Below are 57,671 nucleotides of genomic sequence, written 5' to 3' on the forward strand. Positions count from 1 at the left end.
TAAACATATCCGATTCCATTACACAAAACGAGGCCGGAGCACCACCAAGCCAGGAACCCTTTTACGAAAACAGATTCCCATTAAAACACTACCACCTCCTAAGGCATTTTACCGAAAGAAAACAACCCGTCCAGTTCACGAGAAGCAGAGCCTATCACAAAGATGACAACGCCCATATCGAACAGAAAAACTGGACTCACATCAGGCAGTGGCTCGGATACGATCGCTTAGATAACCCAAACGTCGTACCACTCCTCAACAACCTCTCTACCAAGGAATGGAGACACTTCCCCAACTTCTTCTGCCCATCCGTAAAACTCATCGCAAAACAAAGAGTCGGCTCCAAAATCATCAAACGTCATGATCCTCCCCAAACCCCTTACCAGAGAATCATGGAATCTTTACCCAGATTGTTTCCCATCAGGCGCTTGACGCCGATCAGAAGGGCTTTGAAGATGCCTTGAGCGGCAGCGGCTACAAGGAAGGTGTAAATGTCACCTACGACCGTCAAAACGCCCAGGGTGACATGAACAAAGCCAACGCCATTGCCCAGAAGTTCATCAACGATAAAGTTGACCTGATTCATGCCATTGCCACGCCGACGACCCAGTCGGTGGTGAAGATTACGAAGAATATTCCCGTTGTCTTTTCATCAATCACCGATCCGGTCAGTGCAGGAATTGTTCCGAAGGACAGTGCTCCGGGCAGAAAGACCGGCACCAATGTGACGGGCGTGAGCGATCGCTGGCCCGTATCCCGCCAGATGGAGATGTACGCCAAGATCGTTCCCAAAGCAAAGCAATGGGGTACCATTTACAATCCCAGCGAGGCCAATTCTGTCGTTCATATCAAGGAAATGAAGGAAGCCGCGATTAAACTTGGCCTGGAACTTGTTGAGGTGACGATTGCCGACCGTTCAGAAGTTCCAAAAGCTGTAAGCTCTCTTGTCGGCAAAGTGCAGGCCATTGCGATGACATCCGACAATACGGCCATTTCCAATTTCGAGGCCATCGTAAAAGTATGCAATGAGAAAAAGATTGCGCTTTTCACGGGGGACCTGGAAAGCGTCGCGAAGGGATCAATCGCCTCGTACGGATTGGACTATTTCCTGGTCGGCTACTCGGCAGGAAAGAAGGCTGTGGTGGTTCTCAAGGGTCTGAAAGCCGGAGAAGTTCCCTGGGGACCGATGGAAAAATTCAGTTTGGTCATCAATCAAAGCGCTGCGAAAATCCAGGGGGTGACCATTCCGCCCGATATCCTGAAGAAGGCCGACAAGGTGCTCAAGTAAGGAAACAAAGAGGAAAGCAGGCAAATGCGATTCTTCAATAGCGTCAAGGCGTTGTATGCGGCGGTCGGGATACTGTTTCTCACCTTTGTCCTTGGCTACTACCTGGATGTGCAGAACGTAGCCATGAATGACCGGCATCTGAAAATAAGCACGGCATTGGAACGGATGATGCGGTTGGATCAAGAGCTGACGAGCATGCTCTCGCTGGCGGTGGTGGAGCACAATGAGCTGCGCGTAACGCGTTATGAAACGGTTCTCCAGAATGCGGAGACAACTATCAAAGAAGTAGTTGATTTCACCAAAGATCAGAAGATGCAGCAGGAAGTCGCTGCGATGACTGAGGGCCTGAAAAAAATTCGCGATATTGAGACAGCTGCCCTCCAGCAGCTCAGAGCAGACAAGTGGAAAGAGGCAGGGGAGATACTCTTTGGCCAATATTATCTGAGTGCGAAAAAAACCTATGAAATTGACAGTGAAACAATTCCGGGCATTGTATTAGGAGAAATCGGCAAGATCGAAAAGCGGTTCAACAGAATCAAATCGGCGGCGCTGGCGGCCCGCATCGGCGCCCTTTTTCTTTTGCTGTGGACGGGCATCATGTTTTCGCGCCGAACCAAAGCCGACCTGGCCGAACAAGTACGATTACAGACGGAGATTTCCGCGGCAAACAAATTATTGGAAGAGCGCGTACGAGAGCGGACCGAGGAACTCCGGCTCCTGCTGCAGTCGGCCGGCGAAGGCATGTTCGGTGTGGATGCCGCCGGGGAGGTAACGTTCGTCAATCCCGTCGCCCTGAACCTGCTGGGTTTTACGGAAGAGGAGATGATCGGCAAAGAAGTGCATGGCCTTTTCCACCACTCTCACAAGGACGGCTCTCACTACCCAAAGGAGGATTGCCCCATACTCGCCACCTGGACCTATGGCACCCAAAATCGTGCGACCAACGACGCGTTCTGGCGCAAGGACGGCCGGAGCTTCCCCGTGGAGTATACGAGCACGCCGATCATGAAGGACGAGAAGGTCAGCGGGGCGGTCGTGACCTTTCGCGACATCACGGAGCGCAAGCAGGCGGAAAAGGAGCTCAAGGAACATATGGATGAATTGGAGAGCTTTACCCGCCTGACCATTGACCGGGAGGAAAAAATGATCGAGCTCAAAGAGGAAATCAATAATCTTTTGGAGCAAACAGGCCGGGAGAAAAAATATACGATTGTTGAGTAACCCCGATAAATGGATCGATAATGCATTCGGATTTATTAACGAAATATCTTCACGTTGTTGGTGTCGGTGCTTCGGCCGGCGGGCTGGAAGCGATGGGAGCGCTATTTTCCAAACTATTGCCATCGGGACGTGTTGCTTATGTCATCGCCCAGCATATGGCCAAGGATGGCCATAGTGAACTGGTAGCGCGCACGCTCAACCGGCAGTCACCGCTTCCCGTTGTGGAAGCCAGCGGCAGCGACCTGCTTGAACCTGATAAGGTCTATCTCATCCCATCGGGATCTGACGGTGAGGTGAAGAACGGGCGCATTTACCTGCTGCCTCCTGCACCGGAACATCTGTCCACTCCGTCGGTGAATTTCTTGTTTGCCTCGATTGCTGGGGAGTACGGCAAACGGTCCATCGGTATCGTTCTTTCCGGTGCGGGGTCAGACGGCGCTGCCGGGTGCCGGGCAATCAAAGCGTGCGGGGGAAAAACGATCGTGCAGACACCGCAATCGGCCCAATATTCCGGCATGCCATTAGCCGTGATCAGAGCCGGTGCAGCGGATGCGGAGATGGATATTGCGGGCATCGCCCGGCATCTGACCATCCTGTTCCCACCTGCTCAACCCGTGCCGGCGGCCGCAGTGCAACCTGCTGCATCAGCCACCGCTGCTCCACCGAATCCGTATCTGGCCACATTGCTTAAACGCGTGTTTGACGCGACGGGAGTGGACTTCACCAGTTACAAGGAAGAAACCCTGCAGCGCCGATTAGACCGGCGACTTGCTACGTTGAAGATCGAGTCCGTCGAACAATACCTGCGGTACACCGAGCAGAATCCCCGCGAGTTGACCATTCTTCAGCGCCTTTTCCTGGTGTCCTTGTCGTCCTTCTTCCGCGATAGCGCAGCCTTTGCCTTAGTCGAAAAATATCTGGCCGAACTGGTCAGGCAAAAGAAACCCGGCGACGCCATACGCCTCTGGGTGCCGGGCTGTGCCTCGGGAGAAGAGTGCTACACCTTCGCCATCATGCTTGCCGAAATACTGGGTGAAAACTTCAGGAATTTCAACATCACCATCCTCGGCAGCGACCTCAGCCCCGACGCGCTGGCATTGGCCCGGGACGGTATCTATCGTCAAACCGCGTTCAAGGAAACCGACCCAAAGATCCTAAAAGGCTATTTTGAGCACAAGGGCCAGCAGTATCACGTATCCCCGCCCATACGCGCCGTCTGCGAGTTCATGCAACAGGACGTGGCGAGCGCCAAAGCGCCGGAAAATCTGAATGTCATCAGTTGCCGCAAACTGCTCATCTACATGAAGAGCAATTTGCAGGATCAACTGTTCAAAAAGTTCCATCAGGCATTATTGCCCAACGGGCTGCTTTTCATCGGGCAATCGGAAAATATCGGCCTGCTCGGTAATTCCCTGTTCACGCCGGTAGACCATTACCACAGGCTCTACCGGCGCAGGGGGGCGTGAGTTATCCCCCGGGTTCTTGGTGGTAATAACACAAAATATAAGATAGTTAGGGAGTTAACTCAGCATAAGGAGAGGGTGAAATCGTGGGAAGATTAATGGTCGTTCTGGAAAAACTAAAACTGTCAACCAAGCTGTTGATAGGCTTTAGCGTGGGGCTGCTCATTGCCATATTGATCGGTGCCAATGCCATCAGCTCCCTGAATGAGATGAGCGAGCAAGCCCAGGTTCTTTATGAGCTGGATTTGCTCGGGATTTCACACCTCAAGGAAGCCAATATCAATCTCATCTACATGGGGAGAAGTATGCGGCAGATGATGCTGGCGTCCGATGCCGAGGGTCGGGAAAAAGCCCTTGCCATGATAAACAAGGCAACCGTCACCTTGCAGAAGGAATTGGCCGAAGCCCGCAAAACCATTTTCCGTGAAGAAAACAAAAAACTGTTGCTCAAGTTCGAAGCCCAGTTCGATCAATACAGGCGCAATGTGAATCGGGCGGTAACATTGCTGGAAAAAGACGGCTTCCGGGCAGGCGAGGCGGTGGCATACATTTCCAGCCCGGAATTCATAAAAGTTGGTAACGATGCCGACGAGACCATAGACGCGATTTCCAAAATCAAGGAAGAAGGCGCGGGGAAGACGGCACAGGCACTAGCAGCTTTGAGCAAGAAAAGCCGCTATATTTCGTTGATATTGATACTGGCAGGAATGGTATGTGGAGGCATTGGCGGATTGATTATGGGCGCATCCATCAAGCGACCGAACGACAGACTGCGCAATTCCGTCGAAGGACTGGCGGCCGGAAAACTCAACAACGCCATCCCCCATGCGGACTATAACAATGAAATCGGCGTCATGGCCCGCGCTATCCAGGTGTTGCAAAATGTCTGCCGCAACATGGATAACCAGCGGTGGATCAAGACGAATGTGGCAGAGATTGCCTCCCGATTGCAGCATGCCGAAGACTACAGCGGTCTGGCGCGAGAATTCATGTCCGCAGCTTGCCCATTGCTGGGGGCTGGTCTGGGCGCTTTATACCTTCATGAGGGAAATGAATTGCGACTGCTCGGCACCTATGGCTGGCGCGAGCGCAAGAACCTGAATCTGAAATTGGCGCTGGGCGAAGGGTTGCTCGGTCAAAGTGCGCTGGAGAAACAACCCATCACGATTACCAATCCACCGGAGGATTACATCAAGATCGGCTCGGCCCTGGGAGAAGCAACGCCCCGAACCGTTTCGGTATTGCCGATCATGCAGTTGGACGAGCTTCTCGGCATGCTGGAACTGGCGTCTTTCCAGCCTGTCAGCGAGCGCGAAACCGAGTTGCTCGATGCGCTGATACCTGTTCTGGCGACGAGCATGCAGATTCTGGAGCGGAACATCAACGCGCGGCGGCTGATGCAGGAGGCCCAGGAACGGGCCACGCAGATGGAAACGCAGGCGGCACAATTGGAAGAGCAATCCGTGGAGATGGAAGCCCAGCAGGCCGAGCTTCTCAAGATGGAGGATTGGTACCGCAGTATCGTGGAAGCCGCCAACGCCATGTTGGTGGTTGATGAGCAAGGCGTCATCATCCTCTGCAACCCCCAGGCCGAAACCATTTTTGGCTATGCAGAGGGTGAACTTGCCGGTCAGCGGGTGGACGCACTGCTGCCTTCCTGGGCTCAGGCAGATGCTCAGGCCAGGCTCATGGCAGCAGACGATCCATTGAAAAAGCATGCCATCATGAATTTGAATGCCCTTAGCAAGGATGGGAGCGAGGTTATCATCGAAGTGGCATTAAACAGGCTGCCGGACTCCGGGGACAAGGGCGCCTGTACATGCGTATCGGTCAGGGATTTGACGGGGCGTGGGGAAACACCGGTGACTTGAACACTATCTACAAGCCAATCCCGCTAACCGATAAGGTCGCAGGTAAACGGGATAAGCAAGCGGGAGCAAGTATGAATAAACTGAATGCCTACTTTCAAAGATTGACCGTGGTTCAGCGCGTGGCTGGCTTTGCCGCCATCTCCATTATCGCCGTCATGTTTGTCGGGCTGACAACATTTCCTGAACTCAACAAGCTGGCGGCAATCAACCAGCGTTTCTACGAACATTCCCTTACTACGACCAATACCGTCAGGGATATGAAATTCACGCTTCTCTACATGCGGCGCGTGACGCGGGATGCCATCTTTGAAACCGATCCCGGTAAACGGGCTGAACAAATCGCCAGCCTGGAAACGTATCACCGCACGTTTTTCGATCAAACTGCCATCCTCCGCAAATCGTTTCTCGGGGAGCAGCAACTGGTTTCCGATGCGGAAACACAGTATCGAAACCTGGTTGCCTATACCAACGAGTCGCTGGCGATACTCAAAGCCGGCAAGCAAGACGAAGCCTGGAAAAGATGCATTGACCGCACCCCCGGCAATCCGGGCCCGCTGGTTGCGGAAAAGCTCGATCAGATGCTCACGGAAGCTTCTGGAAGGGCGGCGAAGATGAACCAGGAGGCGAAAGATATCTACCAGAGCCAGGCGCGTGAGGCCATCTATGAGCTGGTGTTTGGTTTTTTGCTGCTTCTTGGCGCGGCATTCCTGTTCACGCGCTCCATTACCCGTCCACTCGGCGCGCTGCGCGGCAGCATCGTTGCGTTATCGGAAGGAAAACTGGCAGAGGTCATTCCCTTTCAAGACCAGAAAAATGAGATGGGTGAGATCAGTAGGGGGGTGGTGGTTTTACAGGATGTTTATCGCAAGATGGAAGCACAGGGCTGGGTCAAAACCCATGTCGGTGAAATCTCTACCAAGCTGCAGCAAGCCGGAACTTTTGTCGATCTAGCACAATCTTTTTTATCCTGCATTGCCCCGTTGGTCAGCGCCGGACATGCAGTAGTCTATATTCTCGACAAGGAGGACAACCGCCTACGCCTGATGGCCAGTTACGGCTATCGCGAACGCAAGCAGCTCAACCAGTCCTTCGGCATTGGCGAAGGCCTGGTTGGCCAGTGCGCTTTCGAAAAAGCGCCGATCACCCTGACCAACCCGCCGGAAGACTACGTGCGTATCGGGTCGGGGCTGGGTGAACTGACACCGAGATGCATTGCGGTGCTGCCGATTTTGCACACCGACAAAGTACTCGGCGTATTCGAGATCGCTTCATTCCAGTTCTTTGATGACAAGTCAATGGCGCTGTTGGAGCAGATCATGCCCATATTGGCCGCAAACCTGGAAATACTCGGACAGAGCCTCCAGACTCAGCGCCTGCTGGAAGAATCCCGGGAACAGGCAAAACGCATGGAAATGCAGGCTGCCCAGTTGGAAGAGCAGTCCGTGGAAATGGCCGCTCAGCAAAATGAACTCATGCAGACGGAAGCCCTGACCCGCCAAGCCGAGGAGCGGAGCCGGCTGATTCTCAACTCCGTAAGCGACGGGCTCTTTGGCCTTGGCATGGATGGCAAAATATCCTTCGTCAATCCGGCGACGTGTGCACTTCTTGGATATACGGAGGAAGAACTCATCGGCAAGCTGATGCATGCCCAGGTTCACTACGCCTATCACGACGGCTCGGAGTTTCCGCGGCTGCAGTGCCCTATGTACCTTTCTTCCCAGGACGGCATAGCCCGTACGGTGGACACGGAGGTTCTCTGGCGCAAGGACGGCAAGCCGATTCCCGTGGAATATACCACAACACCAGTCTGGAAAGACGGCCAGGTGGCCGGGACGGTCGTTTCGTGCCGCGACATTACAGAACGCAAGGAAGTTGAAACGGCGATGCGGGCAGCCAAGGAACTTGCCGAGGCCGCCTCCCAGACCAAAGCGGACTTTCTGGCGAATATGAGCCATGAGATCCGGACACCCATGAACGCCATCGTCGGGTTCTCAGGTTTGGCTATGAAGACGGATCTTGATAAAAAGCAGCGTGACTACATCCGCAAGATCCAGCAATCAGGTACACATCTTTTGGGAATCATCAACGACATCCTCGATTTCTCCAAAATAGAGGCAGGCAAGCTCTCGGTGGAGCAAACGGATTTTGAGCTGGAGAAGATGCTGGAGAATGTCTCCAACCTTATTTCCGAGAAAGCGACCAACAAAGGGCTGGAGCTGGTATTCGACATTCAGAAGGGAACTCCCAATTATCTCGTTGGCGACCCGCTGCGGCTCGGACAGATCATGGTCAATTACTCCAATAATGCCGTCAAGTTCACCGAGCAGGGTGAAATTGTCGTCGGCGTCCGAGTCGAAGAGGAAACCAACGAAAATGTGCTGATGCGCTTTTCCGTCCGAGATACGGGCATCGGCCTCACGGAGGAGCAGATCGGCAATCTGTTCCAGTCTTTCCAGCAGGCCGACATGTCCACATCGCGGAAGTACGGCGGCACGGGACTGGGGCTGGCCATCTCCAAAAAACTGGCCAACCTCATGGGCGGCGATGTGGTGGTCGAAAGCGAGTACGGCAAGGGAAGCACCTTCTGGTTTACCGCCCGTTTGGGCAAAGGCGTTGGCAAGGCAAGAACATTCCTGCCCGACCCCGATCTGAGGGGACGGCGGCTGCTGGTGGTGGACGACAACGAGATGAACCGCATCGTCCTTTCCGAGATGCTGACAGGCATGACCTTTACCGTGAGGGATGTCGCCTCCGGCAAGGCGGCGCTGGAGGAGATCCGCTCAGCCGCTGACGCGGGCCAGCCTTACGATGTCATCCTGCTCGACTGGCAGATGCCCGGCATGGACGGGATCGAAACGGCAAAAGCGATTCGAGCGTTACCCGTTTCTCCGCTTCCGCACATGGTCATGGTAACGGCCTACGGCCGCGAGGAGATATTGAAGGAGGCGGCCCTGGCGGGGCTCGAGGATGTGCTGATAAAACCGGTCGGCGCTTCGACGATGTTCGACACCATGGTCCAGGTTCTCGGCGGAAAGCGTGATGAAACCCAGGATGAGGATCAGCAGGCGACGCCGCTGGCACAAGACCTCAACACGATCAAGGGCTCTTCGATCCTTCTGGTGGAGGACAACGAGTTCAACCAGCAGATCGCCAGTGAACTGCTCGCCGATGCGGGATTCAAGGTGGATATCGCCGCAGATGGTCAGAAGTCCATCGAGATGCTCAATAAACATCTCTATGACATTGTGCTCATGGATATGCAGATGCCCGTTATGGATGGTGTGACGGCCACTATTGAAATTCGTAAAAATGACCGCTTCAAGGATCTGCCGATTTTAGCCATGACGGCAAACGTTATGGAGGCGGATGTGGAAAGATGCCGGAAAGCGGGCATGCAGGACCATATCGGTAAGCCGATCGATCCCGATGAGCTATTCGGCAAATTATTGAAGTGGGTGAAGCCGCGCCAGAGCGAAGAGGTGCAGGAAACGGCCGCACCGCCACCAACGGAAGCAACAAAGGAAGAGCTAAAACCGACCCGGCAGGACGACCTGCCCGAGATTCCGGGGCTCGACACCAAGCTCGGATTGAAACGGGTGATGGGCAAGAAGACCTTTTATGTTGACATGCTGAAAAAATATATCGAAAACCAGGGGCAGGCCCCTGTGCAGATCCTCCAAAGCCTGGATGCTGATGATTACGCGACGGCGGAGCGTCAGGCCCACACTGCCAAAGGGGTCAGCGGGAACATCGGCGCTACGGGGCTCCAGGGAATGGCAGCCGCCCTCGAGAAAGCTATCCGCGAGAAATCGCCTCGCGAGGAAATCGGGGCACTGCTGGCAACGTTCGGAGCGGCCCACGGCAAACTCATTGCCGGCCTGACGGAGGCTTTTCCGTCGGCAGTGGCTATGGAAGAGACGGCTACAGCGATCGATGAGGCAAAGGCAAAAGAGGTTTGCGAAAAAATGCGGGAGTTCCTAACCAACGATGACGCCGAGGCGGTGGACTATATCGAGGCGGAAAAGAACGCTCTGCGCTACATTATGGGGACAGATCACTTCGGCCCCTTCGCGCAGGCCATTGGGCAGTATGATTTTTCCCAAGCCCTGGAGTTATTAAAATCGCGGGTAGAACGCGCATGACGGCTAACCGTCAAAAAGAACAAAAAAATCTCCCCCACCCCCTCTTTGCCAAAGAGGGGGATAACAAATCCCCCCTTAGCAAGGGGAGATACAGGGGGATTTGATGCGTATTTTCAGATGAAAAAAAGTAGCAGCGAAGGGTGATCATGATGAATGGTAAACGGGTGCTCCTCACTAGTATCCTGGCGCTTCTTTTATCCACGTCCATCGCCCTGCCATCCCTGGCATCAGAGAAAGCCGGGGGCGGGCGGGTCGCCTTGACAGCGGAAGAGCAGGCCTTTCTGGCCGGCAAACAGTTGCGCCTCGGAGTGGACTCAGCCCGTCCGCCCTTTGAATTCCTTGATGAGAAAGGCGTATACTCGGGGATCAGCGCCGACTTTATGCAAGCAAGCCTCCAGCGTCTCGGCGTCCCCTTTGTCCTGGTTCCCGGCCTCAATGTCGGCGCCGCCATGAAGAAAATGAAAGAGGGCGAAATAGACGTTGTCCCTAAGATTTCGCCCGATCCGGAACGGGCGAAAGAGATCCTCTTTACCCGGTCCCATGCCACCTTTGCCTCGGTTATCGTTACGCGCCAGAATGTCCGCGCCATAAAGGGCATCGATGATCTCGCAGGGCTCAAGGTCGGCGTATTGAAGGGCCTTATTGTCGAGGCCAGCGTGAAACGCGACTTTCCCAATCTGCCGCTCATATCGCTGCCCGACGTCCGCACGGCTCTGGTCGAGCTTTCCTCCGGCCAAATTGATGTGTACATTGATAACATGGCCATCGTATCCTACAATATCGGCAAGCTCGGCTTGAACAACCTTAAAATCGCTGCCCAGACACCTTACAATTATGACATGGCCTTTGGCGTGAGAAAAGACTGGCCGCTTTTGGCATCGGCTCTCGATAAAGCTCTGGCAAGTCTGTCAAAAGAGGAAAAGATTGCAATAACGGATCGCTGGCTTCCCGTTGTATACCAGCAGTCGGGCATTAACTGGAAAGTATACCTCCCCATCGTTTTCGTGCTGCTCATCATAATCGTTACGGTGGTCATCTGGAACCGGAGTTTACGGCGCGTCATCGGGGAACGCGAGCTGATCCAGGCGGAACTCAAGGAAAATACCCGATTGCTTGAGTTCCGCAGTACGGTTAAGGCGAAGCTCGCCCAGATATCCATCGAGCTGCAACAGGCAGCATCTTTCGAGGAATTGGCGCGCACCTTTTTGTCTCAGATTGCACCCCTGACGGGTGCGGCCTATGGTGTCTTCTATCTTATGGATGAACAAAAACAACTGCTGCAAGCCGTGGGCGGGTACGGGTGGATGGAGGCGGAGGCAAAAAGCCGCCAGTTCCAGATTGGTCAGGGGCTCGTAGGGCAGTGCGCCCGGGAAAAGAAACCACTGAGTTTCAACAGCACCCCAGGCAGTCACATCCGGATTACCTGGGGAGGCGGGCAGTTCGATCCCCGGGCGATCCTGATGCAACCCATTTTAGAGCAGGATAAGATTCTCGCGGTGGTCGAGCTTGGCGCCCTGCAACCCTTCACCCCGGAGCACCAGGCGCTCCTTGACGAGATCATACCGACGGTGGCCTTGAATCTCTCAATCACCCGGCGGAATCTGACGACCCAGGAACTGCTGGCCAAGGGTCAGGAGCAGATTGCGGAGTTGGGCAAAGCGCGGAAAGCAACGTTAAATATCCTGGAAGATCTGGAATCATCGAGAAAAGAAACGGTCGCCACCATGCAGAAGATCAACGCCATGAGCCAGGCGGTCTATGACGCCCTCGTGATGATTGATGACCAGGGCAAGGTACAGTTCTGGAATCAGGGGGCGGTGAAGCTGTTCGGATATTCTGCCGAAGAGGCCATGGGCATAGATTTTCATACAGCGGTGGTTCCCGCAGGAGAACAGGAGAAAGCTCAGGCCGGACTCAGGCATTTTGCCGCGACAGGTCAGGGCGTTCTTTTTGGAGGCACAGTCGAGACCCATGCCGTCAACCGTGCAGGTCAGACTTTTCCCGTGGAGGTCAACCTGTCGCCCTTCCAGGTGGGAGAAAAGTGGTTTGCCGTAGGTACGGTGCGCAACATCACCGCACGCAAGCAGGCCGAAGCGGCACTGCGCACCAGCCAGAGTCAGATGCGCACCCTGGTGGACAGCTTTCAGTCCCTGATCTTTATGAAGGACGCCGAGGGGCGATATCTCCTGATTAACGCATTTAACGAACAGAATACAGGAGTCCCCGAACGGGACGTGCTTGGCAAGACCGATTTCGACATACTGCCCCGCGAACTGGCGGAAAAAATCGTTGCCCAGGATCGCGAGGTCATGGACGCGAGAAAAGGGGTGACCTTCGAGATGCCGGGGCGCCCGGGAACCGACCGAGTCTTTCTCGCCAACAAGGTGCCGTTGATCAACGAGATCGGTGAGGTTTACGGGATCTGTGGCATTTCCACCGACATCACGGATCGCAAACTGGCGGAAAAAGAGCTGCAGGAGAAGATGGAAGAGCTGGAGCGCTTCAGCCGCCTGACGGTCAACCGCGAAGAAAAGATGATCCAACTCAAGGAGGAGATCAATACCCTCCTAGAGCAGATGGGCAAGGAGAAAAGGTATAAGATCGTTGAGTAATAGCTAACCACTTCATTGAAAAGGAGGATACTATGTTCAAAGAGGAAAGAGACACATCGTTGTTCGATTGGAGCATGATCGGAAATATTGCGCAGGGCCGTCCCAATCTTGGCAATACCATGGATGTGGCGGTCTATCGCCTCATGCAGTTTACGCTGCGGGACGTCATTATTCAGGAGTTCGATACGGCAACGGCGGAGCGGATTTATTACAAGGCCGGCGAGCTTGCGGGCCGGGAAGTCTTCAATAATCTGATCACCCAAAAAACCGATTTCGGCCTCTTTGTGAAGGAATTGCAGGATCTTCTGGCTGCTTTGAAGATCGGCATCCTGAGAGTGGAAAAATCGGATATGGCGAAAATGGAATTCACGCTCACCGTCGCGGAAGATCTGGATTGTTCGGGACTGCCAATCTCCGACGAGACCATCTGTACCTACGACGAGGGATTTATCAGCGGCCTTTTGTTTGGTTTTTCCGGGAAAATATTCGTCGTAAAAGAGGTCGATTGCTGGTGCTCGGGTGACCGGGTATGCCGCTTTGAAGTCAAGCCAGGCGCTTAGGATAAAAAAATGATCCAGGTCAACGAGAGCGATATAGACAAGATTACGGAAGTATTTTTCTTGCTCCTCAAGGGAAAGAAGCCGGCGCCGATTACACTACCCGATGATCATCCCGACAATGAAATCCGGCAGGCTGTGGATTATATCAATAAATTCATTGCCGAATACACCGCCATGACCGACTTTGTCTATCATCTGGGGCGCGGAGATCTCAATCTTGATCCGCCGCGGGGAACCATGATTATTGGCCAATCGCTCAAGGCGCTGCATGCCAGCCTGCGCAATCTCACCTGGATTACCAAGCAGGTTGCCGCGGGAGACTTCAGCCATCAAGTCAGCTTTATGGGTGAATTTTCAACGGCCTTCAACAGCATGACCGAGCAGTTGCAAACCTCATTTCAGGAACGCAACAAATCATTGGAAGACCTCCATAATCAAATCGGGGAGTTGGGCAAGGCCCGCAAGGCCATGCTGAACATCCTGGAGGATCTTGATGAAGCCCGGCAGGAAGCCGACGGGGCCGCCAAGGCCAAGGCGGATTTTCTGGCGAACATGAGCCATGAAATCCGCACACCCATGAATGCCATCATCGGCTTTTCCGGTTTGGCCATGAAAACGGGCCTGGACCAGAAGCAACGCGACTATGTCCAGAAGATTCAGCAATCGGGCAAGCATCTGCTCGGCATCATCAACGATATCCTGGATTTCTCGAAGATCGAGGCGGGCAAGCTGGCGGTCGAACATACGGATTTTGAGCTGGAGAAGGTGCTGGATAACGTCTCCAATCTCATTTCCGAGAAGACCTCCTCGAAGGGACTTGAGCTTGTGTTTCGCACGGCGCAAGGAACCCCCGGTTATCTCGTGGGCGATCCGCTGCGGCTCGGGCAGATCCTGGTCAATTATGCCAACAATGCCGTCAAGTTTACCGATCAGGGCGAAATAGTAATTTCCGTCAATGTGATTGAAGAAACCGACCAGGACGGACTTTTCCGTTTTGCCGTGCGGGATACGGGCATTGGACTCACGGAGGAGCAGATCGGCAAACTGTTCCAGTCCTTCTCACAGGCCGACACTTCGACCTCGCGGAAGTACGGCGGCACGGGTCTGGGGCTGGCCATCTCCAAAAAACTTGCCACCCTCATGGGCGGGGACGTCGGCGTGGAAAGCGAATACGGCAAGGGCAGCACCTTCTGGTTCACGGCCCGCCTGGGCAAGGGCGTTGCCAAAGAGGGGCAGGAAAATGAGGCGCAGCAGGCAGCCCAGCTAATGGAAAATCTCAACAAGATCAAGGGTTCTTTGATCCTCCTGGCCGAAGACAACGAGTTCAACCAGCAGATCGCTACGGAACTTTTGACCGATGCGGGTTTTAAGGTCGAGGTGGCCGAAAATGGCCAGAGAGTCATCGAGATGCTGGAAAAACGTCTCTATGACATCGTGCTCATGGATATGCAGATGCCTGTAATGGACGGCGTTACGGCCACTAAGGGAATCCGTAAGGATGAACGCTTCAAGGATCTGCCTATTTTGGCTATGACGGCGAATGTCATGGAAGCGGATGTGGAGAAATGCCGGGAGGCGGGCATGCAGGACCATATCGGCAAGCCGATCGATCCCGATGAACTGTTCGGCAAATTATTGAAGTGGGTGAAGCCGCGCCAGAGCGAAGAGGTTCAGGAAACCGCGGCAACGCCGCCTGCGGAAGCAACAAAGGACGAGCCAAAACCGGCTCAGCAGGATGACGTCCCCGACATTCCGGGTCTGGATACGTCGCTTGGCCTAAAACGGGTCATGGGCAAGAAGAAATTTTACCTGGACATGCTGAAAAAGTATATCGAAAACCAGGGTCAGGCCCCGGCACAGATCCGCCAGAGCCTGGATTCCGATGATTACGCAACGGCAGAGCGGCAGGCCCATACAGCCAAGGGGGTAAGCGGCAACATCGGCGCCACGGAGCTGCAGGGCATGGCGGCTGCTCTGGAGAAGGCCATCCGGGAGAAATCACCGCGCGAGGAGATCGGGGCGCTGCTGGCAACTTTCGGAGCCGCCCATGGCAAGCTCATTGCGAGCCTGACTGGGGCTTTCCCTGCGGCTGTGGCTCCGGAAGAGTTGGTCGAGGTGGATGAGGCAAAGGCGGTGGCGGTTTACGAAAAAATGCGGGAGCTCCTTGCCAACGATGACAGCGAGGCGGTAGACTATCTGGAGACGGAAAAAACTGTTCTGCGTTACATACTGGGAGCAGAGCAATTTCAGCCCTTCGAGCACGCCGTCAAGCAGTACGGCTTTGCGCAAGCCCTGGAACTGTTAACGCAGTCGCCAACGGGGCAGAAACTTCCGGTCTGAGCAGCCGATCTGGCCGATTGAGCGAAGAACAGTTGCTTGTTATAAAAGGTTAGCGTCTTCCAACTTTGCTTTCATATAGTCTGTCGCTCGTTTCAGGCGCAGATGAGTCGCGATGCGGGCCAGCAGAACGGGGGTACGGATCGGTTTGGTGATGTAGTCCGCGGCGCCGAGTTCAAATCCTTTTGCCTCGTCTATAACGGCAGTCATTGCCGTGAGAAAAATGACCGGTATATCGGATGTTTGGGAATCGCTCTTGAGCTGGCGGCATACCTCGTAACCGTCCATCCCAGGCATCATAACGTCCAGCAGAATAAGATCCGGAGGATTGGCGGAAAAGGCAATATGCAGCGCATCCTTTCCGTTGGTGGCAACCTTGACCTGGTAGAGCTCTTTGAGAACCCCGCTTATTAAGGCAAGGTTGTCGGGAGTGTCATCTACAGCCAGAATCACCTGTTTTTCCGGTTGATCATTTGCTTCTACCATATTACCTCCTCAATAATTCATGTAAACTCTGGGCTGGTTGCGTTTTAACTCATTCGGTACTTACCGCGAAAACTTCAACGGGCTCGGCAATGTTCTTAAACGTCATGAAACCTTTAGAAGTAAAGGTTGCCGTCAGGAATTCGTCATCCACTTGCAGGGCCAAGGCATGGCGCTTCATCTGTTCCTGGGATGCCTGGATGGTCAAGATTTCCCCGCCCGCAGCGGCACTGCACAAGCGAGAGGCAAGATTGACCAGATGACCGAGCGCGGTATACTCCATCCGGTTTGCTGTGCCGATATTGCCCACCACGACTTCCCCGGTGGCCACCCCGATGCCGATGGCTCCCACCGGTTGGTTGGCCGCTTGCCTGCTTTCCATCCAGGCCTGATGAATTTTCTGCATCGAGGCTGCCGCGCTGAGGGCTTGCCAGGCATGGGTTTCATTGCGCAAGGGCGCGCCGAAGATAGCCATCAGGCCGTCGCCGAGAAACTTGTCCACCATGCCATCCATTTCTTCCACGTATTTTACCATGTTACTGAGGAAGGAATTCACTGTTTCCTGGACTTCTTCGGGCGAAAGCCGGTTCCCCAGCGCCGTGAAACCGCGCACGTCCACGAAGAGGATACTTACCTCCCGCTTGTCCATTTTCAGAAATTCATCTATCGGTGTTTCCTTGAGCTGATCAATGACCTTCGACGAAACATAGCGGGAAAAAGCATTCTCCAGAAATTTATTTTTCTCCTGCAAATATGCCCTGGCGCTCTGCAGCATAAGGTGGTTCTTTACCCGCGCCAGCACGATGGGGGGGCTGATCGGCTTGGTGATATAGTCTACCGCGCCCAGTTCCAATCCCATTTGCTCATCCTCGACCTCGGCCTTCGCCGTCAGGAAAATAACGGGGATGTCACTGGTGGTGCTGTTTTCCTTGAGACGACGGCATACCTCATATCCATCAATCCCCGGCATCATGACATCGAGCAGAATCAGATCAGGAGGTTCAGTGGACATGGCAATCTGTAAGGCCTTTTCGCCATTCAGGGCAACTTTCGTTTTGTAGAGCTCCTTGAGCAACGAACCCATCAATGCCAGATTATCCGGTGCGTCATCGACGATCAGAATGGTTTGCTTTTTTTGCTCAACAGTGGCTGCCATAAATCATCCAATCATTGTAGAGACCAACAGTTGCATCTTACAGCGCCTATGGATAGGGTACCATAAAATACCATGCTTTCACGAGGACACAGCATAGTGGAAAATATCCAGACTGTCAAGAAAAGTTGGCTGGCCGAATTGCCTCAAATAAAATGTTACCCAAGGAGGGGTTAAAAAGGGATCGAAAAGCAGGGGGTGCGTTATCCAGACCTTCCTGCCGACATTTTTCCCGCGAGATGTTGCTGGTATTCATAGTAACGCACCAGCTGCTCTCCCCAGTTCGGAATGTGCGAACACATCTCTACGCCGCCAGCTTTTTGGCATCACGAACTGAGGAAAGTATCTCTTGAAATGGCTGTTGAAATGGTATACACCTCCCAAAGGTCCATTTTAAGAGATATTATCACCGGAACTCAGCCGAAAGCGCTGATTCCTGTAGAACCTTTCCGTCTGGATCCTTCCTGCGCCGTACAGCCATCCAGATTTAGGTTTGAACTCCTTATTTGTGATATCAATAATATGACACTAAACTTAAGTGATCGTCATCAATGGATTCTCCAGTCCGAGATTCGTAACATGTCAATTGAATGTGCCCGGATGGGCGGCATTAACCTTTCGCAGGGGGTCTGTGATACTGAGGTGCCGCTTGAGGTCCGTCGCGGCGCTCAGGAAGCGATTGACGCCGGTTTCAATATTTATACGCGCTACGATGGCCTCGATGAGCTGCGGGCCGCCATTGCCGCGAAGCAGGAAAGATTCACCGGTCTTGCCATGAATCCGGAAAGCGAGATTGTCGTCAGCGCCGGGGCAACCGGGGCGTTGTACTGTACCTGTCTCTCGCTCCTGAACCCCGGTGACGAGGTCATCCTGTTTGAACCTTATTATGGCTATCATATCAACACTCTTATAGCGACGCAGGCCGTGCCTGTATATGTCCGCATGTCGGCCCCCGACTGGTCCTTTTCCCGCGACGATCTTGACTGCGTAAAAACACCCCGCACCCGGGCCATGATTGTCAATACGCCGGCCAATCCATCGGGTAAAGTATTTACACGCCACGAAATGGAAACAATTGCCGCTTTTGCCATCGCTAATGATTTATTTGTTTTTACTGATGAAATATATGAGCATTTTTTATACGACGGCAATCAGCATATCGCTTTGGCGACGCTGCCGGGGATGAAGGAACGGACGATTACGATTTCCGGCCTGTCGAAGACCTTCAGCATCACGGGGTGGCGCATTGGCTATTGTTTGTGCGAGGCCCGCTGGGCACAGACGATCGGCTACTTCAATGATCTTGTTTATGTCTGTGCACCCGCGCCATTGCAGATGGGAGTGGCCAAGGGTCTCATAAATCTTGGTCCGGAATATTATGAAGGACTGTTGACGGCCTACCTTAACAAGCGCAACAAGATTTGCAGCGCTCTGGCCCAGGCGGACATGCGGCCCTATATCCCCCAGGGCGCCTACTATGTCCTGGCCGACATGGCAGCTGTTCCCGGCAGCTCGGGCAAGGAAAAGGCCATGAATCTGCTCAGCAAAACCGGTGTCGCCTGTGTCCCCGGCGGAGCTTTTTATCACGATGACGGCGGAGAAAACCTGGCCAGATTCTGTTTCGCCAAGGAGGACCACATCCTCGATGAGGCCTGCGAAAGGCTGACAGGGCATTGAAATAGGAGGCGGTGATGGCAACGTTGCTCAGAACAACCATCGGTGATTTTTTTGATGATGTGGCCGCACGCTTCCCGACCCGGGAGGCGTTGATTGATCATCCCCGAGGGCGTAGATATTCCTATCAGGAATTGTTGACCATCGTGAACCAGTTGGCGAAGGGATTCCTGAAACTCGGTATCCGCAAAGGAGAACACCTGGCCCTCTGGACGCCCAACCTCTCCGAAGCGATCATCACCGAGTTTGCCGCAGCGAAGATCGGCGCGGTCCTGATGACCCTCGATACGAATGCCCAGCCCCAGCAGCTTGGCTATCAGCTCCGGCAGTCCGATTCCCGGACCCTCATCATGTCCGAAGGAATAAACGGTGCGGAACATATTGAGATGATCCGTCAGCTCTGCCCGGAGGTTGGATCTTCGGCGCCGGGGCATCTGGATTGTCAAGCCCTGCCGGAATTGAGACGCCTCATGGTGATTTCGGATCGGACCCAGCCGGGCATGCTGACCTGGCAAGGGGTCATGGAGGCCGGCCGGGACGTACCCGATTTGCCGCTGTCGGAACGACAAAGCTCCTGCCACGCGGATGATGTCGCCACGCTGCTCTACACCTCCGGAACGACCGGGGCGCCCAAAGGGGTGATGTCGTCCCACTTCGGGATCATTAACACCACGCTGGCCAGCGCGGAGAATCAGAAATTGACGGAAAGGGATCGGCTCTGTCTCTCCGTCCCCCTGTCCCACATGTTCGGCTGCATCTGCGTCGTTCTGGCGGCAATGATCAAAGGGGCCGCCATAGTCATCCCGTCGCAGACCTTTGCTCCGAAGCAGGTCCTGGAGGCGATCGCCGCGGAACGCTGCACCACGATTTATGGATCGCCCGGCGCCTTCATCGCTATGATGGAGGAGCCGGATTACGGGAAGTTCAATCTCCAATCGCTGAGAACCGGCATCATGGGGGGCGCCCAATGTCCGCTCGAAGTGATGAAGCGGGTCGCCGGGGAGATGGGGGCAAGGGAGATCGTCATCGGTTACGGCCAGACGGAGGCCTCTTCCTGGATCACGATGACCAGACCGGAAGATCCGTTGGAATTGCGCGTCTCCACGGTCGGAAGAGCCCTTCCTAACGTGGAGGTGAAACTGATAGATCCGCAGAGCGGCCGGGAAGTTGCCACCGGCGCCGTCGGCGAGATTTGCGCCCGGGGATACAATATGAAGGGCTACTACAAGATGCCCGCCGCCACCGCCAATGCCATTGATTCCGAAGGGTGGCTTCACACGGGAGACTTGGGAACCATGGACGCGGAGGGCTACGTGCGAACAACCGGCCGGATGAAGGATGTGATCGTTCGCGGCGGCGATACAATCTATCCCACCGAGATTGAAGAGATCCTCTTTTGCCACCCCCATATCTCGAACGTTCAGATATTTGGAGTTCCCAGTCAGTCCCTGGGTGAGGAGGTGGCGGCATGGATCAAACTCGAAGAGGGAGCCACAGCCACGGAGGAAGAAATGCTTCAATACTGCCGTGCGAAACTGCCCGCTTCCTGCCTGCCGGGCTACATCAAATTTGTTAAAGAATTCCCCATGACCCTGCTGGGCAAGGTCCAGAAGTTCCGCATGAGGGAGATGGCGATCAAGGAATACGGGCTGAGACAGGACTGATAAATTTCCTGTCTTTTTTGAGCCGTTTAGTTTATACGACTCCGTCAATTTATTCCAAGGAAAATATCTTTTATGTCACGAGCTGACAGATATCTGAAGGCATGCCGGCAGGAGAGCGTAGACTGTACGCCGGTGTGGATAATGAGACAGGCCGGCCGATACTTGGAAGAGTATCGTGCGGTGCGAGCCAGGCACAGTTTTATCGAGGTCTGCAAGACGCCGGAATTGGTCGTGGAAATAACAATGCAGCCAGTCGGGCGCTTTGAACTTGATGCCGCCATAATCTTTGCCGATATCCTGCTGCCCCTGGAAAAAATGGGGATCGATTTCGAATTCACCAAAGACGACGGCCCGCAGATAAACAATCCTGTCCGGTCTCATGCCGAGGTTGCCAAGATGCGGGCCATCAATCCCATAGAAGAAATGTCATACCTGATGGACGCCATCCGGATGGTGAAGCGCGAACTCAACGGCCTCGAGCCGCTGATTGGTTTTTCCGGCGCACCTTTTACGCTGGCGAGCTATATCACCGAGGGGAGCAGCTCCCGTAACTACGTCTTTACCAAGACGATGATGTACTCGGAACCTGATACATGGCATCTGCTCATGGAAAAGCTCACGGACATGGTGATCGTCTATCTGAACGACCAGATCAAGGCCGGCGTCCAGGCCGTCCAGATTTTTGACAGTTGGGTGGGGTGTCTTTCTCCGGCTGATTACCGGGAATTCGTCCTGCCCTATCAGAAGCGGCTTTTTGCCTCCCTGGACAAGTCCGTGCCGCACATCCATTTCGCCTTCGGCGCTTCGCACCTGCTCACGATGGTCCAGGAAGCCGGCGGTGACGTGATTGGGCTGGATTGGCGCATGGATATTGATGCGGCCTGGCAGGCGCTGCACCATGAACCCGGTGTGCAGGGAAACCTGGACCCGGTGGCACTTTATGGCTCCCGGGATTACATTAAACGGCGGGTGCAGGATATCACCGCCAGGGCCGACAATCGCAACGGCCACATCTTCAACCTCGGGCACGGCATCCTGCCTACCGCACCCACGGACAACGTGAAATACATGATTGATCTTGTCCACGAGTTGAGCGCCCGAAAATGACGACGGGCATAATCATGGTAACTCTCGGTGGGCCGCGCTCTCAGATGGAGATCCCGGAGTTCATCAGACGTTTTATCGGCCGGGACCTCCCCGCGCCGGCGATGAAGGCCGTTATCGAACGCTACGAGCTTATCGGCGGGTTTTCTCCCCTGACCAGCATCACCGCGGAACAGGCGCAGAAATTGAATGCAATGCTGGGTAATGACTATCTTTGCCTGCCCGCCTTTCGCTATTCCCCGCCCTTCATAGAGGATGTCATGGAGAGCGTGACGGCAGCCGGCGCGGCGCGGATTCTTTTTTTACTCCTTTCACCTTTTTACGCGAGCGTCACCACAGGCAATTACATAAACACGGCGCCGGCGAGCCGTACCAGCAGCAAATCGAAGCAACGGTGGCCACCGTCGTTGCACAAGCCGGTATCACCAATCATGCCCTCGGCTGGCAGAGCATTCCGAATAACGTCCCGGAAGCCTGGATAACCCCAACGGTGGAAGAACAGATTGACGCCATCGCTAAAGCCGGTTTTACGAGCATTATCCAGATCCCGATCGGGTTTACAGCCGATCACATTGAGACGCTCTACGATATTGACATCACGCACCGGCAGTACGCGCTGGCCAGGGGTCTTTCCTTTCGGCGCCTGTCTTCTCTCAATGCCGGTGATACATTTGTGCAAGCCTTGCAAGAGATAGTGCACAGGTCTGTAAATCTCCCCTAACCCCTCTTTGTCAAAGAGGGGAATCAATGGATACTCCCCCTTTAGCAAAGGGGGATTGAGGGGGATTTGAGGTTAGGGATTATAGATGAACAGGATTGCTATCATCGGCGGCGGAATTTCCGCCCTGGCCTGTGCCGTAAATTTGAAGGAGCAGGGATTAGACTTCACGCTCTTTGAAAAGGAAAACTATGCCGGCGGCAAGCTTTACACGGAAAAATTCGGCGATCTGACGATAGAAGGCGGACCGGACAGTTATCTTCCCGAAAAATTCTGGTCCGTGCAACTTATTAAAAAAGTTGGCCTGGCCGCGAAGATGCTCTGTTCCAACGACGAGTCCAAGGGTACCTTCATCTATTCCGGGGGGCGACTCCACGCCCTGCCCGAGGGCGTCATGCTCATGGTGCCGACAATGATCATGCCGCTTGCCAAGTCCAGCCTTATCTCTTGGCCGGGCAAAATAAGGATGGGGATGGAGTTGTTTGTCCCACCCCGCACAGATATGAAAGACGAAAGCCTGGCAGAGTTCGTGACGCGACGTCTGGGCAGGGAATGCCTGGAAAAAATAGCCGAACCGCTGGTAGCCGGCATCCACACCTCCAATCCCGACAATATGAGCGTACATGCCGCTTTTCCGCGTTTCGTAGATATGGAGAGCAAGTCCGGCAGCCTGATCAAGGGCATGATCGCGGTCATGAAAAAGATGCCGCCGCAAAACCCGGCCGGGTCAACATCCACTCCCAAGATGACGTACTTCATGTCGCTGCAGGAAGGCATGCAGTCATTGGCAGACGCATGCATGTCCTATATTGGCGCCGAACGGGTCAAGACGGGAATGCCCGTGGTATCGGTTGCAAGGCATGCTCAAGCCTACCGCCTGGTATTCGATGATGCCTCCACGGCTGATTTTGATGCGGTCGTACTGGCCACACCATCCTACATTACGAGTGATATCCTGAAATTGGCGGATGAAAAGCTGTGTGCCATGCTGGCGGCAATCGAGTGGTCGGCATCGGCTACGGTTTCCATCGCTTTCCGGAAAGAAGATATGAAAAAGCCCCTGCCCGGCTTCGGATTCATAGTCCCCCGCGTGGAGAACCGAAGGATTAACGCCTGCACCTGGAGTTCCGTGAAATGGTCGCACCGGGCGCCCGCCGATACCGTTCTCATCAGATGTTTTGTAGGCGGCGGACATCACGAAGAACTCGTCGTCTGCGACGACAACGAACTGCTCGGCATAATTCGGGAAGAATTAGCCGTAATGATCGGCATCAAGGCGGAACCGTCATTCTTCAAGGTTTACAGGTGGTTCAAGGGGATGCCCAAATATACCGTCGGCCACCTGGGACGTATTGCGGCCATTGACGAAAAACTCAAGGAGTATCCGGGGCTATTTCTGATTGGCTGCAGCTACCGCGGGATCGGGATGGGGGACTGCGTGAAAAGCGGTTTTGACGCCGCCGCAGCCATTGGTGTGGGGTGAAAGCGATATGACCGTATCTATCTTCTCATGTTGGGAATCTCCTAAAAAGGTTAGGTCTTTCCGTATTTGTCTAATAACGCTGGTTCTTGTTCTAATATTTACCGCCACTGCATCCGCCGCAACGAGAAAACACTCCGTACGCAAAGCCCATAAGCATCGCGCCAGGCCGCCCGTTTCATCAGTAATTTCCCGCGACCCTTACATCGGCGCCATTGTCGTAAACGCCGACACGGGCCGGGTAATTTTTGAAGACAAGGCTGATGCCGTTGGTTATCCGGCCAGTGTTGTAAAGCTTATCAATATGCTGATTATCCTGGAAAAGGCTCAGCAGGGGGCCATCAGGTTCTCCGACACTGTTACGGTTACCGCCCAATCCGTTAACGTGGGCGGATCACAGGCAAACCTGCGTAATAAAGAAGCCTTCTCCGTAGATGATTTACTTTATGCACTAATGATTAAATCGGCAAACGATGCGGCCACGGCGCTGGCCATTCACGTTGCCGGTTCCAAGGTAGCCTTTATAGATTTGATGAACAAAAAAGCAAAGGAACTGGGTATGACCTCAACTCAATTCAATTCTGTCAATGGTCTTCCTCCTTCGCTGGGAACAAGACCTCCGGATAAAGCTACGGCGCGCGATCTTGCCGTGCTCGCCCGGGCAGTGCTTAAGTATCCTGATACCTTGCGTTATACTTCAAGGAGATTCTATGCCTTCCGCAAGGGCGAATTCGATATGAATAATCATAATCACTTGCTGGGGGTGGTAGCAGGATGCGACGGATTGAAGACGGGATACTTCGCAAGAGCAGGTTTTTCGATCGTCGCCACGGCTCAGCAAAACAACATACGCCTGATTGCCGTAGTGCTGGGAAGCCGGTATCGGCAAACACGCGATCGTCAAGCCAGGGCGCTCTTGGCCGAATGTTTCCAGTCTTTAGCTCGCCCATCCGCCTCGGCACTGGCCAATAGCATCACCAGGCAGAACTAATTCCTCACAACGCCCGCATCCACTCTGGTTTAAGCCCAATCTCTCCACGCAAGGCAGCGTCAATCAAATCCAGGGCTTTCTTTTTCCCGCTCGGCAGCTTGGCCTTGATGGGCAGGTAATTGGAGGCATGATTGGAGAAAAAATATCCCCGCGTCAGGTTGGTACAGGCGATCATTTCCCGTAATTCTCTGAGCAGGCCCAGTTCGTCCGGCAAGACAAATTTACCCTGTACGTAATCCTGATAAAGTGGCGTGCCCGGAATGAGCATGACCGTTAAAGCCCCGACAAAATTCGGGTCCATGGCGCTCAAAAGCTCGCCCGTCGCCCTGGCGTGCTGGAGCGACTTTTCGCGGCCACCGATTCCTAAAAGAACGGTAACCGAAAGCTCTATGTCTGCCTCTTTCACCCGGCGCCCCATCTCTATGCACGTCTCGGCAGTGGAACCTTTGTGAATCGCTTTTCTGATCTCATCATCTCCGGTTTCGACCCCATAGAAAAGGATGCCCAGATTATTCCGGCGCAATTGAATTAAATCTTCCAAGGATTTCCTCTTGACGCCTTTGACACTGGCATAGGCCCCTACCCTCTTCACCCTGGGCAAATGTTCTTTAATGCGTTCCAGAATCCACATCAGCCGCTGCTGGGGAATAATCAGGGCATCACCATCCATCAAAAAGAGACGATCCTGATCCTGCATATATTTGGCCGCAAAAAGGATATCACCCAGTATAGTCTCATCATCCTTGATCCGGAAACGCTTGTCATGGTAGGAGCCGCAAAAGGTACACTTGTTATGCGAGCAACCGAGAGTTACCTGCAGCAGGATGCTGTCCGCCTCGCTGGGCGGCCTGATGCAAGCCCCTTCATAGTGCATGCCTTCATTTGCATTAAACCAGCTCATTATTATTCCTCCTCACTTGCCCCACTTCAATTTGGCATAGAGCATGCCAATACCTAAAACCAGGGACACGCTGTTCCATAAAATGACGGAAAGCAGGCCCAGCCAGATGCCGTAGGACAGCCAGAAGGCAATGCCGATGACAAACAGCACGCTGAAGGTAAGGCTGATCTCATGGGCGCTCCGAAGCTTGAACAGCCGCCAAACCTGCGGAAACAAGCCTACGGTAGTCAACAATCCACCGATAAATCCGATCCATTCCCGCCAGTCCAAATATCTCTCCCCGATTTTCTCTATTTACTCCGCTTGACCATCATAGAACTTATCCTTGCTGACAGCAGGCTGGGATGCCATTGATTTAACAAGGTCATGCGTAAAAGCTGCTTCGGTGCATCTACTGTTACCTTATAAATAACGCACTATCAATAATTTTCTTCCCCAGCTACCGCTACCCCCCGTCCAAAATCATTCCCTGGCACACAAATTCGATGCCCGGAAAATTTTATAAAAAATTGGGAAATATGTCCTTTCTTTTTCGATGGCTTTTGTGTATAAGGAGACGAAGGTTGCAGTTTTCGGAGGGAGGTTTTTGTGATGAGCAGGGTTGATGCTATCTTTCTGAAAGCATTAGAAGCGCATCCCCCGGCAGGATGCAAGATTTCAATGCGTAATGGTTATCTTTACTTGGGACACAATTACTCTGGGATGAATACATCCAGGCAGAACACTCCATAAACTGGGAACCGACTCAATAATAGAGGCAAGGTATGTGGCGACGTGCAATCAGGATTGTATTGAGCCTGCCGTTCCTTATTGTAACAGGATTGTTCTCTATCTATCTGGTGTTCGGCTTTTTTCTGATCAACCCGCTGGCTCAAAAGCTATTGCCCTGGGTGGCCGAAACAAAACTTGCCAGCAGGTTGAGCGTGCAGCAAGTTAAATTCAATCCTATCACACTTGAAACTACCGTGGATGGCTTGAAACTGACCGAGCCAAACGGTAAGTTCCTCGCCGGTTTTGAGCAGCTCTACCTCAACATCGGTGTCACGGGACTGCTCCGCTTGGCTTGGCGTATTCAGGATATTCAAATCAAGAGCCCGCGTGCGCTGTTGGCGGTGCAACCTGATGGCAAGTTCAATTGGGCTGCGCTGATCACCAATCTGAATAAAGACAAAAAGCCACCGTCGGGGACCGTGGCAAGAGTGCTGATCGATCACATCAAAATTGACGACGGTAAGGTCGAGTACACCGACGCCAACCGTGCAGGCCGTCCGTTCAAAGCTGTGTTGCAGCCGCTCGGGATTGAGTTCGATGGCTTGTCCACGTTGCCCGGCGATCACGGCAATTACAGAATTGTTGCCAAATTGCCTGAGCAGGGCGCTAAGCTTAAATTGAAGGGTGATATAGGGTTGAACCCGCTATCGACCAAGGGCGAAATCGCTCTGGATGGCATGCGGCTGGCCGATTTGCAGTATTTGTTCAAGAATCCGCGCAAATTCGAACTTTTGTCCGGCACGCTGACTGCGGATTTACGTTACCGCTTCGCCATGGTACACAACAAGACGGGAGCGGACGCGCCTTCGGTGCAGGTCAACGATGCAAATCTCAGCTTAAAGAATTTCGTACTGGCTCCGCGCCGTGGTGGTTCGCCTGTGCTCGAACTTACCGAGTTGCAGATCGGCAATGCGAACATAGATCTGGCGCAGTGCCGTGTCGAAGTAGCGACCGTGAACCTGATTGGTGGCAAACTGGCGGCAACCCGCAATGTTAAGGGCACTCTGGATTGGCAAACGATGTTTGCCGCAGACAAGGAGAAAACAGCGCCGACATCCTTTGTACAATCTCCGCCTGAAGCAAGCGCACCAGCGCAGCCCTGGAAAATCGCAGTACATGCAATCAAGCTGGCTGACTGGGCGGCGCGCTTTACCGACCAGGGGTTTGCCAAACCGCTCATCGTGAGCGCAAATGGCCTTGGGATGACCGCAGCGCTGACGGGTGAAGTTGGTGACAAGCAGGCAATCGAAGTCAGCCCGGTAAATGTATCCCTGGGGCTGGTACGGGTTATGTCGGGTGAGCAGAAAGTGGCTGCGCTGCAAAGCGCCGCACTGGTCAACGCGAAACTGAAGTTGGCGGAAAACCGGCTCGTTATCGACGCAGTGGAATTGCACGACATAAGCACCGCGGTGATGCTGGACAAGAACAAAATCCTCAACTGGGCCGAGATAATGAAAGCTGCCCCGGACGTTCCAACACCAGCGCCGCAAAAGCACGCAACGGTCAAGTCAGCCGCCGCGGACAAACCCGGCATGGCTGTCGAGCTTGCACGCTTCAGTCTGGACGGTCTCGAAATCAGAATCGTTGATCAGTCGACCAACGCACCGGTCAAACTCGATGTCGCCAAGGGCTTTGTGACGATGAACAACCTGAGTCTCGATACGAACAAACCCGTGCCGATAGAAGCCGGTTTTAGCCTCAAACAAGGTGGAAATTTCAAAGCCCACGGCAATATCACCCCGGGCAATGCGTCGGGCAAACTCGACCTAACGCTCGTCGGTCTGTCGTTGAAACCCTTTACGTCTTATGTCAACCAGTTTGCCAAGCTCAATCTGCATTCGGGTGCGGCTTCTACACGCGGCAAGCTCATGTTTGTGCGAGCCGAAACGGGGATGAAAGTGGATTTTGGCGGTGGCTTTGCGGTAGACGACCTTGCCCTCACCAAAGAAGTATCAGGAGATCTTTTTTTCGGGTGGGAAAGGCTGTCCTCGGACAGCCTGGAGTTAAAACTGAGTCCAAATCGCCTGCACATGAACGAGTTGGTGGCGTCACATCCATTCAGTAAGGTCATTATTTTTGAAGACAAGGATATGAACCTGAAGCGTATTTTGCGTAATTCAGAGACGGAGGGCGCTAAAACGGCAAAGGCAGAAATACCTGCGAAGACAGAGACACGCGAAGAAACTGCTGTCTTCCCGTTTGCTATAGAGCGTCTGCGTATAGTCAGTGCCAACGTCGCGTTTGCCGACCTCTCGCTGAAGCCACAGTTCGGCACGCTGATGCACGACCTCACCGGTGTGGTCACAGGCCTTTCCAATGATCCGGCGACGATGGCGTTGGTGGAACTTGACGGCAAGGTGGACGAATTTGGCTCAGCCCGCATTCGTGGCTCGGTCCAGCCATTCAGGGCGACCGATTTCACTGACTTGAAGCTCACCTTCCGAAATCTTGAAATGGCCAACATGACTCCGTACTCGGGGAAATTTGCCGGGCGGAGAGTCGAATCCGGCAAGCTTGCGGTCGATCTCGAATACAAGGTCAAGCAGCGCCAGTTGGCTGGCGATAACAAGATCGTGATCAACAAACTCAAACTCGGCGAGCGGGTCGACAGCCCGGAGGCGATAAACATACCGCTCGACCTGGCGATTGCGCTATTGGAAGATAGCGAAGGCATCATCGACCTGGATTTGCCAGTTTCGGGAAACCTCGATGACCCGCAGTTCAGCTACGGTAAGGTTATCTGGAAAGCTATCGTCAACGTGCTGACCAAACTCGTAACATCACCCTTCCGCGCGCTCGGCAGTTTGATGGGAATCAGTTCCGACAAGCTTGAAGCGGTGGAATTCGACTTCGGTGCAGCGACTCTATTGCCGCCCGAACAGGAGAAACTCAAGGAAATCGGCAAGACGCTCCTCAAACGGCCTGCGCTCACGCTGTCCATTGCCCCCGCCTATGCCTTGAAGAAGGATACCCGCGCGATCCAGGAATTTAGGATCCGACGCGATGTCGCACGAAGCATGGAGTTGAATGTCGAGCCTGATCACGACCCGGGGCCGGTCGACACCGCCAATCCTCGTGCGCAAAAAGCTCTGGAGACTTTATATGGTGATCGTTTTGACAACCAGGGCGGGTTGAAGGTGATCAAGTCCGAATACGAAAAACCCAAAGATAGCGTGAAGACGATTCATGCCGACATGCTGGAACGCCTGACCTTGCAGATTCCCGTAACAAACGTCGAATTGAAACAGCTGGCGCAGTCGCGCGGCAAAGCGGTGCAGCAGGCACTGATAACACTGGGTAAGATGGATACAGCCAAAATCAGCGTGGGCGAGCCTGTGAATAAAGACGATGACGGGAAGGTCGTAGTATGCAAGATAAGCCTGAGTACAGGCAACCACTAATTTCAGAAAGGAGATACGAAATGAAGCAGTACGGCGCAGAATTCTTTGGAACATTTTGGTTGGTTCTTGGCGGCTGTGGTAGTGCAGTTTTGGCAGCCGCATTTCCTGGGGTTGGTATTGGATTGCTGGGCGTTTCCCTTGCGTTCGGTCTAACAGTTTTAACCATGGCCTACGCGATCGGACACATATCCGGCTGCCATCTCAACCCAGCTGTGTCCATTGGGCTTTGGGCTGGCGGGCGCTTTCCTGCTGACAAGCTCCTGCCGTACATCATTGCACAAGTCCTCGGAGGCATTGTGGCCGGTGGTGTTCTCTACCTTATTGCCTCTGGCAAGGCCGGATTCATGGTATCAGCTGGTTTTGCGTCAAATGGATATGGTATCCATTCGCCTGGTGGTTTCTCGTTGCTATCGGCGTTGGTTACCGAGATTGTCATGACCATGATGTTTCTTCTGATCATCCTCGGTGCTACGGACAAACGGGCACCGCAAGGGTTCGCCCCGATAGCCATCGGCCTCGGACTTACATTGATTCACCTAATCAGCATCCCGGTCACTAACACATCGGTTAACCCTGCCCGCAGTACCGCCGTCGCTTTGTTTGTTGGCGATTGGGCCATTATGCAGCTTTGGCTGTTCTGGGTCGCTCCGATCATTGGTGCTGTGTTAGGTGCCCTCGTTTATCGTTTCATCGGTGATAGTGAGTAGTAATCCTGTCAAACAACACGTAGTAGAGGAGGTGAGGTATGATCAAAGAATTTAAAGAGTTCATTATGAAGGGAAATGTGCTTGACATGGCGGTGGGCATCATCATTGGTGCAGCCTTTGGCAAGGTTGTCACATCTTTTGTAAGCGATGTACTGATGCCCCCCATAGGCCTTCTGCTCGGAAAGGTTGATTTCAGTAACCTATTCATCAACCTATCAGGTAAATCATTTGAATCGCTGGCTGATGCAAAAAAAGCCGGAGCTGCAACACTCAACTATGGGCTCTTTCTTAACACAACGATTGACTTTCTTATTGTAGGTTTTGCCATATTCATCATGGTTAGGCAGGTCAATCGCATGAAACGCCAGGAGGTAGCTCCCGCACCTACAAACCGAGAGTGTCCGTTCTGCTATACTGCGATCCCGATTAAGGCCACCCGCTGCCCATATTGCACATCGGAACTTGCTTCCCGGTAACTTTGCCTGTGCCGGGATGGGTGAGAGGAACTGACATCAATAAAGACAGACAGAAAGGAGTATTTCATGAAACGGTTGATATTTGCACTAGTAATATCTATGGTCATAGGTAACATCCCGGCATTTGCATCGGATGTTGGCGTATCCATTAGCATTGGGCAACCGGGCTTCTATGGTCGCATTGACTTAGGGAACGCTCCCCAACCACAATTAATCTTGCCGCAACCGGTTATTATACAGCCTGTGCCACAGGGTAGGGCTGTCCAGCCAATTTATCTGCGTGTACCTCCTGATCACCAGAAGAACTGGAGCAGACACTGCCGCGATTACAATGCCTGCGGTCAGCCGGTATATTTTGTCAAGGATAAGTGGTACAATGACGTATATTCTCCCCATTACAATAAACAACATGGCAAACGGGGAGGCGACAGCCGTGACGATAGTCGCGGCAGAGGACACGACAAAGGCAACGATAGAGGCCGGCATCAAGGTCGCGATAGGGATTAATGTTTATCAAACGATATTTCCTTAATAGCAAGTATTGTTACCTTGATAATTGCGATATTTGTTCCTCAAAACAATGATTAAGTGTATTTTGCTAAGAGATAAGGAGGCAATAATGAAAAGAGCATATTTCATAATGAGTCTTACTCTACTGATGGGGATAATTATTAACAGCAACTCATTAGTCAGGGCGGCAGATTCGGGGTTAGTCCAGTTAATCACTAAAGACCTTGGGGTAACGGAAAAACAGGCAACAGGAGGAACTGGGGCCATATTCAATCTTGCCAAACATAATTTGGGTGCTGATGATTTTACGCAGGTAGCCAAGGCTGTTCCTGGCATAGACAAAATGATGGCGGCAGCGCCCAAACCGGAAGGAGTGGCGGGGATGCTCGGAGGTGCCTCATTAGGGGGAAGTACTCCATCAGTGGGCGGAGTTGCGAGCCTGGCCGGAAGTTTCTCGAAACTGGGAATGAAGGCAGGTATGGTGAATGCGTTCATGCCCATTGTCCTTAACTATGTAAAGTCCAAGGGAGGGGAACCGCTCATGCTAATCCTGCAAAGCGCTTTGAAGTAAGGCAGGTCACATCAAAGCAAGTTTACTTTCAGATTTTCAACAATTTTTTTAGATAAGAAAGGATGAAACAATGAAAAAGACAGTTTGGTTATTTTTTATGGTTATTATGGTTCTTATTCTGGCTTCGTCTGCATACGCCGACAATAAGGCCAAGGCATTCTCCTTCAGTCCCTTTGTTGGAGGCTATATGTTCGAGGGCAACGAGAATCTGAATAACAAGCCGATTGCCGGTCTCCGTTTGGGCTACGATTTCACCAAGAATTGGGGGGTGGAGGGGCTTTTTGAATATCTGAAAACGGAATACGATATCCCCGCTTTAACCTCCAAGACAAATGTTTTTGGCTATCGCCTGGAAGCTCTTTATAACTTCATGCCGGAAAGCCGGTGGGTACCATACCTGGCCGTGGGCGCAGGAGGCAGAAGCCTCGGTTATGATCATGAGCTGGTGAATAACAGGAACCAAGTTGCCCTTGATTACGGGGCCGGGCTGAAATATTTCCTCTACAGTGATGTGGCCCTTCGCGGGGATGTGCGGCACATCATTGCACTGAATGACAGGTTTAACAACCTGGAATACACCCTGGGTGCAACCGTTTACTTTGGTGGTTCCAAGCAGGCGGCGGCGCCGGTCGTTGTTGATTCGGATAACGACGGCGTATCCGACAATTACGATAAATGCCCCGGTACGCCGATAGGCGTCAAAGTTGATCAGGACGGTTGTCCTCTGGATACCGACAAGGACGGCGTTACCGACAATCTGGACAAGTGTCCCGGCACGCCGGAAGGTGTGAAGGTGGATCAGGACGGTTGTCCACTGGATTCCGATAAGGACGGTGTTGCCGACTATCTCGATAAGTGCCCCGGTACGCCGATAGGCGTCAAGGTTGATCAGGACGGTTGTCCGCTGGACTCCGATAAGGATGGAGTGCCCGACTATCTCGACAAGTGCCCCGGTACACCGATGGGTGTCAAGGTAGATGAGAATGGTTGCCCACCCGTGGAACAGCTTCAGGAAGTTCGAGCGGAGGCTCCGGCTGCTGCTGCCGTAGTGGAGACGAAGGAAGCAGTGGCCGCGGCTGCAGTTGCCAAGGAAATATTCGAGAAAGGCCGGGCGACCATCAATGTCGAGTTTGATACCAATAAGGCAGATATCAAGCCCGCCTTTGATAAAGAGATTCAGAAATTTGCCGATGTCATGAAAAATTACCCCGATCTCAAAGTGGTGATTGAGGGGCATACGGACAATGTCGGCGGCAAAGTTCCTAATGAGAAGCTTTCCGCGAAACGGGCCAACAGCGTGAAAGACTATTTGACGAAGAAATTTGGCATAGCAGAATCACGCTTGACGGCCAAAGGCTACGGTATGTCCAAGCCGCTTGACAGCAATAAGACGAAAGCGGGCAGGCAGAAAAACCGCCGGGTTGAAGCGGCAGTTGATTATACAATCAAGAAATAAACGGATCGTGGGCCTCTCGTCCATAGGGATGGGGGGCCCACTCTTGCGTTATTAACTTTTCATCTATTTAGTTTCTCGAGCTTTTCCTGCTCAGTCTTACATTTGATGCAAAGAGTGGTGGCAGGTCTGTAAGTCATAGCCGATGTGCCCATCACATTGGCAGTCTAACGCACTGTATTTACGATGTTTATAATTTAAATATTTTTATCGTACCCCCTAAGATACCCCCAAAAATTAAAGTACCTCCCTTTATCTCTTCTCTATGATATCATTTGCAACCATATCTTCAAACGCATATTTCTTTTTTCCTTTCCGGTCATTTTTTGTCCAGCTCCTGTAACTGAAGGGCAAGTGCGCCCTTACATATTCAATTGACATAACCGAATATTTTCCCTATCCTCGATCCAGCGGACTCGATAATTTCTTTGGAGGAATGACGGGATGAAAGAAGGCGAGAGCAACCTGCTCTACTATGGGGACAACCTGGACATTCTCCGCCGCTATGTGAAGGACGAGACGGTTGACCTCGTTTATCTGGACCCTCCTTTCAACTCCAATACCAATTACAATGTCCTCTTCGCGGAAAAAGACGGGAGCAAGGCCGCAAGTCAGATTCAGGCTTTCTCGGATACCTGGACCTGGAATCAGGAAAGCGAATCCACCTTTGCAGAGATAGTGATGGCGGGAGGGAAGGTCTCCGATTGCCTGCAAGCATTCAGGAATTTTCTGGGCGAATGCGACATGCTGGCCTACCTCGTGATGATGGCCCCGCGTCTGGCAGAACTTCGGCGGGTGATGAGATCAACTGCGAGCATTTACCTTCACTGCGACCCGACGGCAAGTCACTATCTGAAGATGCTTATGGACGCCGTTTTCGGACCGATCAACTTCAGGAATGAGATTATCTGGAAGCGGACAACATCGAAATCCCTGATGACGCGAAGACTGCCATCAAACCATGATGTCATATTGAATTACCAGGCTTCTCCGGATGCATGTTGGAATGCGGACGCCATGTTTTCTGCGTATGATCTTGCCAATCTGGATGAGAAGACTACGGGTAAGTACTGCCAGCGAGACAAGGACGGAAGACTGTATCAGTTGGACAACCTGAGCAACCCTAACCCTGACCGCCCAAACTTGACATATGAATTTCTCGGAGTCACCAAGGTTTGGCGTTGGACAAAGGAACGTATGCAGAAAGCGTATGAAGACGGACTTGTAATCCAGCCGAGTCCGGGCGCAATACCACGGTTCAAGCGGTATCTGGACGAGCAAAAAGGGAAACCGCTTGATGATGTCTGGACCGATATTCCGCCTCTCAATTCACAGGCGGCGGAACGTCTCGGATACCCGACGCAGAAGCCGGTTGCTCTCCTGGAAAGAATAATTCGTGCCTCATGCCCGGAAGGCGGCCTTGTCCTTGACCCCTTCTGTGGATGTGGGACCACGATTGCCGCCGCACAGGCGCTGGGCCATCCGTGGATAGGAATTGACATTACACACCTTGCCATAACCCTCATCAAGCAACGCATGAAGGATTCCTTCGGCATCGAGCAGGGTGTTCGCGCCACACCGACGGGAAAAGTGAGGGAAACGGTGGCGGAATATGGAGCGGTAACAAAGCGTCCTTTCCATGTCGTGGGCGAGCCTACAAGCGAGCCGGACGCGGAGGCACTGGCGGCCTCGGACCCGTATCAATTCCAATGGTGGGCGCTGGGACTTGTGGGGGCGCGGCCCGTCGAGCAGAAAAAGGGAGCGGACAAAGGTATTGACGGGCGGATCATCTTCCAAGGGGACAAGCCAGGCACCTTTGAAAGCGTCATCCTGTCGGTAAAGGCAGGGAAGACCGGCTCCACGCACGTCCGAGATCTGAAAGGGGTCCTGGAGCGGGAAAAGGCAGCGATTGGCGTTCTTATCTCAATGCAAGAACCACCTGGACCAATGAAAACCGAAGCAGTGACGGCGGGATTTTATGAGTCCGCCTTATGGGGAAAGAAGTACCCGAAGTTGCAACTTTTCACAGTAGCCGAACTGCTGGCCGGGAAGAAAATAGAAATGCCTCCAATCCGGCAAGTGGGGGCGACGTTCAAAAAGGCTCCGAAGGCGGGGGCGGAAAAGAAAGCTGAGCAACAGGAATTGCAGGTATGATTATTTACGGTCGCCCTTTTCATCCAGCACAATAAATATTATCTGGGAGTTGTCTTATGTGGGGAATTATAAGAAAAGACCTGGAACCCATCCACAGCTTCGCTCTGCAATTTGACCAAAATTACAACCCTGAAAAGTTAGGGGCGTGGGGAATAATCTTTTTATGATGTGGTGCGTTGGCAAGCAGGAATAGTTTATGGATTGAGAGATTAAAGAAAAGTGAGATTTTGGTACGTCCATCTGACTTAGGTAAGGTCATGCAGGGATCAGACGTTTGCACAAGCGATGATTACGCTGCAAAGTTTAGTGAATTTATCAGGAAGTGGTGTAACGACAGAGTAGCCATTGACGTAGCCGAAAAAAGAATGGAGAAATACAGAGGGAAAATTAGTGAAAAAACCTTTCTCAACCAAAAAACATACCTTACACTGGCGTACATACTCAATAGCCTAACAGACTTGACCAAAGGGGAATTACGGGACTTCGATTGTCAAACCTGGATTAACCTTTCCAGCGCAGAAGAGCACAAGTTTGGTTGGCCAGAATTATTTTTTGCGGCGGGTCTTCTACTTAATAATGAGGATACTGTCGATTGGCGTAAAATGGCTTCTGTAATTCATGGCCTAGCTAAATCTATTAATGTGGATGTTAGCCCATTGTTTGAGCTTTATGCCGGGGATACTGTTTTGGAATTAAAGAGTACACGAATATGTACCGACCTCCCAACTGAATGATTTTGGCTTTTTCTCTTCTGAAATTTGGCTTTCAATTCCTGGCTTTTAATTCCTCTATTACAACTCTTGACAGAACGTAGTTGTACATGTTAAGTTGTACATAATATTCATGAGGAGGTAATTGTATGAGATCCTTGTCCGTATCATCAGCACGCAGCAACCTGACATCTCTACTCGACGATGTTTTGATAAATCATGAGACCATCATCATCAGCCGCAATGGAAAGCCTGTTGCCCATCTGGCTCCGATCCCGCCTGACATTTGTCGGGAGGAGGCTGCTCGCTTTCCGTTACGCGGAATTTCCATTTCAATTTCTGATGATTTTGATGAGCCTGTTCCGGGGTTATGGGAGGCATTAGAGCAGTGATTGTGCTTGATACGCATGTCTGGCTCTGGTGGTTGCATGATCCTGCGAGGTTATCGCCGGCTGCTGATAAACTGATACAGCAAGAACAGGCCTCTGGCGCCCTCATTCTTTCTGCTATTTCTGTTTGGGAGGTGGCAGTAAAGATACAATTGGGCAAACTTGCGATTCCAATGGATATACACCGTTGGTATTATTTGGCCAGAAGCTACCCGGCAACAGTCATTGAACCACTCTCACCGCTTGATGCCATTGCCAGCACATTACTTCCCGGCAATTTTCATAAGGATCCGGCGGACCGCATCATAATTTCTCTAGCTCGAAGACTTGCCGTGCCGCTTCTGACCTGTGACCGTAAAATTCTCGATTATGAGCATGTCATAACGGTTTGGTAGATAAGATGTGAAATGGTGGGCGGTGTGGGATTCGAACCCACGGCCTTTGGCTTCGGAGGCCAGCACTCTATCCAACTGAGCTAACCGCCCACAAACAGAAAGTGTGGTCTGCCTTAACCATTTTTTTTGTATACTGTCAACTATTTCATCGTGTCGCCGGAACTTGCACCGTCTATCTCGTCATGACCAACCGCTGCTCCTCCTTTGGAACATACCACTTGATAAAGTTATGGCCGATGCCGAGAGGCGCCGGCTCTACTCCCCGGATGCGCGCATCAATGATCGGCAGGGCATCGGGGGCATAAAGAAAGGCGTACGGCTGCTCTTCAGCCAAAATCTCCTGGATCCGGTCGTAGCATTTTTTTCTGGCTTCCTGGTCGAAGGTGCTCCTTCCTTTCTCCAGCAACTCATCCACTTCTTTATTCTTGTAGGAGACGAAATTCAATTCTTCCGGGGCGGTTTTACTGGAATGCCAGACGTCGTAAATATCAGGGTCCAGCGGGATCGTCCACCCGAGCAGCGTGGCATCAAATTTACGCTTATTGATAAAATCATTGACAAAGGCCGCCCACTCGATAACGCGGATATTGACGATAATGCCGATCTCGGCGAGTCTCCGCTGGATGATTTCCGCACACTTGCTCCGCACATCATTGCCCTGATTGGTAATGATTTCAAAGGTAAAAGGCTGGCCATCCTTATCGAGGATACCATCGCCGTTGGTATCTTTCCAGCCGGCCTCGGCCAGCAGTTCCCTGGCGCGCTGCGGATCATAGGGATACTTTTTCACGCGGTCGTTTTGCGCCCATGTGCCCGGCTTGTATGGACCCGTTGCTACCTGCCCCAGACCCAGCAGAACACCCTGGATGATTTCCTCCCGGTTGATCATATGACTGATAGCCTGGCGCACTCTCTTATCGGCGAAAAGCGGTTTCTGCAGATTATAGCCGAGATAGGTGTAGGAAAAGGAAAGATAACGGTACTTGTTGAAGTTTTTCCTGAAGAGATTGTTCTCCGTCTGCCGCGTAAACTGCAGGGGCGATAATCCCATCCGGTCAATGCCGCGGGCGCGCAGCTCCAGAAACATGGTGGCCATATCGGGGATGATGCGCAAGATGTAGCCGTCAATATAGGGCCGCCCTTCAAAGTAGTCTGGATTGGCAGCCAGGACGATCTTCTGACCGGATACCCATTCCTTGAACATGTAGGGACCCGTGCCCACGGGATGACGGGCCAGCTTGCTTTTGGCGATGTCTTTGCCTACCAGCAGGTGTCGGGGAAGAATGGCGCTGCTCCAGCTCATCAGGGCCGGTGCGAAGGGTTTATCGTAAGTGGCGCGGAAAGTGTGGGCATCCAGAATTTCGGCCTTTCTTACCTTTAGAAAATCGCCGGCATAAGCGGTCGGCGTCCTGGGATCAATGGTTGCCTGATAGGTAAAGAGCACGTCGGCGGCGGTAAAGGGACGCCCGTCATGCCATTTGACGTCTTTTCTGAGATGAAAGGTGATCACCAATCCATCGCGGGAAATCTCCCATGCTGACGCCAGATCACCGACAATATGCAGGTCTTTGTCGTATTTTACGAGACCGTTATAAACCATCCCGGCAATACCGTGCGATGTACTGTCGGAGGCCAGGAGGGGGATGAGATTGCTGGCATCGCCGATGGAGCCCTCCACCATAATGTCGCCGTAGGCGGGGCCGGTATCGGATCGCTTCCTGATGCTATCCTCGCCCTGGTGGCAGCTTAAGAGAATCAGACCGAACAAGGCAATAACCAGGGGGCCAACAATTATAACTGCTGCTCTTATGACAGGCTTCATGCGGGGGACTTTAGCCAATAGTTGCTGTTTATGCAATGAAATTCTGAAATTCCCCTGATTCCTTGACGTCAGGAAGGCCAAGGGAATTTTTTATGTTTTGCACTGCTTGACACGGTCAAGGGGTAATGGTAAAAAAATCCTCCAATGAGACAAAAGGACGGGATGCAAAAATTTCATGATAGATGAATATCAAGATAAACTGGCGGCCGCGTACAAAAAATATATTCGCATGGGTGCGGCCGGTGTCTGGGAGATCCTGCGCGACGCTTACCGGAATTATACCCGCAACAGTGAGGTGAATCAGGCCGCCGCCATTGCCTTCTATGCCATCCTGTCCCTCATCCCGATGTTCCTGCTTACGCTTCTTGCGGCCGGCTACTTTTTCAGCGCTCACCCGCTAATTCAAAAGGACATCGCCGCCAATATCAGGGCTATCCACCCCTTTTTTTCTGATGAATTACTTAATAATATTGTGAAATTAAAAGAAGGTCACCGTATCGTCGGGTGGATAGGAATTGTCAGTTTGCTCTGGCTTTCCGCCATGATCTTTGAGGCCCTGGAAAAAGCCTTGAATATTATCTTCCGGGCCAAGACCTTGCGAAACTTCGTTCAATCCAAACTCCTGGCCCTGGCCATGATCCCGTTAGGCTGGTTAGTCAGTATCACCAGCGTAGGAATTACCTATATCGCGACGGTCATGTGGAAGCAGTCACCATTGGTAAAAAGTAGTTTTTTATCATATTGTTACACTCTAATCCCCCGCCACCTGATACCCTATCTCCTGACCGTAGCGTTTGTAAGCCTCTTGTACCGTCTCATACCGAAGACGCGGATCTCATTGCGCGGCGCCATCGGCGGCGCCGTGATCTTTGCCACCCTGCTGGAAGCGGCCAAGTATTTTTTTGCCTGGTACATAGCCAACTACACCCACTATGATGTAATTTTCGGCTCCATGGAGGCAGTTGTGCTGCTGGTCATTTGGGTATTTTATGTGGCCATGATGCTGCTTTTTTGCGCGGAAATCATCTCTTCCTATGAGAGGAGGGATTTAATCCTGCTGGAACAGGCCTTATTGATGCAAAAAAGTAAGGTGCTAAAGAGCGAAGAGAGATTATTCCGCAAATTTGGACGTATATACGAGCCTGGTGAATATCTTTTTAAGGAAGGCGATACGGGACGGGACATGTTTTATGTTCTGGATGGCGAGGTTCGGGTGGAAAAGCAGGCCGGCCAAGTCACCAGAACCCTGGCTTCGATCAGCGCCGGAGCATATCTGGGAGAAATGGCGGCCCTGATTGATGTGACGCGCACTGCCTCGGCCTACGCCCTGAAAAAGAGTTACGTGGCCGTTATCGGCGGCGATATTTTTCGCGATCTGCTGCGAGAAAGCGAGGCCGTCTCTCTTTTCATGCTCCAGGAGTTTTCCCGCCGCATCAAGCACACCAACGACGATCTGGAACGTGTTACCCAAGCCTGGATAAAACTACTGATCGTCCTTTATTTCCTGAAGGAATGGCCTCTGACCAAAGGAAGAGACCCCCGGCAGGAGGTAATGCGCCTGACCGAAAAGACCTTTGGAGAAATTGATGAAATATTTTCCTGTCTAAGCGAGGAAGGCATTTTACTTGTCCGTGATGGTCGTGTTATCAGCTTCCACAAAGAGCGAGTTGGGGATGTTCTGCAGGTCGGGATGGCGTGTAAAACCGGCATGTAAAAATGCCAATTAAAAACTGATAGACAAGTGTGAGGCGAAGATGAATAAACTGCTGCAGAACAAGCGGCTCCTTACGGGCGTTATGGCTGGCATCGGCATCGGTATTATCATATTTTACACCTTCTGTGTAGACTCCTGCCGTTACCTGCAAGGCGCCATCTGGGGGCTGGATCTCAAATATCTGGGCATTGTTTTCATGGCGGCGGTGATTCTGCTGACAGCACTGAAAAAGGACAGCCTTTGCCTGGCCCTGATCTCCATGGGGATCGGCGGAGAAGCTTTTCTGATTGGCTATCAGATGAAAAATAGCACCTATTGTCCCTTTTGCCTGGCCTTCGGTATCCTTTTGATACTGATTTTCGTTGTAAACTTTCAGAAAAAGCAAATCCCGCTCATAACCATCATGGCGATTCTTGGCCTGCTTTTCCTGTTCTTGGCCTTTAAGGGGTCTTCCACGCCCGCCTTTGCCGATGAGAACTTTATCACTTCCTTCGGCTCCGGCCGCGTTAATGTGCGCATTTATACGGACTATTTCTGCGCCCCTTGCCGCGCCGCCGAACCGGAAATCGAGGCGCTGCTGACCAAGCTGCTGGAAAAAAACACTATCCGCCTTACCTTAGTTGACACGCCCGTCCACAAGGAGACGCCCCTCTATGCCCGCTATTTTCTTTATATCCTGAATGAAAATAAGCGATTTTTTGCCCAGGCCATGCTGGCGCGAGGCGCGTTATTTGAGGCAGCGGCACAAAACATTCTTACCGCCAAGGACCTGGAGGCCTTTCTGGCCAAAAGAAATATAAAATTCAAACTCCTTGACGCGGCGCCCATTTTTAAGAACATGGAAAACTACATCAAGGAAGATAGCATTCACAGCACTCCCAGTTGCGTGATTTATGGCCCCAAAGGCAAACAGGTGTCCGTGGGCAAGATCGGAATCATCAAGGGGCTGAAAGGCATCCTGGAGAATACCCCCCCTCGATAATAAAGGACCAATGGATGAGAGAATTTGACACGATTGTTGTCGGCGGTAGGTTTAAGAAATTATTTTCTGCTGGAAAAACGCAGACAATAATTTCTCGCTTGCTAACCTGTTTCCTATTGGCGACTTTTTTCCCCTGCCTGGCTTTGGCTACACCAAAAGAGGTTACCATCTTTCCCCAGGCCGCCCGCATTACGGAGATAACAAAAGTTCGTCTCCTGCCGGAAGGTAAATATCTGCGCAAGGCGGTCATTGTTCTCCCCGGTACGGCTGATCCCGCTTCTTTAGTGGCCTCCCTTCCCCCGGAGGCAAAATTGAAGTTGGAGGACCAAACATGGCGCAAGTTACCGCACGATGAGGATGGTGTGATCAAAGAGCTCCGCCGCCAGATCAGGCAGGTCAGAGAGGAGAGAAACGGCCTGCAGGCCTCTCTACACGGCCTCGACAACCAGATTCAGTTCTGGCAGCAGCAGACAAAAGCCAAGGCCAAGACGACAATTGAGGCCGGCGTGATTGCCGCCGCCATCGGCAAGAACATCAAAAAGGCCTATCAGGAAAAATTGAATCTGGGACCGGAAATACCCCGCCTGGACAAGAAGATCAAGGAGCTGGAAGAGGAGCTGAGCCTGACGCGCGGCAAGGATGATCTTCTTGGGGTGTGGGAAGTCACCTTCCTCTTTTCCAGCGCTGCGGCCAGCGTCCCGGCTAACGATATTTTGCTTACCTATAGTTATACGCTGACTGATTGCGGCTGGCAACCGGTTTACCGTCTCGACGCCCGTCCGGCGCGCGGAGAAATCCTTTTCGGCCAGGAGGCGGAAGTCTGGCAAAATTCAGGGCAACCATGGAACGACGTGGCCGTGCAATTGACAACTTTTACCGCGCCTGCGTCTTTTATCACGCCGGCCGCTTTACCACCTTGGAATGTAAAACCTCGCGAAGGAATCAAGACGAAAGTAAAACGCACCGCCGACAAGGCGAAAGCCCTGCCGAGACTTACGGAAGGGCCTGCGGAAGGACCGATACCGGCGGAAGGGAATGAAGCGCGGGCCGTCGCCCCACCAGACGATTTTAATCTCCAAGCGGCGGGCAGAAAAACCATCCCCGCCGGCTCGCGTCTGAAGATAAAGCTCTCCGAAGAAGTCTGGCCGGCCGCCTTCGGCTACCTTGCTCGCCCCGGTCAAGGCCCGCAGGCCTTTATCAGCGCCTTGTTTAATTTTCCCGAAGCCAGGCAAATACCACCGGGTCAGGCCATGTTTTCCCAGCAGGGCACCCTGCTGGGCAAGAGCAGCTTCTCATTATCCGGGAAGCAGGGATTGCTTTTCTTCGGACAGGATCCCCAGGTTACGGTTACCAGCCAATTGCTGACGGACCAGCCCAAGCACCGCCAGTGGCGTCTTGAGGTCCGGAACGACCGTGCCGCTCCGATAAAACTGCGCATCGAGGAAAGCGCTCCCCAGGCTCACGATGCCAGGATAAAAGTCAAGCTGCTCGCCGTCGGCGCTGAGGAAAAACCGGGGCTGTTGAGCTGGGATTTAGAACTGGCGGCAGGAGAAAAGAAAACACTGTTTTGGGGCATCGAACTCGAAGCCCCCCCGGACATGGAAGTCGAATCCGGCCTTACGCCATAGAGCCAAACTGCAGCAAGGGGGCAGGAAGATTTCCGTTGGCTTCCTGAAATAACCCCCATGCACAGCGCGGGTACAACGAAACATGAAAATCCCCCCTTAACCCCCCTTTGGTAAAGGGGGGATGGGGGGGATTTTCATATAAATAGACACGTCAATAAGATTCAGGCAGTTTAAATTGAGGATCAGTCAATGGATATGACAACGTTTCAGCAGATGGACAGGGAACAGCTTACCAGCTACATAGAATTCCTTCTGTGGCATTACCGGGTTGCGGACGCCTTCTGGTTTATCAAGGTAGCGGAGCGTTTTGATCAGGCTACGGCGGAAAAAATCAACGAGCAGGTTTGGGGGCGTATCGCCGGTATAGCCGCCAAAGACCTGCTTGCCCGCTTTAACATTGAAGAGCAGGGTCTTGCCGGCTTTGTGAAAGCGATCAAACTTTTCCCCTGGTGTATCCTGGTGGGTTACCAGATTTCTCAAACCGATGATGTTGTGACCATAACCGTGCCTTCCTGCCCGGCGCAGCAGGCCCGGCTGAAGCGGGGTTTAGGCGAATATGTCTGCAAGGATATGCATCATCGTGAGTTCGCCAGCTTCGCGCACGTCATAGACCCCCGCATCGCGGTTTCGTGCCTCTTCGCGCCCCCTGATCCGCATCCCGCCGATACCTTTTGCCAATGGCAGTTCCGGCTCACATAATTATGAGGAAGGGCGTTGATGAATGCAAGAACGGTTGCGAGCGGTCTTCACGACCTGGATGAGGTGGTTCAGGGTCTGTGTCTGGGCGACAATGTCGTCTTTCAGGTGGACCGTTTGGATGAATACCTTCATTTTGCCCGACCTTTCGCCGCCCGGGCCATCGCCGACGGGCGTACCTGCGTTTACATGCGCTTCGCCCCCCATCCGCCCATCCTGGATGCCGCGCCGGGGCTTACCATCATCGAGGTCAACCCCCACGAGGGCTTCGATGCGTTCAGCGGTGCGGTCCATCAGATCATCGAGGATCTGGGTAAGGAGGTCTTCTACATCTTCGACAACCTTTCCGCCCTCGTCGTGGAGTGGGCAACGGATGAACTTCTGGCCAACTTCTTCCAGATCACCTGCCCCTTCCTTTACGAGCTCGACACGGTGGCCTTTTTCGCGCTGACGCGGGGCCACCATGCCCACAGCGTCGTCGCCCGCATCCGGGACACAACGCAAGTATTGATAGATGTGTATCACGTGCAGGGCGACATGTATATTCATCCGCTCAAGGTTTGGACGCGTTACTCCCCCCAGATGTTTCTCCCGCATATCCGTGCGGAAGCAGGGTGGTCACCCGTCTTCCAGAGCGGCGATGCGGCGGCAATTTCCGCCCGGGCGAGCCGGAACCCCTTGCACGTGAAGGACAAATCCACGGCCCCCTGGACGAGCGTCTACCGGAAGCTCATGCAGTATCACGAAGCGGGAGAGTCCCTGACGGAGAATTCTTCGGAAGTCGCTGCCCTGAAGCAGGAGCTCACGCGTATGATGATCGGCAATCACCCGGAGTTCAGCCGTCTGGCCGATCAATACTTTACCATTGACGATCTCTTCTCTATCCGGGATCGCCTGATAGGGTCGGGGCGGATCGGCGGGAAAGCGGCCGGAATGCTCCTGGCCCGGCGGATCCTAGCGGTGACAGCGGGCGCCTTTGAGTTCTCGGAGATTTTGGAGGAACACGACTCTTTCTATATCGGTGCGGACGTTTTCTTCACCTTCCTCGTGAACAACGAACTTTTCCGCCTGCGCCTGAAGCTCTCGCGGAGTTCCCATGTTTCCCATGAGGAATTTGCCGAGGTGGAGAAGCGCTTCCTTGCGGGTCGGTTTACGGCTGAGATACTGGAGCAGTTCCGGCGCATGCTCGATTACTTTGGCCAGGCCCCGATCATCGTGCGCTCGAGCAGTTTGCTTGAGGACAGCTTCGGCAACGCTTTTGCCGGTAAGTACCGGAGTGAGTACTGCGCGAATCAGGGAACTCCCGAGGTGCGACTGGAAGCCTTTCTCACGGCGGTGAAGCTCGTCTACGCCAGCACCTTAAACCCCGATGCCCTGACGTACCGGCGGACACGGGGACTCGGGGAAAGTGACGAACAGATGGCCATCCTCGTCCAGCGGGTCTCCGGCAGGCCCTTCAACCGCTATTTTTTTCCGACCCTGGCCGGGGTCGCCTTTTCCCGCAATCTCTATGCCTGGACAAACCGGATTGACCCTGAGCAGGGAATGATCCGGCTGGTCCTTGGATTGGGCACGCGGGCCGTCAACCGCGTGGGCGACGACTACCCGCGGATGATCGCCGTCAGCCACCCGCAACTCCGCCCCGAAGCGGGGACGCGGATCGCCAAGTATTCGCAGTGGGAAATGGATGTCATTGATCTTGCGGAAAACCGGTTCGCCACGAAGTCCGTCCGGGAGGTCTTCCGCGACGGGGAGTATCCGCATTTACCCATGCTCGTCTCCCTGATGAAAGACGGCTATCTCAGTGATCCCTTCACCGGCAGGTTGCCGGCAGGAACGAACAAATTTGTCCTGACCTTCAACAACCTGATCAACCGTACAAATTTCGTAAAGATCATCGGGGAGATGCTCTCCCGCCTCGAGGGGGTCTACGGCCATCCCCTCGATACGGAGTTCACCGCCGCGGTGGATCATGACGGCCGTATCCGGGTGAATCTCCTCCAGTGCAGGCCCATGCGCCTTCCCGGGACGACGGGCCCCGTGGAACTGCCCCGGGAGCTGCCGACGGAGCGGATTCTTTTCCGGTCTCACCGAACGATCAGTGGCGGGGTTGTAGAGCAAATTCGGTATATTCTGTATATTGATCCAAAACGTTATGCAGCGATCGAGGAGAGGGACATCAAGAAAACTCTCGGCCGGATTGTCGGAAAAATCAACGAACACCCCCGGATTGAAGGGCAGAACCTCATCATGATGGGGCCAGGCCGCTGGGGAAGCAGCAATATCAACCTAGGCGTGAACGTGAGTTATGCGGACATCAATAACACGGCGGTTCTGGTCGAGATCGCCCGGGAGGCGGCGGGGCATATTCCCGAGGTGTCCTATGGAACCCACTTCTTTCTGGACCTCGTGGAGGCTCAGATCATCTATCTACCCGTGTATCCCAACGATCCGGAGGCGGACTTCCAGCACAAGTTCTTTGCGGAGGCCAGGAATTCCCTGACCGACCTCCTGCCGGAGGCGGATAAATTCGCCCCGTATGTGCACCTGATTGATCTCCCGGCATGTACGGGGGGCCGTTACGCCCGTCTGGTTGCCGATCCCCGAAGCCAGCAGGCGGTGTGTTATATAGCCTAAACCCCTATTTACATCCAGCCGCGGAGTTGCATGGCTTCCACGACCCTCTCCACGGCGACGACATAGGCCGCCTGACGCATGTTGATGTTGTACTTTTTCGATGTCTCAAACACCTTGTGATAGGCGGAAGTCATTTTTTTGTCCAGGCGCTTGTGGACCTCTTCCTCATCCCAGTAGTACATATAGAAATTCTGGACCATTTCGAAGTAGGATACGGTCACGCCGCCGGCATTGCACAGGAAGTCGGGGATCACATGGACGCCGTTCTTGTGCAGGATTTCGTCGGCTTCCGGCGTCGTCGGGCCGTTGGCCAGCTCGGCGATAATCTTCGCCTTGATCCTGGGGGCGTTTACCTCGGTGATGACGCTCTCCAGAGCCGACGGGAACAGGATATCTACATCCATTTCCAGAAGGTCTTCGTTGGTAATGAATTCCGTGTCGGGGAAGTTGCAGACGGACGATGTCTGTGCTTTGTGTTCCCCGACGGCCACGGGGTCGAAACCGGCGTCGCAACTGATGCCGCCCCTGGAGTCACTGACCGCCACGATCTTGCAGCCGAACATGGTCTGGGCGAGACAAGCGGCGTAATAACCGGCATTGCCGTAACCCTGGACGGCGATGGTGGCCTTGGACAGATCAATGCCCAGGACTTTTGCCGCTTCGCGAACGGTGTAAAGGCCGCCCCGGGCGGTGGCATCCCCGCGGCCGGCGGAACCGCCGAGGGCCAAGGGTTTGCCTGTGATCACGCCGAACTGGTTTTTACCGGAGAGTTTGGAGTATTCATCCATCATCCAGGCCATGATCTGGGGGTTGGTGTACACATCCGGCGCCGGAACGTCCTTTTCCGGACCGATAAACTGCCAGATCTGATCAATATAGGCGCGGCTGACGCGTTCCAGTTCACCCTGGGACATCTCTTTCGGGTTGCAGATAACGCCGCCCTTGCCGCCGCCCAGGGGCAGGTCAACCACGGCGCATTTCCAGGTCATCCAGGCGGCCAGAGCCTTTACCGTGTCTATGGTTTCATCGGGATGAAACCGGATGCCGCCCTTCGCCGGGCCTCTGGCATCGTTGTACTGCACACGGAAACCTTGAAACACCTTGACCGTGCCGTCGTCCATCCGGATCGGCAGGGAAACATATAATTCACGCACGGGGACCCGGAGCATAGCATGAATGCCGGGATCCAGATTCAAGATTTTGGCGCACTGATCCAACTGTTTCTGCGCCACCGCAAAGGCATTTGACTCTGACATATAATTCTCCTCTTTCAGTAATGGATTCATAGGCAAGCGGCAGTCATTTGCCGCCTGCCTTAACATGTCAAAATATGTCTGTCAATAGGGAAGAATTACAGGAAACCAAATGACCCGATACTAATATTCACTATCGAAATCATGCATTTTGTCGAGCTTAGAGATTTGCTGATCTTCTATTCAACAGACATCAACAGGCATGTTGACTTTTTTCATAAGACTGCTGTAGAATAGCACAAATTACAAACCGCAGGCTGGAGTTCATATGCCCCTCGTCTCCTTTTATTTTCAGATGCATCAACCTTTTCGGCTTCATCCGGACCGGGACAAGTTCTTCTGGGAAGAAAGGAACCGCGACATTTTCCTGAAGGTTGCCGACAAGTGTTATCTGCCTGCCGTGCGAATGTTCACGGAACTAATCGCCGAATATCCGCTGTTTAAGATTGCCCTGGGCCTTTCAGGAACATTTCTGGAGCAGGCGGAGCTTTATAACCCCGAGGTCGTCAAGGCCCTCCAGGAATTGTTTGCTGCCGGACGGAAGGGTGGGCAGGTGGAATGTCTGGATGAGACCTATTACCATTCTTTGACCAGTCTTTTTGCCGATCCCCGGCGTCAGGAATTCCGCGATCAGGTAGCCCTGCATCGGGAAAAGCTTCGGATGCTTTTCGGTGTCGTTCCCACTTCCTTCCGCAATACGGAACTGATGTATAACAACCACATTGCCGATGTGGTTGCGGACATGGGCTATCAGGCCATTCTCTGCGAGCAGCGTCCGGACATGTTTATCACGGATGACAAGCCTATTTCTCCTAACACTGTTTTTCATGCTCAGGGAAGCAAGTTGGTTGTCATTCCGCGTAATCGCGAACTAAGCGATGACGTGGCCTTTCGGTTTCCTCACCGGCCGATTACGGCGGAGGAATACGCCTCTTACCTGGCAAAGGTGGATGGGGAAGTAGTGCTGCTCGGTTACGATTTTGAGCACATCGGGGAACATATCTGGGAGGACAAGGGGATATTTGCTTTCTGGCGAGGTCTTCCCGCCGCCCTGGCGTCTTATCCCAATGTCGTGGTATCTACGCCCACGGAGATTGCCCAGGCCTTCAAGAACGCCGCTTGTCCGGAGCTGAGCATTCAAGGCCTTTCTACGTCATCATGGGCTGATGCCGGGCGGGACACCTTCGGCTGGCTGGGGACAGCTACGCAATATGAACTGTTTCGGGACATTGAGAATCTGGAATACTGAACCACTGGCGCCATCTGACTACATCGGATCATGTCTATTTCCTGCACGAAAATGAAGGAGAAGACAACGCCGTCCATAACTATTTCAATCCCTACGGTTCCATCGCCCGCCCTTCTCACATCCTGACGCGGAAGATAGATTATTTGGAAATGGCCGTGAAGCGTTCTGCCATCTTAATAAAAAGGCAAAAGACGGCGGTGTTGATGATCAGCCCGGAAACGGGTCGCTTGCCGACGGGCATGGGGGGGTTGGCGCAATATGTTTTCGGTAAGACCGGCGGGCAGGGGGAGGTGGTTTCGGCGCTGTGCGAGGGCCTCACGGAACGGGGCATCCATGTGCATGTGATAACGCTTAATCTGAAAAAACGTTTTCGCAGTGAGGCCAATTTAACCGAGCTGCAATGGCAGCAACTGCGCTACACGATAGATCCCCAGAATATTCATCTCATCAGCTCCTCTTTGTTTGCCGATAAATTGAGCGCCTATTCCGGGGATGTGCTGCTAACGGCAGCAGAATTTCAAAAAGAGGCAGTGAACAACCTGATTAAAACACTCCGGGCTGAACACGAAGGACTTATCATCCACAGCCATGACTGGATGGCCGGGGGCGCAATTACCGCCTATGCCAAAGCCAGGAGGCTGCCCGTCCTGCATACGGTACACAATGTCTTTACGGCCCATTTGCCTGTTGATTATCTCAGTGGCGTGGATCGTAAAACTTTATCGGGCAGGCTTTATCTGACCAACATCAATGGCACCGATTGCATTGATTGCCAGGCGACGGCAATAAAAAATGCCACGCTCATAAACTTCGTGGGGCAAAGATTTCTGAAAGAAGTCGTAGATGATTACTTTCTCGACCGGAACATTGTCCCTACCAGTGTCAGGAACGAGGTGAAGGCTAAATACTATGCCGATGCGGCCTCGGCCATAATAAATGCGCCCTCCAACTCCGTTTACCCGGAACGCTGTGAATTTATTGTAAGAAAGTACGGTCCCGATGACGATGTAATCCAGGCCAAAAGAGAGAACCTTGTCGCCTTCCAGCAGCGCACGGGTTTAAATGCTAATCCTGAGGCCATCCTTTTTTACTGGCCATCGCGACTTGACCCATTCCAAAAAGGTGTAGAGCTCCTGGAGCAGATTGCCCTGCCTTTTGTCATGACCCATAGTGATGCGCAAATAGCGATTGTGGGTAACGGCATTGGTGATGATTATTACCACAGCGATGTCGTGGGCGGGATTGCCATGGCATCGCAGGGAAGAATTGCCTATCAACCCTACAACGAGGAGATGTCCCTGCTCGGTTATGCGGCGGCCAGCGATGTTTTTGGGGCGTCTCTCTATGAACCCTGCGGACAGATTGATCAATTAGGCAATCTGTTTGGCGCCACGGCCACCAACCGCGACACGGGGGGATACCACGACAAGATCCGGGAATTAAAGCTCAGAATTGACGGCGCCACGCATGACGTGGGCAACGGCTTTCTCTTCCGCGATTACGATGCCGGAGGACTCTGGTTTGCTCTCGAGAAAAGCCTGCTCTTCCATCGCCATGCCCCGGAAATAAAGGCCGGGCAGATCATCAGGATTATGAAGGAAACCCGGGAAAGGCATGACTTAGGAAAAATGATCTCCGCCTACATCCGGCTTTATGAAAAACTCAATAACGGCAAACCACTGGCTTAATTATGTACCAGCGTCGCCACTGTTCGATTCTCTTTGGTCAGGTATTTATTGGCTACCCGCGTTATATCGGCGGGTGTGATTTTTTCTATGAAATTGATGTGATTGACCAGATAACGATAATCTCCGGCCAACATTTCGTAGTACGAAAGCTTATTAGCCAGACCGGAATTAGAAGCTAATCCTCTGATAAAATCGGCCTTGAGCTGGTTTTTGGTCTTTTCAATTTCTTGGCTCGATACCGCTTCCGTCTTTAATTTTTCGATTTCCTGATAGATTGCGTTCTCCAATTCGGCGCTCGTATGGGGGTCGCGAGGTGTGGCAAAAATGGCAAACAGGTTCGGGTACCGGACGCCCGGCCAGCCGTTCGCCGCTTGGACGCTTTCGGCCAGACCCTTGGTTTCTACAATTGATTTATAAAGCCGGGAGGTCCTTCCCTGCGATAAAATGCTTTCGATGACATCAAAGACGTAGTCGTCAAAGGACGGTAACGTTGTTTTATGATAACCGATTGCGAGCTGCGGGCGGGCGGAAAAAGATACTTCGGCCCTCCTTTCGCCCTTTTGCGGAGGTTCGGCGCTGATGTGAACAGCCGATATTTTTTGGCGTTTGATGCCGCCGAAATATTTTTTTACAATTTTCATGGTGGCTGAGATATCAATGTCGCCGACGATGGCGATCACGGTATTATTGGGTGCGTGATAGCGGTTGAAGAAATCCCGCATATAATCGGGATTGAGAAATGACATATCCGATGGCCAGCCCAGGATCGGCCGTCCGTAAGGATGGGCCTGGAAAGCGGCCGCCTGGAACTGCTCCATCAGTTTGCCTTCGGGGTCGGATTCTACCGATTGCCGGCGCTCTTCCATAACCACATCGCGTTCGGTATAAAATTCACGAAATACGGGATGTTGCATGCGGTCGGCCTCGATGCGCGCCCAGAGTTCAATCTTGTTCGCCGGCAGACTGACCTGGTAGGTAGTGACATCCTGACCCGTGGAGGCATTCAGGCCGACGGCGCCGTTTTCCGTGTAGAGACGGTCTATTTCGTTGGACAGGATCAGCGGCTGGTGTTTTTTATGCAGTTCCGAGAGCTTTGTTTGCAGTTCTTCCATAAGCTTTTTATCTGCACCTTCCTCTTTCATCTTTTCCTGATCGAGGTGGGAACCCACCTGGTTTATCTGCTGCAGAATTCTTCTTTCGGCCGGATAGTTTTTGGCGCCGATTGTTTCTGTGCCCTTGAACATCAGGTGTTCCAGTAAATGAGCAGTGCCGGTCGCCCCGTTGGCTTCATCAACGGCGCCGACCCGGTGTCTGATGTAGAGCGACACGGTGGGGCTCGTATGACGGGCAAGCATGAGGACTATGAGGCCATTATCAAGGGTGTACTTCTTTACCTGTTTTTCCAGTTCGTAGGACCACAAGCGGGCCGGGGTGATAAAGACCAGAGTGAGCAGGATAAGTGTTGTCAATATGCGACTGTTGTAATTACCCGGAGTATTCATACTATTCGGCCTTTTCCTTTATAAAGTAGAAATACAATTGCAGGATCGAGTAAATAAAACCGACAACGCTGATCAGCAACATCAAAGAGTGAGAAAAAAATGCCAAAACGAACTCAGCCGGATTTTTCAACTGATAAGCGCTGATCAGATTAACAACAGATAAAGATAAGAACAAGACGGCCAGAACGGCAATCACAACGATTTTAATCCACCAGGTAAACGAGCCCATATCCTCTTTCCTATATCAAGTGGGAAGTCGCGTCAATGATTTCAGCGATTGGTACATTTCATCAGTAAAATTATCTCCTTGGCAAGGCAGAAGCGTATTGTTGTGATACAGGGGTTCGGCCTCGATATTGAAGGGGGAAACCTGCACCGCCTCATCCCACAGAGCCGTGCCGGGGATGGGGGAATATTCCGCCAGAATGGGCTTTGCGCCGCATGATTTGACAAATAAGATGCTTTCCCTCACCTCTGTTGCCGTTTGTTGAGGCAGACCGCAGAGGAGATAGATGCCGATTTCGTCTTGCCGGTAGCCCGCCTTAACCAAACATTGGACAGCCTGCTGTAATTCGCTATTGGTGACCTTGCCGCCCGTCTCTTGCTGCCGTGCGATGTCCGCCGTTTCAAAGCCGAAACGAATGGTTTTAAATCCGGCCTTAAACATCAACATGGCGATTTCGTCGTTAACTTCCCGTATATGCAGGCCATTCGGGCAATGAAACTGCCAGGGGAGGTGATGTTTAATAATTTCTTCAAGTAAAGGGATGGCCATTTCCAGCGGTTGGACAAGAAAGGCGTCATCGTATAAAGAGAAATTTTGGACATGTAAGGACTGATGCCAGAACTCGAGTTCCGCAAAAACCTGGTCGGGGTCTCGCCGCAGAAACGAAGGATTTAAAATCCCGGAGGCGCAATAGGTACAAGTAAAAGGACACCCGCGTGAGGTCATTATGGGCAACTGGTCGGGGTGGTGGACAAGATCGTACGCCGGGTAGGGGCTGGAATCCAGATTGCCGGGATCGGCCGGGAAGGGCAAATCAACATTGAACTCTGCCTTCATCAGAGCGGCAATCGCTGCTTCCCCATTTCCCGACAGTACAAAATCCGCCCCGGACCGGGCAGCGTGCTGCGGGCAAAGGGTCGCGTAATTGCCTCCCATAACGACCGGCACTCCGGGCATGATTTCTTTTACAATGCTGATAGTCTCAAATACCCCTGGGTACCAGTAGGTCATCATCGAGGTGATCATAATCATCTGAGGCTGGGGCAAATTCAGCAGCATGGCGCGCAAAATGTGCGGCGCCAGGCCATAGCGGTGATATTTTTTCGGGATACTTTTTAAGGCCGCCGGTTTGGTAATCGTCTCTCTGAAATACTTGCCCTGGCCGTCCGCAAAACGACGGGGAGCGCGAGGCGAGAGCTCCTTTCTCATCTGCGGATTCCAGGGATCCAGGCAATCAATTAACTCGACGTGATAACCGTTATTGCGTAAAAAAGAGCCGATATAAAGCAGCCCTAATGGCTTAATCCAATAGTCAAAGGCGGCAAAGTCATGTATCCAGGGGTTGATGAGCAGGATTGTTTTATTCATTATTCAGACGCTGCTTCAATATTGCAGGCACAGGTGGGCGTACACCTTTGCGTTTCCCAGCATGTTAACAATGAGGCAGGATTCGTCGGGCTGGTGGGCGGTTTGGGTCATCCGGCACCAGACAGCCACGGGATAGCCGCGTTGGCGAAAATGGGCAGCCACGGTTCCAGCCCCGATACCGGCAGGTGTTGCCTCGACCTCGTAGACATCGCGGATGGCTTGCTGCAGGGCCGTCACGACGGAGGCATCGTTGGGGGTTGGAGGAGGCGCCTGGATCTGCTGCACGGGTGTGATTTCAATCGTGACGCCAAAGCGCTGTTCAATTTCATCCGCCATGGCGCGGATGGCCGACAAGACCCCTGTCAATGGATAGACCGGCAACACGCGGCAGTCTAAATAAAAGACGTCGCTGCCCGGTATGGTGTTGACGTTGGGTACGTTGGCCTCCTTCTTTGTCGGCTGGAAGGTGCTGGCCGGCGGTTCGTAAAGCTGATCCTGGGCGCCTAACAGCTCATGCAGATCGTTCAGACGCACGACCAAGTGGGAGGCGGCCAGAAAGGCATTTTTCCCGAGGTCTGGTTTACTGGCGTGGCATTGTTTGCCTGCGGTCTTGATCTGCAGCCAGAGGATGCTTTTTTCCGCCACTTCAATAATGCTTCCCTCATCATTACCCGAATCGGGCACCACGATCAGGTCGGATTTCAGAAACGGGTTGTCAGCGTGGGTGAGTACATAATCCAGGCCCATGAGGCTGGAAGTTTCTTCATCGGCGACAAAGGCGAGCCCAAAACTCTTCTCCGGTACGATACCCTCGTCTAAGAAAGCCTTGGCAGCAAAAATTGATGCCACCATATCCTGCTGATTGTCTTCCACACCCCGGCCAAAAATCTTGCCGTCTTTAACGTAGCCCTGGTACGGGTCATGACTCCAGAGGTTCAATTCACCGGGCGGCACGATGTCCATGTGCGTCAATATCCAGACCCTTTGGCTCTGGTCTTTTCCCGGCAGGGCGACGAGCAGGTTCGGACGGATACCCGATGATACATGCGGGTCAGGGGCGTTTATCTCCCGGACCGGTGGGAAACCGAACTTTTGGAGGCAGGAAAGGATCAGGCGCGATTTCTCCAGCTCGCCGTGGCCGCAGTTCTCTGGTCCAAGAGCGGGAACCGCAGTCAGGGAATACTGCATCTCTATCATGGTCTCGGCGTAGGAATCTATCCTTGCGGCCAAGCGTGCAAAAAGGCGGGCGTCAATCATGGGGCACCAACGTTTCCACCCTGCCAAAAGCGGTTAATGGTTGGTCAAAGTCTTTTTCCTGGCCCATTACCAGGGTGACAGTTTCTTCCGGCAGAAGATAACGGCCGGCCACCCTGGCGACTTCTTCACTACTCACTCTGGTGATCCTGTCTTGATAGGTAAGCAGGTAATCCTGGGGCAGTTGATCAAATTCCAGCATTAGTTGCTGTTTGGCTATCTGTTCGGTCGAACGGAAAGAAAATATGAAGCTGTTGTTGAGGGATTTTTTTGCCCAGGCGAGTTCCCCGGCGCCGATGGATTCGCTTTTTATCCTGGCCGTAATGGATCTCAGGAGGGATAATGCTTTGCCCGTGGTGGACGACTTGGTCATGGCATAAGTTCCGAGAACTCCATAATCACCTTTGGGCCGGTAAAAACTGCCGGCGCTATAGGCAAGCCCCAGATTGGTCCGGATTTCCTGAAAGATGCGGGAACGAAACCCACCGCTTCCGAGGATGAAATCCAACACCGTAAAGGGATAGAAATCGGCGCTTTTCTTCGCGGGTGCAAATCTCCCGGTGATCACGACCGATTGCGGTACATCCTTGGCGAGATAGAAGAGACCTGCCTGCAAGCTATTGGGCGGCGGTAGAATCTCTGCCGGTGTTCCCTTTTTTGGCCAGTTGCCGAAATATTTTTCCAGCAGGGCAAGAGCCTCCGGTTTGGTAATGTCTCCGGTGATGGCGACCATTATATTGTCAGGGTTATAATAACGCTGGTGGAATTGCTGCAGATCGTCGCGCGTGATTTTTTTCACCGACGTCAGGGAGGGGAGCCTGCCGCGCGGATTGCCTCTATACAGGACGCGGTTGAATTCCCGGAAGGCAAACTGCTGGTGATCGTCGCCGATCCTCCTTAATTCTTCCATCTTCAAGTTCCTGGCCAGTAGTAATTTATCTTCTGCAAAGACAGGTTGCCTCACGATCCGGGACAATATCTCCATGCCGCGGTCCAGGTTATTCTTCAGGCTGGAGAAACTGATAGTGCAGTTCTCCATTTGTGCCGCTAAATTGATATCAATCGCGAGCGCTTCCAGCTCCTCGTCTATCTCCGTGCCGCTCATCAGCTCCGTACCGCCGGTGCGCATCAGCGTGCCCGTTAATTCGGCCAGACCTTCTTTGCCGTCCGGATCAAAATATGCCCCGGCCTTCATGACGGCGTGGATGTTGACGAGCGGCAGTTCGTGATCCGCAAGGATATAAATAATCATGCCGTTGGGTAGCTTTAACCGTTCCGCCTGAGGCGGTTTAAACTGCAAGGCCGGGTAGGTCAGGCTGTCGGGACGGGTCAAATGCAGATACTGGGACTGAGACTGTGCCGGAGCTGAAGTTGCCGCAGCAAGAAAGAAAATTAAACATAGGATCAAGAAACGATAATTTGTCATCTATAATGCTTAACTTACTTATCCCGTTTATCGGGGTTCGATTTTGGGGGATATTTTGATTTCAGCAGATCTCCCAGAGAACCGAAGGAAGTTGATTTTGCCTCTCCCATGTATTTAAGCAGGTCTTCGACCTTCTCTGCATTTTCCCCTGTTCCTGGCGTCTCAGCCCCCTCGCCGTCAGTCGCAGCCAATGTAAGGGAGATGCGTTTTTTCTCAACGTCAATCGCTTCAATGCGCACCTCTACCGACTGACCTTTCGCGAGTATTTCGTTGGCATGTTTGATGCGTTTTCCTTTGGCCAGTTTGGAAATATGGATGAGACCTTCCACGCCGGCCGAAAGTGAGACAAAGGCGCCGAAATTGGTCAGGGAGGAGACGCGACCGGTCAGGCAGGCCCCCTTGGAGAAGTTTTTCTCGATATTTGTCCAGGGATCGGCCAGGTTGGCTTTGAGACTCAAAGAAATTTTGTCCGCATCCCAGTCTAATTTTAAGATGGATAGAGAAAGTTCATCTCCTACCGCAAGCAGACTATTAATATCAGCCGCTCTGTCCCAACCTATTTCAGAGAGGGGAAGCAACCCCTGGATGCCGCCGATATCAACGAAGGCGCCGAAATTGTGCAGGGACATGACCTTGCCCGTAACTATCATCCCCTCTTTCAGTACTTCTTTCAGGCCTTCTTTATGCTTGGCTTTTTCCTCTTGCAGGATCTCGCGGTGGGAGATTATCACGTTACGTCCCTGTTCGGCATATTCCATGATCTTGAAGGGTAAAGTCTTTCCTATGTAATCCGCAACGTTTTCACTTCTGGGCAGCCCGGTTTGTGAGAAGGGACAAAAGGCCCGGACATCGCCCGCAATGACGACCTCCAATCCGCCCTTGGTTTCTTTGGAGATCTTTCCTTCGATGGGTATGCCGCTATGCCAGGCGTCCTCCAGATATGCCTTGGCGGCATCGCCGCGGCCAATCTTGCAGGTGAAAAGTTTTTCACTATTCCGGGAGGAAAGAAAGTAAACGGTGACTGTTT

The 57,671-nt window shown here is 52.9% G+C and carries 45 protein-coding genes, 1 tRNA gene and 1 pseudogene (2 of these 47 cut by a window edge); 33 read left to right on the plus strand and 14 right to left on the minus strand.

Features of this window, described 5'->3' with window-relative positions:
- Positions 1-166 carry the end of a hypothetical protein gene (locus tag NT140_09920; GenBank protein ID MCX5832183.1) on the plus strand. Its footprint begins 386 nt before the window's first position, so only the last 166 of its 552 coding nucleotides appear in the window; its start codon lies beyond the left edge, outside the window; it ends in the stop codon at positions 164-166.
- A 61-nt stretch (positions 167-227) separates the two neighbouring features.
- On the opposite strand, the gene NT140_09925 is transcribed toward NT140_09920, so the two are convergent.
- On the minus strand, positions 228-362 hold the full coding sequence (locus tag NT140_09925; GenBank protein ID MCX5832184.1) for a hypothetical protein: 135 nt from the start codon (positions 360-362) through the stop codon (positions 228-230).
- Positions 363-409: 47 nt separating this feature from the next.
- Here NT140_09925 and NT140_09930 point away from each other — a divergent pair, with 47 nt between their 5' ends.
- The 8 genes from NT140_09930 (at position 410) to NT140_09965 (ending at position 15,497) form a co-directional block, all read left to right on the plus strand.
- Positions 410-1,288, plus strand: a complete 879-nt coding sequence (locus NT140_09930; protein MCX5832185.1) for an ABC transporter substrate-binding protein — start codon at positions 410-412, stop codon at positions 1,286-1,288.
- Between the two features lie 24 nt (positions 1,289-1,312).
- Entirely contained in the window at positions 1,313-2,509 is a 1,197-nt protein-coding gene (locus tag NT140_09935; GenBank protein MCX5832186.1) for a PAS domain S-box protein, read from the plus strand.
- A gap of 20 nt (positions 2,510-2,529) precedes the next feature.
- Positions 2,530-3,975: a chemotaxis protein gene (locus NT140_09940; GenBank protein ID MCX5832187.1), complete on the plus strand. Its 1,446-nt coding sequence runs from the start codon at positions 2,530-2,532 to the stop codon at positions 3,973-3,975.
- Between the two features lie 83 nt (positions 3,976-4,058).
- Positions 4,059-5,843, plus strand: coding sequence for an MCP four helix bundle domain-containing protein (locus NT140_09945; protein ID MCX5832188.1), 1,785 nt, complete (start codon positions 4,059-4,061; stop codon positions 5,841-5,843).
- 71 nt (positions 5,844-5,914) lie between these two features.
- Positions 5,915-9,985, plus strand: coding sequence for a response regulator (locus NT140_09950; GenBank protein MCX5832189.1), 4,071 nt, complete (start codon positions 5,915-5,917; stop codon positions 9,983-9,985).
- Between the two features lie 146 nt (positions 9,986-10,131).
- Positions 10,132-12,597 carry a transporter substrate-binding domain-containing protein gene (locus NT140_09955; protein MCX5832190.1) on the plus strand — a complete coding sequence of 822 codons (2,466 nt, stop codon included), beginning with the start codon at positions 10,132-10,134 and terminating at the stop codon, positions 12,595-12,597.
- A gap of 32 nt (positions 12,598-12,629) precedes the next feature.
- Positions 12,630-13,157: a 4-vinyl reductase gene (locus NT140_09960; protein ID MCX5832191.1), complete on the plus strand. Its 528-nt coding sequence runs from the start codon at positions 12,630-12,632 to the stop codon at positions 13,155-13,157.
- A gap of 9 nt (positions 13,158-13,166) precedes the next feature.
- The gene (locus tag NT140_09965; GenBank protein MCX5832192.1) at positions 13,167-15,497 is read left to right on the plus strand and encodes an ATP-binding protein; all 2,331 of its coding nucleotides are present in this window, start codon (positions 13,167-13,169) and stop codon (positions 15,495-15,497) included.
- Positions 15,498-15,569: 72 nt separating this feature from the next.
- On the opposite strand, the pseudogene NT140_09970 reads toward NT140_09965, so the two are convergent.
- Both NT140_09970 and NT140_09975 read right to left on the minus strand, forming a co-directional pair.
- Positions 15,570-15,980 (minus strand): annotated as a pseudogene (locus NT140_09970) (response regulator).
- 49 nt (positions 15,981-16,029) lie between these two features.
- Positions 16,030-17,133 (minus strand): response regulator, encoded by a 1,104-nt coding sequence (locus NT140_09975; protein MCX5832193.1) that lies wholly within the window; start codon positions 17,131-17,133, stop codon positions 16,030-16,032.
- Between the two features lie 519 nt (positions 17,134-17,652).
- Here NT140_09975 and NT140_09980 point away from each other — a divergent pair.
- The 7 genes from NT140_09980 to NT140_10010 all read left to right on the plus strand — a co-directional run bounded on the left by NT140_09980 (position 17,653) and on the right by NT140_10010 (position 24,761).
- Positions 17,653-18,807 carry an aminotransferase class I/II-fold pyridoxal phosphate-dependent enzyme gene (locus NT140_09980; GenBank protein ID MCX5832194.1) on the plus strand — a complete coding sequence of 385 codons (1,155 nt, stop codon included), beginning with the start codon at positions 17,653-17,655 and terminating at the stop codon, positions 18,805-18,807.
- 14 nt (positions 18,808-18,821) lie between these two features.
- A complete protein-coding gene (locus NT140_09985; protein MCX5832195.1) occupies positions 18,822-20,468 on the plus strand; it encodes an AMP-binding protein in 1,647 nt (548 codons plus the stop codon).
- Between the two features lie 72 nt (positions 20,469-20,540).
- Positions 20,541-21,575 (plus strand): uroporphyrinogen decarboxylase, encoded by a 1,035-nt coding sequence (gene hemE, locus NT140_09990; protein ID MCX5832196.1) that lies wholly within the window; start codon positions 20,541-20,543, stop codon positions 21,573-21,575.
- Positions 21,572-22,054: a ferrochelatase gene (locus NT140_09995; protein ID MCX5832197.1), complete on the plus strand. Its 483-nt coding sequence runs from the start codon at positions 21,572-21,574 to the stop codon at positions 22,052-22,054. The genes hemE and NT140_09995 overlap by 4 nt, the downstream gene beginning before the upstream one ends.
- Complete coding sequence (locus tag NT140_10000; GenBank protein ID MCX5832198.1) at positions 21,967-22,293, plus strand: ferrochelatase; 327 nt, start codon at positions 21,967-21,969, stop codon at positions 22,291-22,293. Before NT140_09995 ends, NT140_10000 begins: the two co-directional genes overlap by 88 nt.
- A gap of 85 nt (positions 22,294-22,378) precedes the next feature.
- Positions 22,379-23,773 (plus strand): protoporphyrinogen oxidase, encoded by a 1,395-nt coding sequence (gene hemG, locus NT140_10005; GenBank protein ID MCX5832199.1) that lies wholly within the window; start codon positions 22,379-22,381, stop codon positions 23,771-23,773.
- A 7-nt stretch (positions 23,774-23,780) separates the two neighbouring features.
- Entirely contained in the window at positions 23,781-24,761 is a 981-nt protein-coding gene (locus tag NT140_10010; protein ID MCX5832200.1) for a D-alanyl-D-alanine carboxypeptidase, read from the plus strand.
- Between the two features lie 4 nt (positions 24,762-24,765).
- Here the strand turns inward: NT140_10010 and NT140_10015 are convergent, their stop codons facing one another.
- The gene (locus tag NT140_10015) at positions 24,766-25,662 is read right to left on the minus strand and encodes a radical SAM protein (GenBank protein MCX5832201.1); all 897 of its coding nucleotides are present in this window, start codon (positions 25,660-25,662) and stop codon (positions 24,766-24,768) included.
- A 12-nt stretch (positions 25,663-25,674) separates the two neighbouring features.
- Positions 25,675-25,932, minus strand: a complete 258-nt coding sequence (locus tag NT140_10020; GenBank protein ID MCX5832202.1) for a PQ-loop domain-containing transporter — start codon at positions 25,930-25,932, stop codon at positions 25,675-25,677.
- A gap of 494 nt (positions 25,933-26,426) precedes the next feature.
- Between NT140_10020 and NT140_10025 the strand changes: the two genes are divergently transcribed.
- The 10 genes from NT140_10025 (at position 26,427) to NT140_10070 (ending at position 37,199) form a co-directional block, all read left to right on the plus strand.
- Positions 26,427-29,834: a DUF748 domain-containing protein gene (locus NT140_10025; GenBank protein ID MCX5832203.1), complete on the plus strand. Its 3,408-nt coding sequence runs from the start codon at positions 26,427-26,429 to the stop codon at positions 29,832-29,834.
- 20 nt (positions 29,835-29,854) lie between these two features.
- On the plus strand, positions 29,855-30,541 hold the full coding sequence (gene aqpZ / locus NT140_10030; GenBank protein MCX5832204.1) for an aquaporin Z: 687 nt from the start codon (positions 29,855-29,857) through the stop codon (positions 30,539-30,541).
- Positions 30,542-30,579: 38 nt separating this feature from the next.
- The gene (gene mscL / locus NT140_10035) at positions 30,580-31,017 is read left to right on the plus strand and encodes a large conductance mechanosensitive channel protein MscL (GenBank protein MCX5832205.1); all 438 of its coding nucleotides are present in this window, start codon (positions 30,580-30,582) and stop codon (positions 31,015-31,017) included.
- Between the two features lie 66 nt (positions 31,018-31,083).
- Positions 31,084-31,524 carry a hypothetical protein gene (locus NT140_10040; GenBank protein ID MCX5832206.1) on the plus strand — a complete coding sequence of 147 codons (441 nt, stop codon included), beginning with the start codon at positions 31,084-31,086 and terminating at the stop codon, positions 31,522-31,524.
- Positions 31,525-31,636: 112 nt separating this feature from the next.
- Positions 31,637-32,098 (plus strand): DUF2780 domain-containing protein, encoded by a 462-nt coding sequence (locus tag NT140_10045; GenBank protein ID MCX5832207.1) that lies wholly within the window; start codon positions 31,637-31,639, stop codon positions 32,096-32,098.
- A 70-nt stretch (positions 32,099-32,168) separates the two neighbouring features.
- On the plus strand, positions 32,169-33,554 hold the full coding sequence (locus tag NT140_10050) for an OmpA family protein (GenBank protein MCX5832208.1): 1,386 nt from the start codon (positions 32,169-32,171) through the stop codon (positions 33,552-33,554).
- A 441-nt stretch (positions 33,555-33,995) separates the two neighbouring features.
- The gene (locus tag NT140_10055) at positions 33,996-35,705 is read left to right on the plus strand and encodes a DNA methyltransferase (GenBank protein MCX5832209.1); all 1,710 of its coding nucleotides are present in this window, start codon (positions 33,996-33,998) and stop codon (positions 35,703-35,705) included.
- A gap of 176 nt (positions 35,706-35,881) precedes the next feature.
- Entirely contained in the window at positions 35,882-36,439 is a 558-nt protein-coding gene (locus NT140_10060) for a hypothetical protein (GenBank protein MCX5832210.1), read from the plus strand.
- Positions 36,440-36,564: 125 nt separating this feature from the next.
- Positions 36,565-36,807, plus strand: coding sequence for a type II toxin-antitoxin system Phd/YefM family antitoxin (locus tag NT140_10065; GenBank protein MCX5832211.1), 243 nt, complete (start codon positions 36,565-36,567; stop codon positions 36,805-36,807).
- On the plus strand, positions 36,804-37,199 hold the full coding sequence (locus NT140_10070) for a type II toxin-antitoxin system VapC family toxin (GenBank protein ID MCX5832212.1): 396 nt from the start codon (positions 36,804-36,806) through the stop codon (positions 37,197-37,199). The genes NT140_10065 and NT140_10070 overlap by 4 nt, the downstream gene beginning before the upstream one ends.
- Positions 37,200-37,212: 13 nt before the next feature.
- On the opposite strand, the gene NT140_10075 is transcribed toward NT140_10070, so the two are convergent.
- Positions 37,213-37,289: transfer RNA gene (locus NT140_10075), tRNA-Arg, on the minus strand.
- A gap of 82 nt (positions 37,290-37,371) precedes the next feature.
- Positions 37,372-39,021 (minus strand): peptide-binding protein, encoded by a 1,650-nt coding sequence (locus NT140_10080; protein MCX5832213.1) that lies wholly within the window; start codon positions 39,019-39,021, stop codon positions 37,372-37,374.
- 175 nt (positions 39,022-39,196) lie between these two features.
- Between NT140_10080 and NT140_10085 the strand changes: the two genes are divergently transcribed.
- From NT140_10085 to NT140_10105, 5 genes are all read left to right on the plus strand, one after another.
- Positions 39,197-40,735 (plus strand): YihY family inner membrane protein, encoded by a 1,539-nt coding sequence (locus NT140_10085; protein MCX5832214.1) that lies wholly within the window; start codon positions 39,197-39,199, stop codon positions 40,733-40,735.
- Between the two features lie 40 nt (positions 40,736-40,775).
- On the plus strand, positions 40,776-41,717 hold the full coding sequence (locus tag NT140_10090) for a thioredoxin domain-containing protein (GenBank protein ID MCX5832215.1): 942 nt from the start codon (positions 40,776-40,778) through the stop codon (positions 41,715-41,717).
- A gap of 14 nt (positions 41,718-41,731) precedes the next feature.
- Complete coding sequence (locus NT140_10095) at positions 41,732-43,345, plus strand: DUF4139 domain-containing protein (GenBank protein ID MCX5832216.1); 1,614 nt, start codon at positions 41,732-41,734, stop codon at positions 43,343-43,345.
- 189 nt (positions 43,346-43,534) lie between these two features.
- A complete protein-coding gene (locus tag NT140_10100) occupies positions 43,535-44,044 on the plus strand; it encodes a DUF6125 family protein (GenBank protein ID MCX5832217.1) in 510 nt (169 codons plus the stop codon).
- 18 nt (positions 44,045-44,062) lie between these two features.
- Positions 44,063-46,678, plus strand: coding sequence for a phosphoenolpyruvate synthase (locus NT140_10105; GenBank protein MCX5832218.1), 2,616 nt, complete (start codon positions 44,063-44,065; stop codon positions 46,676-46,678).
- 8 nt (positions 46,679-46,686) lie between these two features.
- On the opposite strand, the gene NT140_10110 is transcribed toward NT140_10105, so the two are convergent.
- Positions 46,687-47,934, minus strand: a complete 1,248-nt coding sequence (locus NT140_10110; protein ID MCX5832219.1) for a Glu/Leu/Phe/Val dehydrogenase — start codon at positions 47,932-47,934, stop codon at positions 46,687-46,689.
- Positions 47,935-48,199: 265 nt separating this feature from the next.
- Between NT140_10110 and NT140_10115 the strand changes: the two genes are divergently transcribed.
- On the plus strand, positions 48,200-49,180 hold the full coding sequence (locus NT140_10115) for a glycoside hydrolase family 57 protein (protein ID MCX5832220.1): 981 nt from the start codon (positions 48,200-48,202) through the stop codon (positions 49,178-49,180).
- A gap of 149 nt (positions 49,181-49,329) precedes the next feature.
- Positions 49,330-50,868, plus strand: a complete 1,539-nt coding sequence (locus NT140_10120) for a glycogen/starch synthase (protein MCX5832221.1) — start codon at positions 49,330-49,332, stop codon at positions 50,866-50,868.
- On the opposite strand, the gene NT140_10125 is transcribed toward NT140_10120, so the two are convergent.
- The 6 genes in view from NT140_10125 to rpsA are tightly spaced (at most 15 nt apart) and all read right to left on the minus strand, a layout consistent with a single transcriptional unit that may run on beyond the window.
- Positions 50,865-52,370 carry a pitrilysin family protein gene (locus NT140_10125; protein ID MCX5832222.1) on the minus strand — a complete coding sequence of 502 codons (1,506 nt, stop codon included), beginning with the start codon at positions 52,368-52,370 and terminating at the stop codon, positions 50,865-50,867. The genes NT140_10120 and NT140_10125 overlap by 4 nt on opposite strands.
- Before the next feature lies 1 nt (position 52,371).
- The gene (locus NT140_10130) at positions 52,372-52,599 is read right to left on the minus strand and encodes a hypothetical protein (GenBank protein MCX5832223.1); all 228 of its coding nucleotides are present in this window, start codon (positions 52,597-52,599) and stop codon (positions 52,372-52,374) included.
- A 15-nt stretch (positions 52,600-52,614) separates the two neighbouring features.
- Positions 52,615-53,964: a radical SAM protein gene (locus NT140_10135; GenBank protein ID MCX5832224.1), complete on the minus strand. Its 1,350-nt coding sequence runs from the start codon at positions 53,962-53,964 to the stop codon at positions 52,615-52,617.
- 15 nt (positions 53,965-53,979) lie between these two features.
- Positions 53,980-55,221 carry a M20 family metallo-hydrolase gene (locus NT140_10140; protein MCX5832225.1) on the minus strand — a complete coding sequence of 414 codons (1,242 nt, stop codon included), beginning with the start codon at positions 55,219-55,221 and terminating at the stop codon, positions 53,980-53,982.
- On the minus strand, positions 55,214-56,644 hold the full coding sequence (locus NT140_10145; protein ID MCX5832226.1) for a pitrilysin family protein: 1,431 nt from the start codon (positions 56,642-56,644) through the stop codon (positions 55,214-55,216). The genes NT140_10140 and NT140_10145 overlap by 8 nt, the downstream gene beginning before the upstream one ends.
- Before the next feature lie 14 nt (positions 56,645-56,658).
- A protein-coding gene (rpsA, locus tag NT140_10150) for a 30S ribosomal protein S1 (GenBank protein MCX5832227.1) crosses the window boundary here: on the minus strand, positions 56,659-57,671 show its 3' portion. It continues 229 nt past the right edge of the window; only the last 1,013 of its 1,242 coding nucleotides appear in the window; its start codon lies off the right edge, out of view; the stop codon is at positions 56,659-56,661.

It is taken from the genome of Deltaproteobacteria bacterium, from assembly GCA_026388415.1.
Classification (GTDB): domain Bacteria; phylum Desulfobacterota; class Syntrophia; order Syntrophales; family JACQWR01; genus JAPLJV01.

What these genes read in the sequence shown, in the direction of transcription:
- NT140_09925 (MCX5832184.1), bottom strand. Translation starts at nt 362, where the DNA reads ATGACGTTTGATGATTTTGGAGCCGACTCTTTGTTTTGCGATGAGTTT.
- NT140_09935 (MCX5832186.1), top strand. Translation starts at nt 1,313, where the DNA reads ATGCGATTCTTCAATAGCGTCAAGGCGTTGTATGCGGCGGTCGGGATA.
- NT140_09940 (MCX5832187.1), top strand. Translation starts at nt 2,530, where the DNA reads ATGCATTCGGATTTATTAACGAAATATCTTCACGTTGTTGGTGTCGGT.
- NT140_09950 (MCX5832189.1), top strand. Translation starts at nt 5,915, where the DNA reads ATGAATAAACTGAATGCCTACTTTCAAAGATTGACCGTGGTTCAGCGC.
- NT140_09955 (MCX5832190.1), top strand. Translation starts at nt 10,132, where the DNA reads ATGATGAATGGTAAACGGGTGCTCCTCACTAGTATCCTGGCGCTTCTT.
- NT140_09960 (MCX5832191.1), top strand. Translation starts at nt 12,630, where the DNA reads ATGTTCAAAGAGGAAAGAGACACATCGTTGTTCGATTGGAGCATGATC.
- NT140_09965 (MCX5832192.1), top strand. Translation starts at nt 13,167, where the DNA reads ATGATCCAGGTCAACGAGAGCGATATAGACAAGATTACGGAAGTATTT.
- NT140_09975 (MCX5832193.1), bottom strand. Translation starts at nt 17,133, where the DNA reads ATGGCAGCCACTGTTGAGCAAAAAAAGCAAACCATTCTGATCGTCGAT.
- NT140_09980 (MCX5832194.1), top strand. Translation starts at nt 17,653, where the DNA reads ATGACACTAAACTTAAGTGATCGTCATCAATGGATTCTCCAGTCCGAG.
- NT140_09985 (MCX5832195.1), top strand. Translation starts at nt 18,822, where the DNA reads ATGGCAACGTTGCTCAGAACAACCATCGGTGATTTTTTTGATGATGTG.
- hemE (MCX5832196.1), top strand. Translation starts at nt 20,541, where the DNA reads ATGTCACGAGCTGACAGATATCTGAAGGCATGCCGGCAGGAGAGCGTA.
- NT140_09995 (MCX5832197.1), top strand. Translation starts at nt 21,572, where the DNA reads ATGACGACGGGCATAATCATGGTAACTCTCGGTGGGCCGCGCTCTCAG.
- hemG (MCX5832199.1), top strand. Translation starts at nt 22,379, where the DNA reads ATGAACAGGATTGCTATCATCGGCGGCGGAATTTCCGCCCTGGCCTGT.
- NT140_10010 (MCX5832200.1), top strand. Translation starts at nt 23,781, where the DNA reads ATGACCGTATCTATCTTCTCATGTTGGGAATCTCCTAAAAAGGTTAGG.
- NT140_10015 (MCX5832201.1), bottom strand. Translation starts at nt 25,662, where the DNA reads ATGAGCTGGTTTAATGCAAATGAAGGCATGCACTATGAAGGGGCTTGC.
- NT140_10025 (MCX5832203.1), top strand. Translation starts at nt 26,427, where the DNA reads ATGTGGCGACGTGCAATCAGGATTGTATTGAGCCTGCCGTTCCTTATT.
- aqpZ (MCX5832204.1), top strand. Translation starts at nt 29,855, where the DNA reads ATGAAGCAGTACGGCGCAGAATTCTTTGGAACATTTTGGTTGGTTCTT.
- mscL (MCX5832205.1), top strand. Translation starts at nt 30,580, where the DNA reads ATGATCAAAGAATTTAAAGAGTTCATTATGAAGGGAAATGTGCTTGAC.
- NT140_10040 (MCX5832206.1), top strand. Translation starts at nt 31,084, where the DNA reads ATGAAACGGTTGATATTTGCACTAGTAATATCTATGGTCATAGGTAAC.
- NT140_10045 (MCX5832207.1), top strand. Translation starts at nt 31,637, where the DNA reads ATGAAAAGAGCATATTTCATAATGAGTCTTACTCTACTGATGGGGATA.
- NT140_10050 (MCX5832208.1), top strand. Translation starts at nt 32,169, where the DNA reads ATGAAAAAGACAGTTTGGTTATTTTTTATGGTTATTATGGTTCTTATT.
- NT140_10055 (MCX5832209.1), top strand. Translation starts at nt 33,996, where the DNA reads ATGAAAGAAGGCGAGAGCAACCTGCTCTACTATGGGGACAACCTGGAC.
- NT140_10065 (MCX5832211.1), top strand. Translation starts at nt 36,565, where the DNA reads ATGAGATCCTTGTCCGTATCATCAGCACGCAGCAACCTGACATCTCTA.
- NT140_10080 (MCX5832213.1), bottom strand. Translation starts at nt 39,021, where the DNA reads ATGAAGCCTGTCATAAGAGCAGCAGTTATAATTGTTGGCCCCCTGGTT.
- NT140_10085 (MCX5832214.1), top strand. Translation starts at nt 39,197, where the DNA reads ATGATAGATGAATATCAAGATAAACTGGCGGCCGCGTACAAAAAATAT.
- NT140_10090 (MCX5832215.1), top strand. Translation starts at nt 40,776, where the DNA reads ATGAATAAACTGCTGCAGAACAAGCGGCTCCTTACGGGCGTTATGGCT.
- NT140_10095 (MCX5832216.1), top strand. Translation starts at nt 41,732, where the DNA reads ATGAGAGAATTTGACACGATTGTTGTCGGCGGTAGGTTTAAGAAATTA.
- NT140_10100 (MCX5832217.1), top strand. Translation starts at nt 43,535, where the DNA reads ATGGATATGACAACGTTTCAGCAGATGGACAGGGAACAGCTTACCAGC.
- NT140_10105 (MCX5832218.1), top strand. Translation starts at nt 44,063, where the DNA reads ATGAATGCAAGAACGGTTGCGAGCGGTCTTCACGACCTGGATGAGGTG.
- NT140_10110 (MCX5832219.1), bottom strand. Translation starts at nt 47,934, where the DNA reads ATGTCAGAGTCAAATGCCTTTGCGGTGGCGCAGAAACAGTTGGATCAG.
- NT140_10115 (MCX5832220.1), top strand. Translation starts at nt 48,200, where the DNA reads ATGCCCCTCGTCTCCTTTTATTTTCAGATGCATCAACCTTTTCGGCTT.
- NT140_10120 (MCX5832221.1), top strand. Translation starts at nt 49,330, where the DNA reads ATGGCCGTGAAGCGTTCTGCCATCTTAATAAAAAGGCAAAAGACGGCG.
- NT140_10125 (MCX5832222.1), bottom strand. Translation starts at nt 52,370, where the DNA reads ATGAATACTCCGGGTAATTACAACAGTCGCATATTGACAACACTTATC.
- NT140_10130 (MCX5832223.1), bottom strand. Translation starts at nt 52,599, where the DNA reads ATGGGCTCGTTTACCTGGTGGATTAAAATCGTTGTGATTGCCGTTCTG.
- NT140_10135 (MCX5832224.1), bottom strand. Translation starts at nt 53,964, where the DNA reads ATGAATAAAACAATCCTGCTCATCAACCCCTGGATACATGACTTTGCC.
- NT140_10140 (MCX5832225.1), bottom strand. Translation starts at nt 55,221, where the DNA reads ATGATTGACGCCCGCCTTTTTGCACGCTTGGCCGCAAGGATAGATTCC.
- NT140_10145 (MCX5832226.1), bottom strand. Translation starts at nt 56,644, where the DNA reads ATGACAAATTATCGTTTCTTGATCCTATGTTTAATTTTCTTTCTTGCT.